This is a genomic window from Streptomyces sp. NPDC040610 (assembly GCF_055594065.1).
This window is the reverse complement of record NZ_JBVIXA010000007.1, coordinates 14443-71782: the sequence shown is the minus strand read 5'-3', so window position 1 is coordinate 71782 and position 57340 is coordinate 14443. Positions and strand designations below refer to the sequence as shown.

Annotated in this window: 47 protein-coding genes and 1 tRNA gene (1 of these 48 cut by a window edge); 34 read left to right on the top strand and 14 right to left on the bottom strand. The window is 72.5% G+C overall.

Annotation, left to right across the window (positions count from 1 at the left end; translation table 11 throughout):
* The 3 genes in view from ACZ6AA_RS24095 to ACZ6AA_RS24085 are tightly spaced (at most 59 nt apart) and all read left to right on the top strand, a layout consistent with a single transcriptional unit that may run on beyond the window.
* Nucleotides 1-561, top strand: the 3' end of a protein-coding gene (locus ACZ6AA_RS24095) for an aspartate aminotransferase family protein (RefSeq protein WP_471459888.1). It extends 834 nt beyond the left edge of the window; only the last 561 of its 1395 coding nucleotides appear in the window; its start codon lies beyond the left edge, outside the window; its stop codon occupies nt 559-561.
* Between the two features lie 59 nt (nt 562-620).
* A complete protein-coding gene (locus tag ACZ6AA_RS24090; protein WP_468455015.1) occupies nt 621-1253 on the top strand; it encodes a helix-turn-helix domain-containing protein in 633 nt (210 codons plus the stop codon).
* 49 nt (nt 1254-1302) lie between these two features.
* Complete coding sequence (locus tag ACZ6AA_RS24085; RefSeq protein WP_033264300.1) at nt 1303-1425, top strand: DUF6126 family protein; 123 nt, start codon at nt 1303-1305, stop codon at nt 1423-1425.
* A gap of 36 nt (nt 1426-1461) precedes the next feature.
* Here the strand turns inward: ACZ6AA_RS24085 and ACZ6AA_RS24080 are convergent, their stop codons facing one another.
* Nucleotides 1462-2259 (bottom strand): tyrosine-protein phosphatase, encoded by a 798-nt coding sequence (locus ACZ6AA_RS24080; protein ID WP_468455017.1) that lies wholly within the window; start codon nt 2257-2259, stop codon nt 1462-1464.
* 268 nt (nt 2260-2527) lie between these two features.
* Here ACZ6AA_RS24080 and ACZ6AA_RS24075 point away from each other — a divergent pair, with 268 nt between their 5' ends.
* The 3 genes from ACZ6AA_RS24075 to ACZ6AA_RS24065 all read left to right on the top strand — a co-directional run bounded on the left by ACZ6AA_RS24075 (nt 2528) and on the right by ACZ6AA_RS24065 (nt 6647).
* Nucleotides 2528-4687, top strand: a complete 2160-nt coding sequence (locus tag ACZ6AA_RS24075) for an alpha-galactosidase (protein ID WP_471459885.1) — start codon at nt 2528-2530, stop codon at nt 4685-4687.
* Between the two features lie 78 nt (nt 4688-4765).
* The gene (locus tag ACZ6AA_RS24070; RefSeq protein ID WP_468455022.1) at nt 4766-5569 is read left to right on the top strand and encodes an SGNH/GDSL hydrolase family protein; all 804 of its coding nucleotides are present in this window, start codon (nt 4766-4768) and stop codon (nt 5567-5569) included.
* Nucleotides 5570-5711: 142 nt separating this feature from the next.
* Complete coding sequence (locus ACZ6AA_RS24065; protein ID WP_471459883.1) at nt 5712-6647, top strand: SIMPL domain-containing protein; 936 nt, start codon at nt 5712-5714, stop codon at nt 6645-6647.
* 309 nt (nt 6648-6956) lie between these two features.
* On the opposite strand, the gene ACZ6AA_RS24060 is transcribed toward ACZ6AA_RS24065, so the two are convergent.
* The 3 genes from ACZ6AA_RS24060 to ACZ6AA_RS24050 all read right to left on the bottom strand — a co-directional run bounded on the left by ACZ6AA_RS24060 (nt 6957) and on the right by ACZ6AA_RS24050 (nt 9578).
* Nucleotides 6957-7568: a TetR/AcrR family transcriptional regulator gene (locus tag ACZ6AA_RS24060; protein ID WP_471459881.1), complete on the bottom strand. Its 612-nt coding sequence runs from the start codon at nt 7566-7568 to the stop codon at nt 6957-6959.
* A 73-nt stretch (nt 7569-7641) separates the two neighbouring features.
* Nucleotides 7642-8904, bottom strand: coding sequence for a Glu/Leu/Phe/Val dehydrogenase dimerization domain-containing protein (locus ACZ6AA_RS24055; protein WP_471459879.1), 1263 nt, complete (start codon nt 8902-8904; stop codon nt 7642-7644).
* 95 nt (nt 8905-8999) lie between these two features.
* Entirely contained in the window at nt 9000-9578 is a 579-nt protein-coding gene (locus tag ACZ6AA_RS24050) for a carboxymuconolactone decarboxylase family protein (RefSeq protein ID WP_471459877.1), read from the bottom strand.
* Nucleotides 9579-9768: 190 nt separating this feature from the next.
* On the opposite strand from ACZ6AA_RS24050, the gene ACZ6AA_RS24045 reads away from it, so the two are divergent.
* The 6 genes from ACZ6AA_RS24045 to ACZ6AA_RS24020 all read left to right on the top strand — a co-directional run bounded on the left by ACZ6AA_RS24045 (nt 9769) and on the right by ACZ6AA_RS24020 (nt 15603).
* Nucleotides 9769-10965, top strand: a complete 1197-nt coding sequence (locus ACZ6AA_RS24045; protein ID WP_468483702.1) for an MBL fold metallo-hydrolase — start codon at nt 9769-9771, stop codon at nt 10963-10965.
* A gap of 315 nt (nt 10966-11280) precedes the next feature.
* On the top strand, nt 11281-13428 hold the full coding sequence (locus ACZ6AA_RS24040; protein WP_471459876.1) for a sensor histidine kinase: 2148 nt from the start codon (nt 11281-11283) through the stop codon (nt 13426-13428).
* Nucleotides 13429-13610: 182 nt separating this feature from the next.
* Nucleotides 13611-14045, top strand: a complete 435-nt coding sequence (locus tag ACZ6AA_RS24035) for a roadblock/LC7 domain-containing protein (RefSeq protein WP_030357202.1) — start codon at nt 13611-13613, stop codon at nt 14043-14045.
* 2 nt (nt 14046-14047) lie between these two features.
* A complete protein-coding gene (locus ACZ6AA_RS24030; RefSeq protein ID WP_030357052.1) occupies nt 14048-14419 on the top strand; it encodes a DUF742 domain-containing protein in 372 nt (123 codons plus the stop codon).
* Nucleotides 14397-14996 (top strand): GTP-binding protein, encoded by a 600-nt coding sequence (locus tag ACZ6AA_RS24025; RefSeq protein WP_468461922.1) that lies wholly within the window; start codon nt 14397-14399, stop codon nt 14994-14996. The genes ACZ6AA_RS24030 and ACZ6AA_RS24025 overlap by 23 nt, the downstream gene beginning before the upstream one ends.
* A gap of 16 nt (nt 14997-15012) precedes the next feature.
* The gene (locus ACZ6AA_RS24020) at nt 15013-15603 is read left to right on the top strand and encodes a GAF domain-containing protein (protein WP_468461920.1); all 591 of its coding nucleotides are present in this window, start codon (nt 15013-15015) and stop codon (nt 15601-15603) included.
* 58 nt (nt 15604-15661) lie between these two features.
* Here the strand turns inward: ACZ6AA_RS24020 and ACZ6AA_RS24015 are convergent, their stop codons facing one another.
* Entirely contained in the window at nt 15662-17620 is a 1959-nt protein-coding gene (locus ACZ6AA_RS24015; RefSeq protein ID WP_471459874.1) for a DUF2264 domain-containing protein, read from the bottom strand.
* Nucleotides 17621-17901: 281 nt separating this feature from the next.
* Between ACZ6AA_RS24015 and ACZ6AA_RS24010 the strand changes: the two genes are divergently transcribed.
* The 7 genes from ACZ6AA_RS24010 (at nt 17902) to ACZ6AA_RS23980 (ending at nt 25741) form a co-directional block, all read left to right on the top strand.
* A complete protein-coding gene (locus ACZ6AA_RS24010; RefSeq protein ID WP_468461916.1) occupies nt 17902-19095 on the top strand; it encodes a Gfo/Idh/MocA family protein in 1194 nt (397 codons plus the stop codon).
* A 204-nt stretch (nt 19096-19299) separates the two neighbouring features.
* Nucleotides 19300-20328, top strand: a complete 1029-nt coding sequence (gene tdh, locus ACZ6AA_RS24005) for an L-threonine 3-dehydrogenase (protein WP_468461914.1) — start codon at nt 19300-19302, stop codon at nt 20326-20328.
* 85 nt (nt 20329-20413) lie between these two features.
* Complete coding sequence (locus tag ACZ6AA_RS24000; RefSeq protein WP_471459872.1) at nt 20414-21610, top strand: glycine C-acetyltransferase; 1197 nt, start codon at nt 20414-20416, stop codon at nt 21608-21610.
* Between the two features lie 180 nt (nt 21611-21790).
* Nucleotides 21791-22690: a LysR family transcriptional regulator gene (locus tag ACZ6AA_RS23995; RefSeq protein WP_471459870.1), complete on the top strand. Its 900-nt coding sequence runs from the start codon at nt 21791-21793 to the stop codon at nt 22688-22690.
* Nucleotides 22691-22949: 259 nt separating this feature from the next.
* Nucleotides 22950-23816 (top strand): ABC transporter permease, encoded by an 867-nt coding sequence (locus ACZ6AA_RS23990; protein ID WP_471459868.1) that lies wholly within the window; start codon nt 22950-22952, stop codon nt 23814-23816.
* A gap of 19 nt (nt 23817-23835) precedes the next feature.
* Complete coding sequence (locus ACZ6AA_RS23985) at nt 23836-24870, top strand: ABC transporter substrate-binding protein (RefSeq protein WP_471459866.1); 1035 nt, start codon at nt 23836-23838, stop codon at nt 24868-24870.
* 37 nt (nt 24871-24907) lie between these two features.
* On the top strand, nt 24908-25741 hold the full coding sequence (locus ACZ6AA_RS23980; RefSeq protein ID WP_471459864.1) for an ABC transporter ATP-binding protein: 834 nt from the start codon (nt 24908-24910) through the stop codon (nt 25739-25741).
* 26 nt (nt 25742-25767) lie between these two features.
* On the opposite strand, the gene ACZ6AA_RS23975 is transcribed toward ACZ6AA_RS23980, so the two are convergent.
* Nucleotides 25768-26619, bottom strand: coding sequence for a sugar phosphate isomerase/epimerase family protein (locus tag ACZ6AA_RS23975; protein ID WP_471459862.1), 852 nt, complete (start codon nt 26617-26619; stop codon nt 25768-25770).
* A complete protein-coding gene (locus ACZ6AA_RS23970; RefSeq protein ID WP_471459860.1) occupies nt 26616-30122 on the bottom strand; it encodes a ThuA domain-containing protein in 3507 nt (1168 codons plus the stop codon). Before ACZ6AA_RS23970 ends, ACZ6AA_RS23975 begins: the two co-directional genes overlap by 4 nt.
* A 254-nt stretch (nt 30123-30376) precedes the next feature.
* Here ACZ6AA_RS23970 and ACZ6AA_RS23965 point away from each other — a divergent pair, with 254 nt between their 5' ends.
* The 3 genes from ACZ6AA_RS23965 (at nt 30377) to ACZ6AA_RS23955 (ending at nt 33353) form a co-directional block, all read left to right on the top strand.
* Nucleotides 30377-31354, top strand: coding sequence for an alpha/beta fold hydrolase (locus ACZ6AA_RS23965; protein WP_471459858.1), 978 nt, complete (start codon nt 30377-30379; stop codon nt 31352-31354).
* A gap of 74 nt (nt 31355-31428) precedes the next feature.
* On the top strand, nt 31429-31785 hold the full coding sequence (locus ACZ6AA_RS23960) for an MmcQ/YjbR family DNA-binding protein (RefSeq protein ID WP_468461898.1): 357 nt from the start codon (nt 31429-31431) through the stop codon (nt 31783-31785).
* Between the two features lie 182 nt (nt 31786-31967).
* Nucleotides 31968-33353 (top strand): MFS transporter, encoded by a 1386-nt coding sequence (locus ACZ6AA_RS23955; protein ID WP_468461945.1) that lies wholly within the window; start codon nt 31968-31970, stop codon nt 33351-33353.
* Nucleotides 33354-33517: 164 nt separating this feature from the next.
* Here the strand turns inward: ACZ6AA_RS23955 and ACZ6AA_RS23950 are convergent, their stop codons facing one another.
* A complete protein-coding gene (locus ACZ6AA_RS23950) occupies nt 33518-34414 on the bottom strand; it encodes a transketolase family protein (RefSeq protein WP_471459856.1) in 897 nt (298 codons plus the stop codon).
* A gap of 48 nt (nt 34415-34462) precedes the next feature.
* On the bottom strand, nt 34463-35185 hold the full coding sequence (locus ACZ6AA_RS23945) for a transketolase (RefSeq protein ID WP_468483690.1): 723 nt from the start codon (nt 35183-35185) through the stop codon (nt 34463-34465).
* Nucleotides 35186-35312: 127 nt separating this feature from the next.
* Here ACZ6AA_RS23945 and ACZ6AA_RS23940 point away from each other — a divergent pair.
* The 9 genes from ACZ6AA_RS23940 (at nt 35313) to ACZ6AA_RS23900 (ending at nt 45848) form a co-directional block, all read left to right on the top strand.
* Nucleotides 35313-35389 (top strand) — tRNA-Pro (locus ACZ6AA_RS23940).
* 234 nt (nt 35390-35623) lie between these two features.
* The gene (locus ACZ6AA_RS23935) at nt 35624-39511 is read left to right on the top strand and encodes a Pls/PosA family non-ribosomal peptide synthetase (RefSeq protein ID WP_471459854.1); all 3888 of its coding nucleotides are present in this window, start codon (nt 35624-35626) and stop codon (nt 39509-39511) included.
* 71 nt (nt 39512-39582) lie between these two features.
* Nucleotides 39583-40914: a M1 family metallopeptidase gene (locus tag ACZ6AA_RS23930; RefSeq protein WP_471459852.1), complete on the top strand. Its 1332-nt coding sequence runs from the start codon at nt 39583-39585 to the stop codon at nt 40912-40914.
* A 367-nt stretch (nt 40915-41281) separates the two neighbouring features.
* On the top strand, nt 41282-42049 hold the full coding sequence (locus ACZ6AA_RS23925) for a type 2 periplasmic-binding domain-containing protein (protein WP_471459850.1): 768 nt from the start codon (nt 41282-41284) through the stop codon (nt 42047-42049).
* Nucleotides 42046-43320 (top strand): DUF6421 family protein, encoded by a 1275-nt coding sequence (locus tag ACZ6AA_RS23920; RefSeq protein WP_471459848.1) that lies wholly within the window; start codon nt 42046-42048, stop codon nt 43318-43320. Before ACZ6AA_RS23925 ends, ACZ6AA_RS23920 begins: the two co-directional genes overlap by 4 nt.
* Nucleotides 43321-43377: 57 nt before the next feature.
* The gene (locus ACZ6AA_RS23915; RefSeq protein WP_468461885.1) at nt 43378-43827 is read left to right on the top strand and encodes a nuclear transport factor 2 family protein; all 450 of its coding nucleotides are present in this window, start codon (nt 43378-43380) and stop codon (nt 43825-43827) included.
* The gene (locus ACZ6AA_RS23910) at nt 43824-44765 is read left to right on the top strand and encodes a branched-chain amino acid transaminase (protein ID WP_471459846.1); all 942 of its coding nucleotides are present in this window, start codon (nt 43824-43826) and stop codon (nt 44763-44765) included. The genes ACZ6AA_RS23915 and ACZ6AA_RS23910 overlap by 4 nt, the downstream gene beginning before the upstream one ends.
* Nucleotides 44762-45466: an AzlC family ABC transporter permease gene (locus tag ACZ6AA_RS23905; protein WP_468461881.1), complete on the top strand. Its 705-nt coding sequence runs from the start codon at nt 44762-44764 to the stop codon at nt 45464-45466. Before ACZ6AA_RS23910 ends, ACZ6AA_RS23905 begins: the two co-directional genes overlap by 4 nt.
* A 64-nt stretch (nt 45467-45530) precedes the next feature.
* Nucleotides 45531-45848 (top strand): AzlD domain-containing protein, encoded by a 318-nt coding sequence (locus ACZ6AA_RS23900; RefSeq protein WP_468461879.1) that lies wholly within the window; start codon nt 45531-45533, stop codon nt 45846-45848.
* Here ACZ6AA_RS23900 and ACZ6AA_RS23895 read toward each other — a convergent pair.
* The 3 genes from ACZ6AA_RS23895 to ACZ6AA_RS23885 form a co-directional block, all read right to left on the bottom strand.
* Nucleotides 45820-49110, bottom strand: coding sequence for an AfsR/SARP family transcriptional regulator (locus ACZ6AA_RS23895; protein WP_468461877.1), 3291 nt, complete (start codon nt 49108-49110; stop codon nt 45820-45822). The genes ACZ6AA_RS23900 and ACZ6AA_RS23895 overlap by 29 nt on opposite strands.
* A gap of 144 nt (nt 49111-49254) precedes the next feature.
* The gene (locus ACZ6AA_RS23890; protein ID WP_468461875.1) at nt 49255-49578 is read right to left on the bottom strand and encodes a nuclear transport factor 2 family protein; all 324 of its coding nucleotides are present in this window, start codon (nt 49576-49578) and stop codon (nt 49255-49257) included.
* A 26-nt stretch (nt 49579-49604) separates the two neighbouring features.
* Complete coding sequence (locus ACZ6AA_RS23885; RefSeq protein ID WP_468461873.1) at nt 49605-50030, bottom strand: nuclear transport factor 2 family protein; 426 nt, start codon at nt 50028-50030, stop codon at nt 49605-49607.
* Nucleotides 50031-50278: 248 nt separating this feature from the next.
* Here ACZ6AA_RS23885 and ACZ6AA_RS23880 point away from each other — a divergent pair, with 248 nt between their 5' ends.
* The gene (locus tag ACZ6AA_RS23880; protein WP_468461871.1) at nt 50279-50842 is read left to right on the top strand and encodes a hypothetical protein; all 564 of its coding nucleotides are present in this window, start codon (nt 50279-50281) and stop codon (nt 50840-50842) included.
* Nucleotides 50843-51188: 346 nt separating this feature from the next.
* Here the strand turns inward: ACZ6AA_RS23880 and ACZ6AA_RS23875 are convergent, their stop codons facing one another.
* Entirely contained in the window at nt 51189-52424 is a 1236-nt protein-coding gene (locus tag ACZ6AA_RS23875; protein WP_468461870.1) for an IS701 family transposase, read from the bottom strand.
* A gap of 1431 nt (nt 52425-53855) precedes the next feature.
* On the opposite strand from ACZ6AA_RS23875, the gene ACZ6AA_RS23870 reads away from it, so the two are divergent.
* Nucleotides 53856-54464, top strand: a complete 609-nt coding sequence (locus ACZ6AA_RS23870; RefSeq protein ID WP_468461868.1) for an LmbU family transcriptional regulator — start codon at nt 53856-53858, stop codon at nt 54462-54464.
* A gap of 314 nt (nt 54465-54778) precedes the next feature.
* Here ACZ6AA_RS23870 and ACZ6AA_RS23865 read toward each other — a convergent pair whose 3' ends face one another.
* Nucleotides 54779-55423, bottom strand: coding sequence for an FMN-binding negative transcriptional regulator (locus tag ACZ6AA_RS23865; RefSeq protein ID WP_471459843.1), 645 nt, complete (start codon nt 55421-55423; stop codon nt 54779-54781).
* A 394-nt stretch (nt 55424-55817) separates the two neighbouring features.
* Between ACZ6AA_RS23865 and ACZ6AA_RS23860 the strand changes: the two genes are divergently transcribed.
* The gene (locus tag ACZ6AA_RS23860; RefSeq protein ID WP_468461864.1) at nt 55818-57128 is read left to right on the top strand and encodes a lysine N(6)-hydroxylase/L-ornithine N(5)-oxygenase family protein; all 1311 of its coding nucleotides are present in this window, start codon (nt 55818-55820) and stop codon (nt 57126-57128) included.
* Nucleotides 57129-57340 lie beyond the last annotated feature (212 nt).

The following is a 57340-nucleotide window of genomic DNA, read 5'->3' as shown; positions in this document are numbered from 1 at the left end:
GGCGCCACCCTCGGCAAGGACTGGATCTTCAAGAAGGTCTACTCGTCCATGGACCGGGTCCTGGTGCACTCGGCGAGCTTCGGGGCCAACGCGCAGGCCATGGCGGCGGGGCTCGCGGTCCTCGCCGTCATGGACGACGAGGGGACCGTCGCGAACGCGCGGGCGACGGGGGAGCTGCTCAAGTCCCGGCTCGGGGCGCTTGTCGACAAGTACGAGCTGCTCAGCGATGTCCGTGGCCGCGGCCTGATGATCGGCATTGAGTTCGGCAGGCCGAAGTCCCTGAAGCTGCGCAGTCGTTGGACCATGCTCCAGGCCGCACGCAAGGGCCTGTTCGCGCAGATGGTGGTCGTGCCGCTGCTGCAGAAGCACCGGATCCTCACCCAGGTCTCCGGCGACCACCTGGAGGTCATCAAGCTCATCCCGCCTCTGATCATCGGGGAGCAGGAGGTCGACCGTTTCGTGACGGCGTTCACCGACGTCATGGACGAGGCGCATGGAGGCGGCGGGCTGATCTGGGACTTCGGCAGGACGCTGGTGAAGCAGGCGGTGGCGCATCGGTGAGTTTTGCCTCTGGGGCAACAAAATTGCCTCTCGGGTAAGGCTCTGGCTCAATCGACGGTATGAGCCCTGCCACCCCGGACGACGGTGAGGCGGCCGACGCGCTGCCCGCCGTCGCGCCCCAGCTCCGTGAGCTGCGCCGCCGCGCCGCCCTGACCCTGGAGGCCGCCGCCCGCGCGGCCGGGCTCTCGCCCGCGCACCTGTCCCGCCTGGAGACCGGCCAGCGCCAGCCGTCCCTGCCGATGCTGCTCGCGCTCGCTCGTACCTACGGTACGACGGTCTCCGAGCTCCTCGGCGAGACCCCCGCCGACCGGCACTCCGTCGTCCGCGCCCCCGCCATGGAGCCCACGGCGGCCGGCGGCTGGACGTACTGGCAGGCGGGCGCCCCCGGCCGGGGGATGCAGGCGCTGCGGGTGCACGTCCCGCACGGCGCGCAGGGCGACATCGTGCGGGTCCACCCGGGCGAGGAGTGGCTGTACGTCCTCACCGGGCGGCTGCGGCTCCGGCTCGGCGACACCGCGTACACCCTCGCTCCGGGCGACAGCGCGCACTTCGACTCGCTGACCCCGCACCGGATCGCCGCCGCGGACCACGGCGGCGCCGACCTCCTCTTCGTCCACACCTTGCTGCAGAGCCCGGCCACCGCGCTGTGCCTCGGCGGCCCCACCCAGGGAGACCGACATGACGGAATCTGAGCAGCCGCGGCAGGCCGGGCCCGAGCAGACGGCGCAGCCCGAGCGCCGCATGGTCCTGCAGGAGAAGTTCCCGCGCGCCCTGTGGGTGCGGCTGATCATCTATGTGGCCGTGGGCCACGTGTTCGCGTTCTTCGTCTATCTGCTGTTCGTGCTCGGCGGCAAGAACCAGTAGGGGCGACGGGGCCTCCGGGCCAGGAGGCCGGTCACGTCAGTCGAGGAGCCGCTCGCGCAGCCGCTCCCGTGTCTGCGGCGTGACCCCGAGGCCCCGCGCCAGATACGTCTCGGTGTTGCCCCAGGTCAGGTCGATGGTCTCGAAGGCCGCCGCCAGATACTCGGCGCGGGCGTCGAACAGCGGGCTCAGCAGCTCCATGACCTCGGGGGACATCGCGTCCGGCGAGGTGCTGCTGCGGTGCACCTTGTAGCGGCGGTGCGCGGCGTTCGACTCCAGGTAGTCCGCCTCGATCGCCTCGCGCTCCACGCCGACCGCGAGCAGCGTCACGGCTATGGACAGGCCCGCCCGGTCCTTGCCCGCCGCGCAGTGCATGAGCGCGGGCACGCTGTCCTCGGCGAGGGCGTGCAGCACCCGGCTGTGCTCGGCCGTGCGCTCCTTGATGATCGTCCGGTACGAGTCCGACATCCGGCCCGCGGCCTTGCCGTCGGACAGGACCGAGCGCAGCTGGTCCAGATCGCCGTCGCGGACCATCTTCCAGAACTCGGCCCCGTCGGCCGGGTCGGTCAGCGGCAGATTCACATTGCGCACGCCCGGCAGCGCCACGTCCGGGCCCTCCAGGCGCTGGTCGGCGGCGTTGCGGAAGTCGAAGATCGTGTGCAGGCCCAGGGAGCCGAGGAACGTGGCGTCGGTGTCCGTGGCGTGCGCGAGGTGACCGCTGCGGAAGAGCACGCCGTGGCGCACCCGGCGGCCGTCCACCGTCGGCAGTCCGCCCACGTCACGGAAGTTGCGCACGCCGGCCAGCTCGGGCTCGGTCGACGGGACCTGCTGCGTCACGGGGTCTCCTCATGCTCGGGGGCGGCTTCGCGCGACCTCGCGGGCGCCGAGGCCCGCAGGTGGTTGCGCCTTCGACGATACGACACGGGTTCCTGAGGCAATCAGTCCTGGTGCGGGGGTGCCCGGAGGCGCGTACGGGGGCGCGTCAGGGTGGCGTACGCGGGAGGTGCGCGGGCGTTGCCCCGGTGGTCGTATGGGCTCGAAGATGTGCGTACGCGCGCGTGCCTGTTGAGATCTGTTTCCGTATCTGTGGAGCTCTGGGGGTTCGATGATCGAAATCGGCGCTGACGGTCGGACGTGGCTCCTCTCCGGGCCCACCAGCAGCTACGCGCTGCGCCTCACGGACCGCGACGAGCTGCTGCACCTCCACTGGGGCCCGCGGATCGCCCTGGCCGACGCCGAGGCCCTCGCGGCGGCTCCGGCACCCCCGGAGCGGCCCTTCGAGTCGTGGCTCGACGGCCGCGAGGAGTATCCGGTGGAGGGCGGGCCACGGTTCGTGCGGCCCGCGCTGTCGGTGCGCGGCGGCGGGGTGCGCGGGACGGAGTGGCGGTTCCTGCGGTGGGCCGAGGGCGCCGACGACGAGCTCCAGCTGTACTTCACCGACGCCGTGCACGGCCTCCAGATCACGCTGTCGTACCGGATGTGCGCTGACGTCGTCGAGCGGTACGCCACCCTCAGCAACCAAGCACCCGCCGGATCGCCGGAGTTGGAGGTCCTGCGCGCCGACTCCGCGACCTGGACCCTGCCCCTGCGCGAGAGCTGGCGGCTGTCGCAGCTGCACGGGCGCTGGGCGGCGGAGTCCCGGCTCGTACGGTCGCAACTCACGTACGGAGAAAGGGTGATCGGCAGCCGCCGCGGGCACACCGGGCATCAGCATCTGCCCTGGGTGGCGCTCGACGCGGACGGTGCCACCGAGGAGCGCGGCGAGGTCTACAGCTGCGCGCTCGCGTGGTCCGGGTCGTGGCGGATCTCGGTGCACCAACTCCCGGACGGGGCCGTGCAGATCACCGGCGGCAGCGGGCACGACGACTCCGGGCAGACGCTGCTCCCGCCCGGCACAGCGATCGCCACGCCGGTCTTCGCGGGGCTGTGGAGCGACGGCGGATTCGGCGGGGCGAGCCGGGCCTGGCACGCGTACCAGCGCGCGCGGGTGATCCCGGACGCGGACGAGGTGCGGCCGGTGCTCTACAACTCCTGGGAGGCAACCGGCTTCGACATCTCCGAGGAACAGCAGCGGGCGCTCGCCGGGCGGGCCGCGGCGCTCGGCGTGGAGCTGTTCGTCGTCGACGACGCGTGGTTCGGCGCGCGCGTGTCCGACCGGGCCGGGCTCGGCGACTGGACGCCCAACCCCGACCGCTTCCCCGGCGGGCTCAAGCCGCTCGCCGACGAGGTGCACGCCCTCGGCATGCGGTTCGGGATCTGGGTCGAGCCGGAGATGGTCAACGCCGACAGCGACCTGTACCGCGTGCACCCCGACTGGGTGCAGCACCACCCCGGCCGCGCCCGCACCGAGTTCCGCAACCAGCTCGTCCTCAACCTCGCCCGCCCCGACGTACAGAACCACCTCTGGGAACAGCTCGACGCCCTCCTGTCCAGCGCGCCCGTCGACTACGTGAAGTGGGACTTCAATCGCTGCTTCACCGACCCGGGATGGCCCGGCGAGCCCTACCCGCAGCGCCTGTGGGACGGCCACGTGCACGCCTTCTACGACCTGGTGGACCGGCTGCGGGCCGCGCACCCCGGCGTGGCCTTCGAGTCCTGCTCGGGCGGCGGCGGCCGGATCGACCTCGGCGTCCTCGCCCGCGCCGACCAGGTCTGGACGTCCGACAACACCGACCCGCTGGACCGGCTCGCCATCCAGCACGGATTCAGCCAGATCCACCCCGCGCGCGTCATGGCCGCCTGGGTCACCGACAGCCCCAACACCCAGCTCAACGGGCGCGTCAGCTCGCTGCGGTTCCGCTTCGTCAGCGCGATGGCGGGCGTGCTCGGCGTCGGCGGCGACCTGACGCGGTGGAGCGACGACGAGCTCGCCGAGGCGCGCGGCTGGGTGGAGCTGTACAAGGAGATCAGGCCCGTTGTGCAGCTCGGGGAGCTGTACCGGCTGCGGGATCCGGACGGCGGGCTCTGCGCGGTGCAGTACGTCCTCGGGGACGAGGTCGTCGTCCTCGCCTGGCTTCCGGCGCAGGCGTACGGGCAGGAGACACCGCCGGTGCGGCTGCGGGGGCTCGACCCCGCGGCCGCCTATGTGTGCCGGGAGACGGAGGCGGTGCACCGCGGCGCCGTCCTGCTGCACCACGGGCTGGTCACCGGGCTGCGGGGCGACCTGGACGCGGCCGTGTTCCGGCTCCGGCGGATCGCGGACCTCGCGGACGTGGCTGACGTCGCTGACGGCGCAGGCGCGTATTCCGGGTTGGCGCAATCTTGACCGGTGGCTTATCTCACCCCTCGTCAACCCCTTATTACGATGGCGTAGGTCACTTGTCGCCAGGAAAGATGTGACGACGTGACAGCAGAGTCGACACACTTCATCAAAAACACACCCACGGACACTTTCACCTCCTACGCAGCGGTCGGCGACAGCTTCACCGAAGGCGTGGGGGACCCCGGACCCGACGGCACCTTCGTCGGCTGGGCAGACCGGCTCGCCGTCCTCCTCGACGACCGCGTGCCCGAGCACTCCTTCCGGTACGCCAACCTCGCCGTGCGCGGCAAGCTCCTCGACCAGATCGTCGCGGACCAGGTGCCGCGCGCCAAGGAGCTGGCACCCGACCTGGTCACGTTCGCCGCGGGCGGCAACGACATCATCCGGCCCGGCACCGACCCCGACGAGGTCGCCGAGCGCTTCGAGCGCGCCGTCGCCGACCTCGCGTCCGCCGTCGGCACCGTCGTCGTCACCACCGGCTTCGACACCCGGGGCGTGGCGCTCCTCAAGCATCTGCGCGGCAAGATCGCCACGTACAACGGCCATGTCCGCGCGGTCGCCGACCGGTACGGCTGCCCGGTCCTCGACCTGTGGTCCCTGAAGTCCGTGCAGGACCGGCGGGCCTGGGACGACGACCGCCTCCACCTGTCCGCCGAGGGGCACACCCGGGTGGCCCTGCGGGCCGCCCAGGCCCTCGGCATCGAGGTGCCCGCCGACCCGGAGCAGCCCTGGCCGCCGCTGCCGCCGCGCGGTCCTCTGGAGGAGCGGCGCGACGACATCCACTGGGCGCGGGAGCACCTGGTGCCGTGGATCGGGCGGCGGCTCCGCGGGGAGTCCTCGGGCGATCATGTGGCCGCGAAGCGCCCGGACTTGATGCCGCTGTAGGCGCCCGCCCCGGGCGGTCGGGCTCGACCGGTGAGGTGACAGGGCGGGAGTGGCGGACCCGTGCGCGGGCGCGCGAGTGCTGGGATGACGGCCAGCCGTCCCCTCGGGGGCGGATGACCGGCCCACCGGAAGGACTCCCACCATGTCCGCAGCTCCGCGCCCGCCCGCCCGCGACGGGGAACCAGGTCCGACCTCGACCGATCTGGGTGGGCCCTCGGGCGGGCGCCCGGGTGCGGCCCCTCGCGGCCTCCCCTTCGGCGCCCCCGCCCGCTCCCCGCGTGCGCGCGCATCCCTGCGCGCCCTCACCGCGGCCGTCGTCGCGCTCGCCGCGCTGGGCCTGCCGTCGGCGCTCGCCACCCCCGCCGTGGCCTCTGCGCCCGCCCAGGCCCTGGCCTCGTCCGCCCCGGCTCAGGCCTCCTCAGTGTCCGTCCCGGCCGCCACCGACCCGACCCCCACCCCGTCCACCGTGACCGTCACCGGCACCGGCTCCGCGAGTGCCGCCCCCGACCTGGCGGTGGTCGGCATGGCCGTGGAGGTCACCGCGCCGACGGCCGAGAAGGCCCTCGCCGCGCAGCACGCCGCCGCGAACGCGCTGCTCGGTGCCCTGCGCGGACAGGACGTCGCCGAGCGGGACGTCCGTACGGACAGCCTGGAGCTTTCGGCCGTGTACGAGGACGGTGGCGGGGCGTCCAAACTCACCGGGTACCGGGCCGCCCAGAGCTTCAGCGTGAAGGTGCGTGAGCCGCATCGCACCGGGCGGGTGATCAAGGCGGCGGTGGCCGCGGCGGGGGATGCCGTACGGGTCAACGGGGTGAGCTTCGACCTCGCCGACGCGCGTCCCCTGCGGGCCAAGGCCCGTGAGGCGGCGCACGCGGACGCCCACTCCAAGGCCGAGCACTACGCCGCCCTGACGGGCCGCGACCTCGGCCGCCTCGTCTCCCTCACCGAGGCCGAGTCCGGCAACCCTCGCCCCCTGACGGTGTCCCCGTCGGCCTTCACCAAGCAGGAGGGGGTGCCGGTGGCGCCGGGGGAGATTCAGGACAGTGTGTCTGTGGTGGCGGTGTATGAGTTGCAGTGAGGGGGGTGGTGGGGGCCCGGCCGGGGGCTCTCCCCAATCCCGCCCCTTCCCGAAACCGGGGCTCCGCCCCAGACCCCGCTCCTCAAACGCCGGAGGGGCTACAAAGTGCGCTACAGCGCCGGAGGGGCTAGGAAGTGTGCCGGTAAGTATCAGCCCGCCTGGCGTTTGAGGACGAGGCGCGGAGCGCCGATCGGGGGAGGACTGGCCGACCCGGACGGGACAGCCACCCCCGGGGTCCAGGGGCGGAGCCCCGGTTTCGGGGAAGGGGCGGGACTGGGGCGCCCCGCGAGGGCCGAGGGGCGGTGTGGCTCAGGGTTTCAAGTCCGCCGGGGACAAGCCCAGTTCGCAGGCCAGGGCTTCGTCCGCCCAGGCGCGGGTCCGGGCTCGGGACACCGAGCCGGGGTAGGCGGTCACCTGGACGGCGAGGCCGTCGAGGAAGGCGGTCAGGCGGAGGGCGGCCGCGTGCGGGTCGGGGCAGCGGAACTCACCCGCCACCACGCCCTCGGCGATCACCTCGGCGAGCGCCGCCTTCCAGCGCCGGTCAAGATCCCGGGTGACGGACCGCAGCGCGGGCTCCCGCAGGGCCGACGCCCAGCCCTCGATCCACAGCCGCCACCCCTTGGCAGGCCCCGTCGGCGCGTACCAGCGCACCGCCGCCCGCAACCGGCGCACCGCCGACGTGCGACGGCCCAGGACCTTGTGCAGCTGCGCCAGATCACCCTCGGCGGCATGCGCGAACGCGGCGGCGACCAACTCGTCCTTGGTCGAGAAGTGGTACAGGACGAGCGCGTTGCTCACCCCTTGCGCGGCCGCGACGTCCGCGATGCGCACGGCCGCCACACCGCGTACCTCGATCTGCTCGACGGTGGCGGTCAGCAGCTCCACCCGCCGCTCCGCCACGCTCAACCGCACTCTTGTCACGCCGTGCACCCTACCTACGCGCGTCCCCCAGGACGTATGCGCGGCAGGCACGGCGCAGGGCCCCTCGCGGGTCTCAGGGCGCCGCGCGCGGCGCGTACCAGCCGAAGCGGTCTGTGATCTGAGGGAGGCGGTCCGCGGCCAAGGCGTGTGCGGCGGCACGCGGTGTCGTACCGTCCTGGCGCGCCCGGGCCAGGACCTGGCCGACCAGGGCCCGCATGGCGCGGCGGGTGTGCGCGAAGGCCTCGTCGGCCATGGCCCTCCCGGAGGCCCGCGCCGCGGACGTGGCGCCGATGTCGCCGAACAGCGTCCACCACCACCAGGCGTTGGTCGCGGAGTTGACCAGCACGTCCGGCAGGACCGTGACCCCGCGCGCGGTGAGCAGCCGCTCCGCCTCGGGAAGGACCGGCATGTTGGCCGCCTCCGCGATCCAACGGGCGCGGATCCGGTCCTGGTCGGCGGGGTCGATCGCGTACGACACGGCCGCCGGTACGAGGACCTCCGCGTCGGCCGACAGCCAGGCGTCGTCGGGGAGTTCACGGTCGGCGGGGCGCAGCGCCGCGCGGTCGAGGGTGCCGTGGGCGTCGCGGGCGGCGAGGAGCGACTCCACGTCCAGGCCGTCGGGGTTGGCGACGGTGCCCTTGATGTCGGCCACCGCCACGACCGTGAGCCCGGCCCGGGCGAGGAAGCGCGCGGTGGCGCCGCCCATGGTGCCGAACCCCTGCACGGACACACGCGCGCCTGCGGGGGCCGTGCCCGCCGTGTCGAGCGCGGTGAGCACGGACTCCGCGACACCGCAGCCCCCGACCAGCGCGTCGAGCCCGACACCGTCGACCTCGACGGCGAACGCGTCCGCGAGCCGCCGCCGGGCCGCCGCCTCGTCGTCGAGGAGCGGGTAGACGGCCTGCACGCAGGAGGTCAGACCGGCCTCGGCGGCGGCCCGGTCGACGAGGTCCTGGGTCAGGCCCAGGTCCTCGCCCAGGGTCCAGGACTCCGCGATGTGGGGGCGCATCGCCCGCAGATAGCGCACGAGCACGTCGTACGCCGCCGGGTCCCGCGGATCGCAGTCGATGCCGCCCTTGGCGCCGCCGAGCGGGATGTAGCGGGCCCGGGGGTCGTAGTGCAGGGCCTCCTTCATCGTCATCCCGCGCGCGAGCCCGGCGACCTCCTCCAGGGTGCAGCCCGGCCGCATCCGCAGGCCCCCGCTGCACACGCCGCGCACCAGCCGGTCGATCACCAGGAAGCCGCGTCGGCCGGTGACGTGATCGGTCCAGGTGAGGGACAGGTGGGGCGGGGTCGGCGGGGGCGCGGACGGCCGGGGTGCGGCGGGGGTGGGCATGGGGGTGCTCCTGCGGTCTGCCGATCGTCGGCTCCTGGCTACTGACCGATCAGTCAGTAGTGCTAGTACACCACGGGGCTCCGTCGCCCGGATCCTCACGCCGCGGGCCGTGGCCTCCCAGCGGGCGCGTCCCGCAGGTCGCAGGACTCCTTGAAGCCCTGACTGGTCAGCCCCATCGCGGAGTTGAACCGCGAGCGCATGTTCTCGACGGCCACCATCATGGTCAGCTCCACGAACGCGGCCTCGCCGAGGCGGCCGAGCAGCCGGGCGGAGAGTTCGTCGTCGACCTCCGGCGGATTCGCGGTCATCGCCTCCGCGTACGCCATGACGTCCCGCTCCAGCGGTGTGTAGATGTCGCTGTCGCGCCACAGCGGTACGTCGTGCAGCTTGCGCGGGTCCATGCCGCGCCGGTTGCCCTCCCAGTGGCCGAAGTCCATGCACCAGGCGCAGCCGATCGCCGCCGCCGACGTCATCTCGGCCAGCATCTTCAGGTCCCCGTCGAGCTTGCCGAACTTGGCGACGGACTGCTCGAAGCGCAGGTAGGACCAGAGCACGCGGCTGTTGTGCGCCATCGCCTTCCCCGGGTCGAGGACCTTGCCGTAGGTGCGCTTCGAGTACCACTCCATGGCGCGGAAGAAGAGGGTGCGGGGCGGGGTGAGCGAAATGCGGGCCATGGGGGCCACCTCCGGGGCGTACGCGGCGTGGTTTCGCCGTCTCGTGGAGGAGACGGAGCGAGGGTGCCCGGATGTGACATCGGGGCCGGAAGCGGCCTGGTGGGGGCCGTGCCGCCGGGCCCCGGCGGCCCTTGTCGGAGGTGGCGCACATAATGGGGGGAGCCTGAGCAATCCTGTTTCTGGAGGTGCCGTGTCCCGGTTCTCGAGCCCCCGGCTCCGTTCACTGCGGCCCGCCGCCTTCGGGGCGGATCCCGCGGGAGAGCGGCTGGCGCGCATCCAGAGATCGCCGCACTTCGCGAACGGCTCGTTCCAGAACCCGCTGGGCGCCCGGACCAGGCCGTCCGGGTCCGCCCTGGAGTTCGCCAAGATCTACTTCCGCAAGGAGGAGCGGGTCCATCGCACCCCCTCCGACCCGATCCCGGTGCACGCGACGACGCTCGCGGACCTGGCCAGACCCCCGGCGAGCGGCCTGCGGCTCACCTGGATGGGGCACTCCAGCGTCCTCGCCGAGATCGACGGACGCCGGGTGCTCTTCGACCCCGTGTGGGGCGAGCGGTGCTCCCCCTTCGCCTTCGCCGGGCCGAAGCGGCTGCATCCGGTGCCGGTGCCGCTCGCGGCGCTCGGCCCCGTCGACGTGGTCGTGATCTCCCACGACCACTACGACCACCTGGACCTGCCCAGCATCAAGGCGCTCGCCGGTACGGACACGGTGTTCGCGGTGCCGCTCGGCGTCGGCGCCCACCTGGAGCGCTGGGGCGTGCCCGCGGACCGGCTGCGCGAGCTGGACTGGCACGAGTCCACGGACGTCGGCGGCCTGACCCTGACGGCGACCCCCGCGCGCCACTTCTGCGGGCGCGGCCTGCGCAACCAGCAGCACACGCTCTGGGCGTCCTGGGCCGTGCGCGGCCCCGAGCACCGTGTCTTCCACAGCGGCGACACCGGCTACTTCCCGGGGTTCAAGGAGATCGGCGCCCAGCACGGCCCGTTCGACGCCACGATGATCCAGATCGGCGCGTACTCCGACTTCTGGCCCGACATCCACATGCGCCCCGAGGAGGGCGTACGCGCCCACCTGGACCTCCAGGGCGGCGCACCGCACGGCGTCCTGCTGCCCATCCACTGGGGCACGTTCAACCTCGCGCCGCACCCCTGGTCCGAGCCCGGCGAAGGCACCCTCGCCGCCGCCCGCGCCGAGGACACCGCCGTCGCCCTGCCGATCCCCGGCGAGCCCTTCGAGCCCTCGTCCGACGACATGCCCGCGGCCCCCTGGTGGCGTGCGGTCGCCCGGGCGCCGCAGGGTGCCGCGGCCGACGCCGCGAGGACGTGCGGACGGAAGAAGCCGACGACGCCGAACGCGCCGGGGCACGAGGTCGCGGAAGTCGGCTGACCGCGGGATCGGTGAGCGAGCCGACCCGGACTCCGTCCCGGGCCTCGGCCCGCCCCGGAGCGGACATCCGTGCCGTTCCTCGCGCACCCGTACGAGCGTTTTCGCGCAGCCGTGCGACGCGTCATACCAGAGCGGGACCCCTGCCACCGGAGTTTGTCAACTGCCCACCGCACTTGATGCGGTGACGACTACCGTGTGTGGCCGTCGGGCGACGCAGGGATCACATCACGGCCTGCCGGCCGGCATCGCGATGCCATCGACGAGGTGCCGCAGCGGACCGCTGTGGTGTCTCGCCCGCACGTACCGAGGACGCAGATGTCTCACCTTCGCGCACCGGCAGCACGCGCAGACCGCCGGGAGAGCGGGCGGCACGGCAGGTCCGGGAGCCGCGCCGCGCCACCGTTGCCCGAGGCGCGCATACGGCCCCAGCTCCTGCGCATCGCCGTGCTGCCCGCCGTCGCGGTCGGCCTGTGCGGCAGCGCGGCCGTGCTCTATCTGATCCGGGAGTCCGAGGCCCGGCCCCGGCCGCCCCTGCTCGCCGTGCTCGGCGCCGCCGTGGTGCTCGCGCTCGCCAGCGTCGTGATCGCCGCGGTGGCCGCCGAGCGGGCCGCGCGGTCCGTGCGCGACCGCGTCGGCGCGCTCCGCCGTGCCTCCGTACGCGGCCAGGCCGACCTGCGCGAACTCGTCGAGCAACTGCGCCGGGGCGACGCACCGACCACCCCCGGGCAGCCGCCCGCGCGGCCCGTGGGCGCGGGGGACGAGTTCGGCCCGCTCGCCGAGGAGCTGTCCCGCGCGCACGACGGCGCCGTCACCGCCGTCGTGCAGGCGGCACAGCTCTCCAGCCAGGCGGGCAGCGAGCAGAAGGTCGAGGTCTTCGTCAATCTCGCCCGACGGCTCCAGTCCCTCGTGCACCGCGAGATCTCGCTCCTCGACGACCTGGAGAACACCGTCGAGGACCCCGAACTCCTCAAGGGCCTCTTCCACATCGACCATCTGGCCACCCGCATCCGGCGGCACGCGGAGAACCTGGCCGTGCTCGGCGGCGCCATGTCCCGGCGCCAGTGGAGCAGGCCGGTGACCATGACGGAGGTGCTGCGGTCCTCGATCGCCGAGGTCGAGCAGTACTCCCGGGTGAAGCTGGTGCCGCCGATCGACGGCACCCTGCGCGGTCACGCCGTCGCCGACGTCATCCACCTGCTCGCCGAACTCGTCGAGAACGCCACCGTGTTCTCCGCCCCGCACACCCAAGTCCTGCTGCGCGCCAACCTCGTGACCGCCGGGCTCGCCGTCGAGGTCGAGGACCGCGGCCTCGGCATGCCGCTCGCCGAGCAGGCCCGGATGAACCAACTCCTGGCCGACCCCGACCAGGTCAACGTCGCCAGCCTGCTCCAGGACGGGCGCATCGGGCTCTTCGTGGTCGCCGCGCTCGCCCGCAGGCACGGCATCGCGGTACGCCTCCAGACCAACATCTACGGCGGCGTGCAGGCCGTCCTGATCGTGCCGCAGGGCCTCCTCGGCGCCGAGCAGGACGACGGGCCGACGGCTGCCCTGGGTGGCGCGGGCGCCGGTGCGGTCGGCGCGGGCACGGGTGCCGTGGGTGCGGGCGGCGGCGCCGGCGGTCTCGTGCCGGGGCCCCGGCAGGCCTCCTCCTCCGACTACGCGGGCTCGACCCCGGCCCGCGCCACCGCCAAGCCCTCCGCACCGGCCCCGACCGCCGCCGGGGACCCGGCGTCGACCACCCCCCAGCCCCACCATCCCGCCCAGCCCCGCCACTCCGCCCAGCACCCCACCCCGCACGCACACGCCCAGCCGCACTCACCCTCGTACCAAGAACCCCACACCCTCCCGGAACCCCACACCCTCCCGGATTCCCACACCCCCCAGGAATCCCTCGCCCCCCACCACTCCCACGACCCCCTCGGCCTCCACGAGACCGGCACGCTCCAGGAACCCGGCGTGCACGCACCCCAGACACCTCCGACGCCCCACACCCCGCGGCACGGGCACCCGGGCACCGCGGGCCCCGCCGGACCCGGCACCACCACCGAGCCCGCCCCGCTGCCCGTCCGGGGCCCCCGCGGCGACCGGCCCACCCCCGCCGAGGCCGTACCGGGCATCCGCCCCGAGGACCGGCAGAGCGCCATCGAGCACACCGCGACGCCGCCGCTGCCCCGCAACGGTGCGGTCCGCGGCCGGGTCGGCAGACCGCAGTTGCCCAAGCGCCGCGCCCAGGAACACCTGGCACCCCAGTTGCGCGACGCCAGGGCCCCGCGCACGGACGACGAGCACGTCGGCCACGACCCCGGCCTGATGGCCGCCTTCCAGCGCGGCATCGGCCTCGCCCAGGCCGCCGAGGCCCGCGACGTGTCCCCAGGCGGCGCGGCCGGGGCGCACCCCGGACCGGGACCCACCGCGACCGCCGACCGAGGCGACCGAGCAGGCCGTGCCGACCAGGGCGGCTGACCGCGGCGACCGCGCCGGGCGCGGCGAGAGCGGCGGGCCCGCCGGAGGCACGAGCCGCGCCGGTCGCCCCGGATGTGCCCGCCGCGCCGATCAGGGTGACCGACCGCACCACCCCCGCCCCGTCTGCCCCGGCAGACCTCGAGAACTTCGAGAACCCCCGTACCCCAAGGAGTCGATCCACCATGGCGAGCGATGCGCCGACCGGCCAGGTATCCGATCTCGACTGGCTGATGAGCGGCCTCGTGCAGCGGGTGCCGCACACCCACAGCGCCGTCCTGCTCTCCTGCGACGGACTGGTGAAGTCGGTCCACGGCCTCGACCCGGACAGCGCCGACCACATGGCGGCGCTGGCCTCGGGGCTCTACTCGCTGGGGCGCAGCGCGGGCGTCCGCTTCGGGGACGGCGGGGACGTGCGGCAGGTGGTCGTGGAGCTGGACTCCACGCTGCTCTTCGTGTCCACGGCGGGCTCGGGCACCTGTCTGGCGGTGCTCGCGGGACGGGACGCGGACGCGGCGGTGCTCGGGTACGAGATGGCCATGCTCGTGAAGAGCGTGCGCCCCTATCTGGTCACAGCGCCGCGGCAGCCCGCTGTCGAGCCCGCGTCGATGAGGCACTGAGCGTGGGGGCCCCGCACGACGGGCCATGGCTCGACGATGCCGCGGGGCGGCTCATCCGCCCCTACACGGTCAGTGGCGGGCGCACCAGACCGACGGCGCAGCTCGACCTGCTGTCCCAGGTGCGCACGACCGGCACCGTCCCGTCCGGCTATCTGGGCCCCGAGCACGCCCTCGCGCTCGGCCTGTGCGAGGCACCCACGTCGGTCGCGGAGATCGCCGCCCAGCTCAAGCTGCCGGCTGTGGTCACCAAGGTGATCCTGTCCGACCTCGTCGACTGCGGGGCGATCACCACGAGAGCCCCGGACTTCTACCACAACCCAACTGACCGGTCCCTGTTGGAGGCAGTGCTCGATGGACTACGACGACAGCTCTGACGCCTTCCCGACCGCGCTGAAGATCTTGGTCGCGGGCGGGTTCGGGGTCGGCAAGACGACCTTCGTGGGCGCGGTCAGTGAGATCGCGCCCTTGAGTACCGAGGAGTTGCTCACGACGGTCAGCGAGGGCACCGACGACCTGGCGGGCGTGGAGCACAAGACCACGACGACCGTCGCCATGGACTTCGGACGGATCACCCTCGACCCGGAGCATGTGCTCTATCTGTTCGGCACCCCCGGCCAGGAGCGGTTCTGGTTCATGTGGGACGAGCTGTCCGAGGGGGCGCTCGGCGCGGTCGTCCTCGCCGACACCCGGCGCCTGGAGGACTGCTTCGCCGCCGTGGACTTCTTCGAGCAGCGCGGCATGGGCTTCATCGTCGCCATCAACGAGTTCGACGGCGCCCACCGCTACGAGCCCGAGGAGGTGCGCGCCGCCATCGACCTCGACCCGCAGGTTCCGGTCGTCCGCTGCGACGCCCGCATCTCCAGCTCCGGCATCCAGACGCTCCTCACCCTCGTCCGCCACCTGCTCGCCCACGCACCCGCCGCGCCCACCTTCGGAGCCCGCACGACATGACCCCTGGAGCACGCCGATGACATACGAAGCGACCGGTCGGCTGCTGCTGACCCCGGTCGACAAGGAGGCGCCGACGCGGGTGCGGCGGCTGCGTGAACTGGGCCTGGGGGAGCGGTCCGAGCCCGGCCTCGACGCGTTCGCGGACCGGCTCGCGCGGGTCATGGACGCGCCCTACGCGATGGTCAACTTCATCCACGAGGAACAGCAGTTCTTCGCCGGGCTGCACCTGCCCGATGCCGCCGAGCCGCCCCCCGAGGCGACCGAGCCCCCGGCCGGAGCCGTCGGGCGCCACATGGGCCGCGAGCGCGGCTACTGCCCGCACGTCGTGGTGCGCGGCCGGGCGCTCGTCCTCGAAGACGTGGGCGACTACCCGCGGTTCGCGGGCAATCCCGTCGTCGACGAGATCGGCATCCGGTCCTACCTGGGCGCGCCGCTCGCCGACCGCTCGGGCCTCGTCCTCGGCACCGTGTGCGTCGCGGACGTGCGACCGCGGCCGTGGGGGCGCGCCGGGCTCGACACGATCAAGGCCATGGCGGCCGAGCTGGCCGCACGCATCCAGCGGCGCGAGGACGACGGGCACGACGGGGACACGGCCGCCCCCCTGTGACCGCCCGGCGCCCGCCGCGATCGCGCCTCGGAGCACGCGTCCACGGCACACGCGTTCCTCAGAGCACCAGCTCCTCGCCGTCGGGGAACGTGATCCGCACCGTGTCGCCGCGCACGACGCAGCCGATCGCCTCCTTCAGGGCCCACGGCCGTACGTCGTCCCGGGAGAGGACGACCAGGGTGACATGGACGCTCGCGCCGCCCGGGTGGGCGCGGGCCATCAGGTACGGCGTGGCCGAGTGGGGCCCGTAGGCGTTGGCCTCCACTTCCCGCACCACGCCCGCCGCACCCTCGGAGCCCTCCGGGCCGTCGAGGCCCGCCGCACCCTCGGAGCCCGCCCCGGCGCCCCACCCGTGCAGCCCCACCACCGCACTCGTCAGCCCCGCCTCCGTACGGGCGAGCGCCCACCCCGGCCCCCGCTCGACGCGCGGCGGCGTCCCGTCCGCCACCGCGTACCCGCCCTCGCGCACCGCCGCGCCCCCGGGTGCCCGCACCCGGTGCGCGCGGATCTCCCACGGGCCGTACAGGGCGCTGGTGGTGAGGATCGGGTACGTGTCCTCGGTGCCCGGGAAGCAGGCGTCGTGGCGGGACGAGGCGACGCGGCCCGCGCAGGCCAGCGGGTGGATGCGGCGGCGGCGCGAGGCGGTGCCGTCCGGGGCGAGCAGCGCGAGGTGGCCGTCCACGGCGCGCTCCCACGCGCGCGGGGCGGTCTCCGGGGCCGTCGCCGTGGAGTAGCCGAACTTGGCGTAGTGCGGGTCGTCCGTCGCCGGTCCCTCGGAGTCCTCGACGGGGTTGTGGTCGCTGCCGTGGTTGACCAGCCGGACGATGCCGTCGTGGCGGGTGCCGTGCAGCAGCCAGCCGGGCCGTGGCAGCGCCGTGTACTGGTCGGACTCCTCGACGGGCAGCGGGAGTTCACGGTCGGTCCACACCGGGTGGTCGGCGGGCAGGAGCAGGCCGAGGAAGCCCTTGCTCGCCCAGTACGGTGACGCCGGTCCCGAGTAGGCCTGCGTGGACGGCAGATGGGTGCCGTACCAGCCGAGCGGAAGCAGGCCCCGCTCGTCCGGGACGCCGCGCTCCACGAAGTGCCGGGCCGTGCCGGAGGCGAGGCGGCGGGTCAGGCCGGGCGCGAGCGGCGAGCAGTCGGTGAGGGCGCCCATCCGCACGGGCGCGGTCGCGGCGAAGCGGTACGTGAGGGAGCGGCCCTGGTGCACGGGCGCGCCGTCGGCGCCGAAGAAGTGCGGGTAGGTGGCGAGGAACCGGGCGAGGCGCTCGCGGTACACCGCGCCGCGGCCGCCGTCGTGGTCCGGTCCCGCCATCCGCGCCCACAGCAGCGGGTACAGGTGCATCGCCCAGCCGACGTAGTAGTCGAAGTTGCGGCCGTCGCCGTCGCTGTACCAGCCGTCGCCGCGGTACCAGTCCTCGACGCGGTCCAGGCCGCCGTCGATGTCGGCCTGCCGGTGCGGGGCGCCCACGGAGGCGAGGAACTGCTCGGCCACGACCTGGAACAGCCGCCAGTTGTTGTCCCAGGTGCGGGCGCCGACGAAGCCCGAGAGCCAGTCGACGACGCGCTCCCGCACCCCCGTGTCGAGCCGGTCCCAGAGCCACGGCCGGGTCTCGTGCAGGCCGATGGCGATGGACGCTGCCTCCACCATCTGCTGGGAGCAGTCGGTGAGTTCGGGCCAGGCCTCGCCGCTCCCCGCCCCGCCGTCGCGGTCCGTGCCCGCCGTCAGACCCGCCGCGTAGCGCTCCACGAGCGCGGGGTCCACGTCGCCGCCCGCTCCGGCGATCCGGAAGGCGGCGAGCAGGAAGGACCGCGCGAAACCCTCGAGCCCGTCCGACACCACCCCCGACCAACTGCCGCGCCCCGGCAGGCGGTACTGCGCGAACCGCGGCGTGGCGTACGGCACCAGCGCCTGGAGCTGCCGGTCGGCGAGCGCCTCCCAGTGCGCGCGGGTCCAGCCGGTGAGGGGAGAGCGGACGCGGTCGGCGGGCGGGAGCGCGAGGTGGGGCGGAGTCATGGCGGGGGTCCTCGGGGTCGGAGTGCGATACGCCGTGGACAGTAAGCGTGTACTGCGGCGAGGCTGTACGCCAGAGGCTGTGGGGGAGGAAGTGCAAGGAGGTGAAGGTGAATGGCGCATTGCTCAGCCAGTAAGCGTTTTCTGTATGTCGCTTCCACGCGACGCCCACCTCGCACCGCCTCGCGCACGGCGCCTACGTCGCGCCCTCTTCCGCACGGCATCCACCTCGCGCCCCCTCCCGTACGGCATCCACGCAGCCACGCCCCCCCGAAAGGCACCCCATGACCGACCTCCGACTCGGCGTCCTCGGCTACGGCCTGCGCGGCTCCCTCGCCCGCACCGCGCACCGGCCCGGCGCGGGCTCCCGCGTCACCGCGCTCGCCGACCACGACCCCGCCGCCCGCACCGCCGCCGCCCTCGCCTTCCCCGGCGCCCGGACCGCCGCCGACCACCGCGAGGTCACCGAGGCCCCCGACGTCGACGCCCTGGTGATCCTCACCCCCGACCACACCCACGCCGAGCTGACCTGTGAGGCGCTGCGCGCGGGCAAGCCCGTGTTCGTGGAGAAGCCCCTCGCCATCGACGTCGAGGGGTGCGACGCGATCCTGCGCGCCGCGTACGAGAGCGGCACCCGGCTGTACGTCGGGCACAACATGCGCCACATGCCGGTGGTCCGGCTGATGCGGGACATCGTCGCGCGCGGCGAGATCGGCACGGTCAAGACGGTCTGGGTGCGCCACTTCGTGGGCTACGGCGGCGACTGGTACTTCAAGGACTGGCACGCCGAACGGCGGTACACCACGGGCCTGTTGCTCCAGAAGGCCGCCCACGACATCGACGTACTGCACTGGCTCGCGGGCGGCTACACGCAGCGGGTGCAGGCGCTCGGCGACCTCATGGTCTACGGCGACAACCCGCACCGCCGCGCCCCGGGCGAGCCCAAGGCCGACGACTGGTACACCGAGGACGGCCACTGGCCGCCGGACACCCAGCGCGCCCTCAACCCCGTGATCGACGTCGAGGACGTGTCGCTGGTCAACATGCGTCTGGACAACGGGGTCCTCGCCGCCTACCAGCAGTGCCACTTCACGCCCGACTACTGGCGCAACTACACGGTCATCGGTGACGCGGGCCGCCTGGAGAACTTCGGCGACGGCCCCGGCGGCGTGGTGAAGGTGTGGAACAGCGGGCGTTCGGCGCACCGGGAGCGGGGCGACGCGGAGTATCCGGTGCCGGACGCCGAGAACGCCGAGGACACAGCGGGGCACGGCGGCGCGGATCCGCTGCTCGTCGACGAGTTCGTGCGGTTCGCGCGGGACGGCGGCGTCACCGACACCTCGCCGGTGGCCGCGCGGATGGCCGTCGCGGCGGGGGTGCGGGCCACCGAGTCGCTGCGGGACGGCGGTGCGCCGCGCGCGGTGCCGGAGCTCGACCCGGAGCTGGTCGCGTACTTCGATCGGGGGCAGTCGCGCTAGCCCGTCCGGGCCCGGGAACGCGCGGTCCGCCTGGGGTCTGAAGGAAAGCTGCGGCCGCGCTTAAGAAATCCTCGATGGACCCGCGCGGCGAGGTACGGAAGATTGCTGTGCGTCGGTGTGCGACCGGTGCGGGTCACCGGTACGGGATGTACAGGAGCTGTACGGGCCGCCGGCACCCCCCAGACGCACGACAGGAGCCGACGCGTGAAAGCGCTGGTCAAGGAGAAGGCAGAGCCGGGTCTCCGGCTGATGGACGTCCCCGAGCCGCAGGTGGGCCCGGGCGACGTCCTGATCAAGGTGTTGCGCACCGGGATCTGCGGCACCGATCTGCACATCCGGGCCTGGGACGGCTGGGCACAGCAGGCCATCGAGGCGCCGCTGGTCGTCGGCCACGAGTTCGTCGGGGAGGTCGTCGACACTGGCAGGGACGTCGCCGACATCAAGGCCGGGGACCTGGTCAGCGGCGAGGGCCACCTGGTGTGCGGCAAGTGCCGCAACTGTCTGGCCGGGCGCCGCCACCTGTGCCGTGCGACGGTCGGCCTCGGCGTCGGGCGCGACGGGGCGTTCGCGGAGTACGTGGCGCTGCCCGCCTCCAATGTGTGGGTGCACCGGGTGCAGGTCGACCTCGACGTCGCGGCGATCTTCGACCCGTTCGGCAACGCCGTGCACACGGCGCTGTCCTTCCCGCTGGTCGGCGAGGACGTACTGATCACCGGTGCGGGGCCGATCGGCCTGATGGCCGCCGCCGTCGCCCGGCACGCGGGCGCCCGCCACGTCGTCATCACCGACGTCAGCGAGGAGCGCCTGCAGCTCGCCCGCAAGACCGGCGTCAGCCTCGCCCTCAACGTCGCCGAGTCGACGATCGCCGACGGCCAGCGCGAACTCGGCCTGCGCGAGGGCTTCGACGTCGGCCTGGAGATGTCCGGCAACCCGCGCGCGATGCGCGACATGGTCGCCAACATGACCCACGGCGGCAAGATCGCCATGCTCGGCCTGCCCGCCGAGGAGTTCGCCGTCGACTGGTCGCGGATCGTCACCTCGATGATCACCATCAAGGGCATCTACGGCCGCGAGATGTTCGAGACCTGGTACGCCATGTCGGTGCTGCTCGAAGGCGGCCTCGACCTCGCGCCCGTGATCACCGGACGCTACGGGTACCGGGACTTCCAGGAGGCCTTCGACGACGCGGCGAGCGGCCGCGGCGGCAAGGTCATCCTCGACTGGACCGTCTGAGCCCGGCCGGACCGGCTCGCACCCCGGCCGGACCCTTGAGCCCCGGCTCCGCCTACCCTCCGCACTCCCGAAGGACGACTCCCTGATGTTCGACTCCGTACGCGACGCCCTCGCCGCCGACCTCGAAGAGATCCGCGCCGCCGGACTGCACAAGCCCGAGCGCGTCATCGGCACCCCCCAGTCCGCGACGGTCTCCGTCACCGCGGGGGGCCGCCCCGGCGACGTACTGAACTTCTGCGCCAACAACTACCTCGGCCTCGCCGACCACCCCGAGGTCATCGCCGCCGCTCATGAGGCGCTCGACCGCTGGGGCTACGGCATGGCGTCCGTCCGCTTCATCTGCGGCACCCAGGAAGTGCACAAGGAGCTGGAGGCGCGGCTCTCCTCCTTCCTCGGCCAGGAGGACACGATCCTCTACTCCTCCTGCTTCGACGCCAACGGCGGCGTCTTCGAGACCCTCCTCGGGGCCGAGGACGCGGTGATCTCCGACGCCCTCAACCACGCCTCCATCATCGACGGCATCCGGCTCTCCAAGGCCCGCCGCTTCCGGTACGCCAACCGCGACATGGCCGACCTGGAGAAGCAGCTCAAGGAGGCCACCGAGGGCGGCGCCCGGCGCAAGCTCGTCGTCACCGACGGCGTCTTCTCCATGGACGGGTACGTCGCGCCGCTCGCCGAGATCTGCGACCTCGCCGAGCGCTACGACGCCATGGTCATGGTCGACGACTCGCACGCCGTCGGCTTCGTCGGCCCCGGCGGGCGGGGCACGCCCGAGCTGCACGGCGTCATGGACCGCGTCGACATCATCACCGGCACGCTCGGCAAGGCGCTCGGCGGTGCGTCCGGCGGCTATGTCGCCGCGCGCGCCGAGATCGTCGCCCTGCTGCGCCAGCGCTCGCGTCCCTACCTCTTCTCCAACACCCTCGCCCCGGTGATCGCGGCCGCCTCCCTCAAGGTGCTCGACCTCCTTGAGTCCGCCGGTGACCTGCGGGAACGGCTTGCCGCCAACACCGCGCTCTTCCGCTCGCGGATGACCGAGGCCGGGTTCGACATCCTGCCCGGCGACCACGCCATCGCACCCGTCATGATCGGGGACGCCGCCGTGGCCGGGCGCATGGCCGAGCTGCTCCTGGAGCGCGGCGTGTACGTCATCGGCTTCTCCTACCCCGTCGTGCCGCAGGGGCAGGCCCGTATCCGGGTGCAGCTGTCCGCGGCGCACTCCACGGAGGACGTGAACCGGGCCGTGGACGCGTTTGTCGCGGCGCGGGCTGAGCTGGCCTAGCTCCTCGTGGGGCGCCCCCGATCGGCGCTCCGCGCCTCGTCCTCAATGGCCGGACGGGCTCTCTCCCACCCACCCGCCCACACTGGACTGCCTGGACCCACTCCGGCGGCATCTGAGCCCGTCCGGTGCCGGGGCCGCGGCCCCGGTCTGGGGCGGGTGGGCGGGTGGGAGAATGGGCGCATGATCGAAGCGCGTCGGCTGCACATCCTCCGCGCGGTGGCCGACCACCGCACCGTCACCGCAGCGGCCGCCGCCCTCTACCTCACCCCGTCCGCCGTGTCGCAGCAGCTCACCGCCCTGGAGCAGGAGACGGGCCACCGCCTGGTGGAGCGCTCGGCGCGGGGCGTCCGGCTGACGTCGGCGGGCGAGATCCTGCTGGCGCACACGAACGCCGTGCTGGCTCAGCTGGAGCGCGCCGAGGCCGAGCTGGCCGCGTACGACGCGGGCAGCGCGGGCACGGTGACGCTCGCGTCGTTCGCCACCGGCATCGGACTCGTCGTCGCCCCCGCCCTCACCCGCCTCGCGGAGACCGCCCCCGGCATCCGCGTCCGCGTCCAGGACGCCGAGGGCGACGCCAGCCTGCCGATGGTCCTCGACCGGCAGGTGGACGTCGCGGTGGCCGTGGAGTACCGGGGTGCGCCCGGGGCGGACGACTCGCGGCTGACGCGGGTGCCGCTGTACGCGGAGCCGTTCGACGCGGTCCTGCCCGTGGGGCACTGGGCCGCGGACAGCGAGCGGGTGCCGCTCGCCGAGCTGGCGAAGGACCCGTGGATCGGCCCGTTCCCGGGCAACCCCTGCCACGACGTGGTGGTCCTGGCCTGCGAACAGGCCGGGTTCCAGCCGGTCCTGGAGCACACGTCGGACGACTTCCGGGCCGTCGTCGCGCTGGCCTCGGCGGGCGCCGGGGTCGCCCTCGTACCGAGGTCCGCGCTGCGCGGGATGGACATGGCCGGGGCCGTGGTCCGGCCGGTGGACGGGATCACGCCCACGCGGCGGGTGTTCGCGGCCGTGCGGCGCGGCGCGGAGACGCATCCGCTGATCGCCCCGGTGCTCGGCGCCCTGGGGGACGCCGCGGAGTAGCCCCCGGCGGCCCCCTCCTCGCCCGGCACCCCGCCGCGCCACCGGAATTCCGCGTTCGGAACTTCGCAACGACGTATTGACCCTGTGGTCGGCGAGTCATTAGCGTGGCGGACACCGTGTCAGAAAGCGCTTTCTGAAACGTGTGGAGCGCAGGGTGTGCGTGCCGTGCGCGAGGCGCGTGAGGTGCTTTCGCGAGGCGGTTCCGGCAGCAACTCGAGGTAGCCCTGACGACTTTCGCCGACGTTCCGGGGAGTCCACCGTGAGTCAGCGCGTCCTGTCCCGTACTGCCCCGAAGGAAGCGGTGGGTGTCGCCGAGCGCACCCGGCCCGGCCCGCGCCGCCGCGCCCTCGACGCGGCCGAGAAGACCTGGCGGCCGCTCGTCCTGCTGCTCGTGTGCTTCGGCGCCTGGTGGGTGATCGCCGCCGCCGGCTGGGTCGAGTCGTATCTCCTGCCCACCCCCGGCGCCACCCTCGACGTGATCGTCGACAAGCCCGGCTATCTGTGGGAGCACGGCTGGGTCACCACGTACGAGACCCTGCTCGGCTTCCTCATCGCCGTCGGCGTGGGCATCCTCAGCGCCGTGGTGATGGTGTACTCGTCGACCGTCGAGAAGACCCTGTACCCGATCCTGCTCTTCGCCCAGGTCGTGCCGAAGATCGCCATCGCGCCGCTGTTCGTCGTCTGGCTCGGCTTCGGCATCGGCCCGAAGGTCCTGATCGCCGTCCTCATCGCGTTCTTCCCCGTGGTGATCTCGATGGTGACGGGGCTGAAGGCGGTGGACCCGGAGATGCTCCAGCTCTCCGCCACCATGGGCGCCCGGCCCTGGCAGACCTTCCTGAAGATCCGCTTCCCGGCCTCGCTGCCGCATCTGTTCGCCGGTCTGAAGGTCGCCGTCACGCTGGCCGTGACCGGCGCCGTCGTCGGCGAGTTCGTCGGCGCGAACGAAGGCCTCGGTTACGTCATCCTGCAGGCCAACGGCAACCTCGACACCCCGATGCTGTTCGCCGGGCTGCTCGTGATGTCGCTCATCGGCGTCGTCCTCTTCGTCCTCGTGGAGATCGCCGAGAAGCTGCTCCTGCCCTGGCACGCGTCCCGCCGCGACACCGCCGCCACCATCACGCTCTGACGCGAGAAGGGCCGACCCCATGCACGCGACGCGCAGAAACCGACTCCGCACCGGCCTCCTCCCGCTGCTCCTGGTCTCCGTCACCGCGACGGCCTGCGGCGGGGACGACAAGACCACCGTCAGCGACTCCGGCGAGAAGCTGGACAGGGTGACGCTCACCCTCAACTGGTATCCGTACGGCGAGCACGCGCCGTTCTACTACGGCAAGCAGCGCAAGATCTTCGAGAAGCACGGCATCGACCTGGAGATACGCGCCGGACAGGGCTCCCAGAAGACCGTGCAGGCGACGGGCACGGGCCGCACCGACTTCGGCTGGGCCGACACCCCGGCCGTCCTCGCGGGCGTCGACCAGGGCGTCAAGGTCAAGAGCCTCGGCGTCTACCTCCAGACCACACCCGCGTCCGTGCAGTCCTTCGCCGCCGAGGGCATCGACGCGCCCGCCGACCTCAGGGGCAGGACCGTCGCGGGCACCGCGGGCGACGCGCTCACCAAGACCTTCCCGATCTTCCTGCGGAAGAACGGCATGGACCTCGACGACGTCCAGGTCCAGAACACCGACCCGGCGGGCAAGATCGCCGCGGTGATCTCGGGCCGGACCGACGCACTCCTCGGCTACGCCAGCGACCAGGGCCCGATCATGCGGGACAAGGCCAAGAAGGACGTCTCCTACCTGCGCTTCTCCGAGCACGGCCTGAACTTCTACTCCAACGGCCTGATCGCGGGGACCAAGACCCTGCGGCGCGGCGGCGACCTCGCCCGGCGCATGTCCGCGGCGGTCAGCGAGTCCTGGGCCGCCGCCGAGAAGTCCCCGAAGCCCGCCGTCGCCGCGATGGAGGGCGCGTCCGAGCAACTGCCGCCGCGCGAGGTCCTGTCGGGGCAGTTCAAGACCACGCTGACGCTCCTCCACACGGACGCAACGCGGGGCAAGGCGCCCGGCGCCAACACCGAGGCCGACTGGAAGCGGACGATCGACGTCTTCGCGGAGGCGGGCATGGTCAAGAGCCCGAAGCCGGTCGCCGAGTACTGGGACGCGGCCAACGGGGTCGAGGGATGACGCGGCCAACGGGATCCGGGGACAGCGGGGGCAGGGGATGACGACCGTGAACGACACGGCACTGAACAAGTCCGACGCGGCGCCCGGCCGGACCGCCACCGCGGCTGCCGTCCGCCTGGACGGCGTCTCCGTCCGCTTCCGCACGAAGAGGAAGGACGTCACCGCGCTCACCGACGTCTCCCTCGACGTGCCGCGCGGCGAGTTCGTCGCCATCGTCGGCCCTTCCGGGTGCGGCAAGTCCACGCTCCTCAAGCTGGTCGCCGGGCTGCTCGCGCCGTCGGCGGGCGCGACGCTGCTCGGCGGCGAGCCGGTGCGCGGACCGCGCCGCGACATCGGCTACGTCTTCCAGCGCGCCGCCCTCCTCGACTGGCGCTCGGCCCGCCGCAACATCCTGCTCCAGGCGGAGATGCGCGGACTCCCCGCGCCCGCGGCCCGCGCCCGGGCCGACGAACTGATCCGCATGACCGGCCTCGACGGCTTCGAGGACGCCTTCCCGCACGAGCTGTCGGGCGGCATGCAACAGCGCGTCGCCCTGTGCCGCGCCCTCCTGCACGAGCCGCCCGTCCTCCTCATGGACGAGCCCTTCGGCGCCCTCGACGCCCTCACCCGCGAGCAGATGAACGTCGAGCTGCACCGCATCTGGCGCGAGACCGGCACGACGGTCCTCCTGGTCACCCACTCCATCCCCGAAGCCGTCTACCTGGCCGACCGCGTCGTGGTGATGAGCCCGCGCCCGGGCACGATCACTGAACTCATCGACGTCCGCCTGCCCAGGGAACGGGAGTACGCGGCCACCCTCGCCACGTCCGAGTTCCGCACGGCGACGGGGCGGATCCGGGAGCTGCTGGGGGCGGCGGGGGCGCACGACTGAGGAGGGTGCGCCCAGCGCCGCCGTCGTCAGTAGCGCAGCGCCGCCAGGTAGCGGTAGCTGCCGCGTGCCGTGGCGAACGGGTCCGTGGGGCTGTCGTGCTCGACCAGCCACTGCCACACCCCGCCCCTGCGCGCGTGGTCGAACATCGCCGCGAAGTCCAGCGTCCCCGACCCCACGTCGGCGAAGCCCCCGTCCGCGGCCATGTCCTTCACGTGCAGGGCCGGGAACCGCCCGGGGTGCCGCACGAAGCAACTCCCGGGATCGGCGCCGCCCTTGACGGCCCAGTACACGTCCAGTTCGAAGCCGACCAGGTCCGGGTCGGTCTCCGTGAGGAGGACGTCGTACAGGTTCACGCCGTCGACCACGACGTGGTCCGAGCCGTGGTTGTGGAAGAGCAGGCGGCCGAGGCCCGCGTCGCGTGCCGCCCGCCCGATCCGGTTGAACTCCCGTGCCGCTTCCCGGAATCCGGCGGGGGAGTGCAGCGCGCCCGGCAGGCTCGGCACGACGGGCCAGGCGGCGCCGAGGGTGTGCAGGTCCGCGAGGGCCTGGTGGAGGCCGGGGCCGCGCAGGACGTCGTACGCGACGTGTTCGAGGACCGCGTCCAGGCGGGCGGCGTCCAGCATCCGCCGGATCGCGGCGGCCGAGTGGCCGTGACGGCCGCTGACGCCGACCGTCGCGTAACCGATGGCGGCGAGCCGCTCCAGCGTGCCCGGGAAGTCCTGCGCGAGGGCGGTGCGCATGGTGTAGAGGTGCATGCCGATGCCGTCGCGCGGGATGCGACGGCACGGCCCGCCCGCGGCCCACGCCGGGGCACCCGTCGCCAGACCCGCCGCGAGCCCGAGCGACGTACCGAGAAAGGCCCGTCTGGTCGCGTTCATCGCTGTCCTCCCTTCGCGGGTGGCCGCACGGTGATCCGGACCGAGCCGGTCGTCGTGTCGCCCTTGTCGTCCGTCACCGTCAGCCGCGCCGTGTACGCGCCCGCGCGCGGGTAGGCGTGTTCCGCGGTCGGCCCTTCCGGAGTGCCCGGCTTGGAGTTGTCCCCGAAGTCCCAGTGGTACGAGGCGACTTCGCGCCCTGCGGGCAGCTGCGGCTCGCCGGTGAGGCGGACGGTGAGCGGCGGTGCTCCGCTGTCCGGGGCGGCTGTGACCGTCACCCGGGCATGCGGGCTCTTCTCCACGCCGGGGCCGTTGAAGTGCAGCCAGTCCACGGTGAACAGGTCCGGCTTGTCCTCGGCCCACTGTGGGTTGGTGAACACGGCGTACAGCTTCGTCGTGCCGTCGTGGCGGGCGAGCTGCGTGGTGGGGGAGACGAAGTTGCTGTAGCCGCCGGTGTTCGGCACCGTCACCTTGCCCAGGAGCCTGCCCGTCGGCGAGCCTGCCCGGAACTCGATGTCGCCGCCGAGCCCGCCGGAGGCCGCGCCGACCGTCACCGAGTCCACGCCCTTCAGATGCACCGGGTCGAAGGCGACCCAGTCGCCGTCCTCGATCTCGATGAGCCGCTTCCCGCCGGACGCGTCGGGACGGCTGCCCGTGTCCGCGCCGCCGTGCGCGCCCCCGGTGGCCGTGCGGTGTTCGGCCTCCCGCAGCGAGGTCCGCAGGGTCAGCGAGTCGGAGCCGGTGAGGGCGGGCACGCCGGGCGCGCCCTTGTCCGTGTACTGGGCGGTGATGCCGTAGTACAGGTTCTGGCCGGGGCCGTGGCTGTCCCCGGCGTCCGTGACGATCTCGCCCTTGCAGCCGGTGTAGTTGTCCAGCGGGTGCAGATGCGAGTCGTGGCCGAGCTGGGACTGCACGACGACCTTGGAGCAGTCGATCTTCCGGTCCTCGGGGTCGGTGACCTTCACCGTGAACGGAACGGTGTCGCCGAAGCTGAACATGCCGCCGTCCGGCGACTGTTGGACCGTGACCGTCGGCCGGGTGTTGCCGACGGTGACCTCCCGCACGGCGAGTGCGGTCAGCTCGCCCGGCCCCGTGACCTTCAGGCGCGCGGTGAACCGGCCCTTCTTCGTGTACGTGTGGGTCGGGTTCGCCGCCGTGGAGTCGGTGCTGCCGTCGCCGTCGAAGTCCCACGCGTAAGTGACCGGTTTGCCGTCGGGCAGACCCGAACCCGCGCTGGAGAACGCGACTTCGAGCGGTGACCTCCCGTTGTCGGGCGTGGCGCTCATACGGGCGTCGGGCAGCCGCTTGTCCGCCACATAGTCGATGCGGTAGATGCCCGCGCCCTCGTTGCTGCCGCCGCGGCCCGTGCCGCTGCCGAGCCCGAAGTCGATCACGTACATCGCGCCGTCCGGACCGAAGTCGGCGTCGAAGGGCTGGTTCCACTTCATGTCCGGGAAGATCCCGTTGATCGAGTGCGGCTCACCCGCCTTGGCGGGCGGGAACCGCGGATCGGTGAACTCCTGGTCCTTCTCCTGGATCGAGAACGCCTTGAACCACTGCCGGGTCAGCTCGTACGTGAACCACTTGCCCTCGAAGTACTCCGGGAACTTCGTCCGGTACGGGTTGTCGGCGTCGTAGTCGTAGACCGGGCCGCTCATCGGGCCGCCGCCCCCGGTGCCCAGCTCCGGGAAGCGCTCGGAGGCGGAGTAGGCGTACCAGACGTCGGCGGCCCGCGCGGGCGGCAGGTCCCGCAGGCCCGTGTTGTTCGGCGAGTCGTTGACGAGCTTGCCGCAGTCGAACTTCGCGCCGGGCTTCTGGGCCGCGAAGTCGTAGTCGTTGAAGGGGGTGTTGTCGCCGACGCAGTACGGCCAGCCGTAGTTCCCGGCCTTGGTGATCCGGTTGAACTCGACCGTTCCCTCGGGGCCGCGGTCGGGCACGGCCTGCCGCGCGTCCGGGCCGTAGTCGGCGACGAGGAGCGCGCCGCTCACCGGGTCCGTGGTGATCCGGAACGGGTTGCGCAGGCCCATCGCGTAGACCTCGGGACGCGTCTTGGCCGTGCCGGGTGCGAACAGATTGCCGTCCGGCACCGCGTACGTCCCGTCGTCCTTCGGCGTGATCCGCAGGACCTTGCCGCGCAGGTCGTCGGTGTTGCCCGAGGTGCCCTGCGCGTCCCAGGCGCGGCGCCCCTCGCGCTCGTCGACCGGCGTGAAGCCGTCCGACGCGAACGGGTCGGTGTTGTCGCCCGTCGCGACGTACAGCTCGCCCTTCTTGTCGAAGGCGATCGAGCCCGCCATGTGGGAGTTGGCCCGCCCCTCGCCGCGCAGCGTCGGAATCGTCAGGAGCCGCTTCTCCGAGGCCGGGTCGACCTTGCCGCCCGCCTCCGTGAACCGCGACAGGTTGAGGCGTTTCTCGGTCTTGTCCGAGTGCAGCAGATACAGCCAGTGATTGGTGCCGAAGTCAGGGTCGAGGGCGAGGCCGAGCAGACCGTCGGACTGGCTCGTCATCTCCGGCGTGTACGCGAAGTCGAGCGCCGTCGTGACCTTCAGCGTCTCCTGGTCGATCACCTTCAGCTTGCCGGTGCGCTGGGCGAAGAACACCCGCCGGTCCGGGGCGACCGCCAGCTCGAAGGGGTCGGCGAGATCCTCGGTGACCAGCGGCGTCCGCTGGAACGCGCCCGTCTTCGTGGCCGTGCAGTCACCCGCCTTCGCCCCGGCCGCCCACTCGATGCCGCCCAGCAGATGCTTGAGGAACGCCTGCTCCGAGAACGCCGCGGACGCGTGGCCCCCGGCCGTGTACCAGGAGCGGCCGCCGTCGTAGTTCTGGCACCACGACCACGGGTGGTCCACGCCCTCGTCGAGCCCCTCGACCCCGTCACGCACCTTGATCTGCGCGAGCGTGTGCACCTTCCCGGTGGGATTGGCGCGCCAGTTGTACCACTCCTCCTCGCGCTCCCACAGCTGCGGCAGCCCCTTCGTGGACGGGTGCGCATGGTCCAGGACCTTGACCCGGCCCTTCTGCACCGGCGGATGCTTGTCGAAGATCGCCCCGACGAGCCCCTCGTACCAGCCCCAGTCCCGCTCGCTCGCCGACGCCGCGTGCAGCCCCACCCAGCCGCCGCCCCCGCGCACGAACTTCTGCAGGGCCGCGCGCTGAGCGGCGTCCAGCAGGTCGCCCTTCTCCGGCGTCGAGTTGGTGTTGTTGAAGACGATCGCCTGGAACCGGCCGAGGTTGGCGTCCGTGAAGGCCGCCGCGTCGTCGGTCGCCTCCACCTCGAAGCCGTTCTCGGCGCCCAGCTTCTTGACGGCCTCGATGCCCGCCGGGATGGACTCGTGCGGGTAGTTGGTGACCTTGGAGAAGACCAGGACCCGGAAGACGGCGGCGGCCTCCGCGCGCGGCGGCGAGGACAGGCCGAGGCCGACGAGGAGGGCGAGCAGGGTGAACAGGGCGAACAGGGTGCGAGGGACGGTGAAGGGTCTGGACACACGGGCACTTCGCGTGGAACTCATGGCGCTCCCTGGGCTTGGACGGCTGCCGGTAGCCGGGTGTGCGGTGAGTCGCTGGTGCGCGGCGGAGTGCGCGGAACGGTGGGCCGATCGCCGTGGAAAGCGCTTACTCCGCAAGGTTGTTCAGCGTAGGTTCCGCATCCCGGGAGGGTCAATGGGTCGGTGGGGCACGGGGTGGCACGGGGGTTGACGTTCCACTGGCGGGGGAGGGTGTGCCGGGAGAGACGAGTCCCACCGCACAGCAGAGGAGTGCTCCGATGCCGGACCACGACCACGCCGACGGGGCGCCGGTCACGTACACCGCGGGGCTGGTGACCGCGCCGGACGGCGTGCCCGTCGCCACGTACACCTGGCTGCCCGCCGGGAGCAGGCCCCGCGCCGTCGTGCAGATCGCGCACGGCGCGGCCGAGCACGGCCTGCGCTACGAACGGTTCGCCCGCCATCTGGTCGCGCACGGGTACGGGGTGGTCGCCTCCGACCACCGCGGCCACGGCGCCACCGCGCGGTCCACCGGAGGCTACGGCGTGACCGACACGGCCGACCCCGACAGCGGCGCCGACGCCTGGCGGGCGATCGTCGACGACCTCAAGGCCATCGGCGACCAGGTGCGCGCCCTGCACCCGGACGTCCCCGTCGTCCTGCTCGGCCACAGCCTGGGCTCCCTGCTCGCCCGGGACTACGCCCAGGAGTATCCGGACACGCTCGCGGGACTGATCCTCTCCGGTACGTTCCGCTCGCTGCCCGGAGCCGAGACCGAGGTCGCCGCCGCGCGGCTCGGCGAGGAGATCGCCAAGGGCGGCCGTGCGGCCCGGTCGTCCTTCCTCGCCGAGCTCTTCGCCTCCTTCAACGACCCCTACCCCCGCCGCACCGGCTTCGAATGGCTCTCCCGCGACGAGTCGGAGGTCGACGCCTACGCGGCCGACGACGCCTGCGGATTCGCCTTCTCGGCGGGCCTCACGCTGGACTGGGTGCACGCCGTCCGCAAGATCAACGACCCCCGGAACCTGGCCCGCGTCCCCGCCGACCTGCCCATCCACATCGCCGTCGGCACGGAGGACCCCTGCAACCAGGGGATGACGCTCGTGTACGAACTCCTCGAGGACTTCCGGTACGCGGGCGTACGGGACCTGACCTGGAAGGGGTACGAGGGCGCGCGGCACGAGATCCTCAACGAGACGAACCGGGACGAGGTGCAGCGGGACCTCACGGGGTGGCTGGACGCGCGGATCCCGTAGGCCCGGGGCCGCCGCCGGTGCCCGCGGCCCGGCCCGGCGGGCGATTGTCAGTCGGCTTGGCTACGGTTCTGGCCATGGTCAACGCCGATGATGTACGCCGTACCGCGCTCGCCCTGCCGGACACGACGGAGAAGCTCGCCTGGAGCATGCCGACGTTCCGCGTCGCCGGGAAGATGTTCGTCACGCTCCCCGAGGAGGAGACGTCCATCGCCGTCCGCTGCCCGAAGCTGGAACGCGACGAGCTGGTGCTCGCCGAACCGGACAAGTTCTGGATCGCGGACCACGAGGCGAGCTTCGCCTGGGTCCGTGTCCGGCTGAAGGCCATCGACCAGGAGGAACTGTCGGACATCCTGGCCGACTCCTGGCGACAGGCGGCGCCGACTCGATTGCTGGACAGCTATCCGGAGTTGGGGGTTCCGGCTGGGGAGTAGAGGGGCTCGGTGTTGGCCCGGGGGACTCGGAGTTGGCCGCCGGGGTCGTGACCTGGGCGGTGTCCGGGCCGCGCGTAAATCCGGCTGAGTGTGGCTCGATCGCGTGGCATGATCCGGCGTCGTGCCGTCGGCGGTCAGCGGTCAGCAGCGCTCAGCGGAGGGGCGGGTCGGGTATGTCAGGGGTGGCGTCGGGGGGTTCGGGGGATTCAGGGGAGTCCGACGGGTTGGGGGAATCGGGGGAATCGGGGGTTCGGGGCGGCCTCAGGGGCCCCGGGCGGTCCGGGGGCGGGCTGTGGTCGCGGGACTTCGGGCTCTTCTTCGTGGCACGGGCCATCGCCAAGCTCGGCGACACGATGCTGCCCGTCGCCCTCGCCGCCGGGATGCTGCAACACGGGTACGGCGCCGGGGCCGTGGGCCTCGCGATGGCCGCGACCGCCGCCTGCTTCGCGAGCCTCGTCATCTTCGGCGGCGTCTTCGCCGACCGGTTCAGCACCCGGCTCCTGATGATCGGCGCCGACGCGGTGCGCCTCGTCACCCAGTCGCTCGCCGCCGTCTTCTTCCTCACCGGCCATGTGGTGCTGTGGGAGATCTGCCTGATCGGCGCGGTCAACGGCGCCGCCGCAGCGGTCTTCCAGCCCGGCGTCGCCAGCACCGTGCCCCGGCTCGCCGCCGACGTGCAGAAGGCCAACGGCGTGATCCGTGTCGCCGAGTCCGGCGCGCAGCTCGCGGGCCCCGCCGTCGCGGGTGTCCTCGTCGGCCTGGCCTCGCCCGCCGCCGTCTTCGCCGCCCACGCCGGTACGTACGCGCTGAGCGCCCTGTGCCTGCTGCTCCTCAGGCTGCCGCCCGCCGTGCCCGGCAGCCATGCGGCGAGCCTCGGCTTCAAGAAGGATCTGGCCGTCGGGTGGCGGGAGTTCCGGGCCAGGACCTGGCTGTGGGGCGTCATCGCCATCTGGTGCGTCCTGATGATCACCGTGACGGGTCCGACGACACCGCTGGTCGCCGTCACCGTCGTCGAGCAGCACGGCTCGGGGGCCTACGGCCTGGTCAACTCCGCCCTCGGCGCGGGCACCGTCATCGGAGGGGTGATCGCCCTGCGGCTCCGGCCCCGGCGGATGCTGCGCGCAGGGGCGTTCGCCCTCGTCGGCTTCGCCGCGTTCCCGGCATCCGTCGGGGCGCAGGCCGGGGTGGGGCTGATGGTGGTGGGGGCCGTGGTCGCGGGGGCGGGGACGTCGTTCTGGGCGGTGATGTGGGCCACCAGTGTGCAGACGCAGGTTCCGCCGGATGTGCTCAATCGCATTCACGCCTACGACGTCGCGGGGTCGTTGGCGATGTTGCCTGTGGGGCAGGCGTTGGCGGGGCCCGCGGCGGCCGTGTTCGGGGCGGAGCGGGTGTTGTTGATGGGCGGGGTGATGGTGCTTGTGGTGTGTGGGGCGTTGTTGGGGGTGCCTGCGATACGGGGGTTGGTGCGGGTGGGGGTGGGGCCTCGCGGGGGCGCCCCGGTCCCGCCCCTTCCCGATCCTGGGGGCGCCGCCCCCAGACCCCCGCTCCTCAAACGCCGGAGGGGCTGAAAATCTCGCCGGTGCAGCCGGCTTCCAGCCCGCCCCGGCCAAGTTCCAGCCCGTCCGGCGTTTGAGGGCGAGGCGCGGAGCGCCGACAGCGGGGGTCCGGGGGCGCAGCCCCCGGTTTCGGGAAGGGGCGGGATTGGGGAGAGCCCCCGGCAGGGCACCCCACCTCAGCCCAAGAACCCCCCGATCCGCCCGCGCAGCGACCCCGCATCCAACCCATGCGCCCGCACATGCTCCTCAACCCGCCCATACCGCCGCAGCTCCCCCCGCCCCACCCCAAGCCCAAGCACCCGATGCGGCACATCCACCAGCGCGTCGTTCGTGGCAGCCGTAGACGTACCGGCAAGGTACGGCTCGACCAGCACGACGTCGGCCACCCCGCCCGACACCGCCCGCCGCAGGGCCGCCCCGTCGAACGGCCGCACCGTCGTCGCGTACAACACCGTCACATCCATCCCCTCCGTAGCGGCGAGCACCTGATCGAGCAGCGGCCCCACAGCGACCACGACCCCACCCCGCCCCTCCCGCACGGTGCGGAACCCCACGCCGTCCACCGCCATCGGCGCGGCGTTGGCCTGCACGGAAAGCCGCACGTACACCTTGTCGTCGCCCGCGGCGACCGCGTGCCGCAGCAGCGTCTCGGCCTCGTCGGGGTGGCCCGGCACATGCACGGTCCAGCCGTCCAGCGTGTCGAGGAGCGCGACATCGCCGGGCGACATGTGGGTGAAGCCGCCCTCCGGCCAGTCGAACGACGCGGCCGCGCTGACCAGGACGCCGCCCATGTCCTGATGGCCGAAGTCCAGCTTGATCTGCTCGAAGGGCCGCTCCACCAGGAAGCTCGCGAAGGTGTGCACGACGGGCCGCAGTCCGGCGAGGGCGAGCCCGGCACCAGCACCCACGAGCAGCTGCTCCCTGATGCCGACATTGATGACCCGGTCAGGATGTGTCCGCATCACGTCCTTGAACGCGTCCTTGCCGATCTCGGCGAGCACGACGGCGACGCGCGGATCCTCGTCGAGCAGTCGCGCCATCACGGGGGCGAAGCGGTCACGCATGGTGTCCATGGGGAGGTTGTCCTTCCGGGGGGAGAGGGGCGAATGAGGTGGAGGGCGTCACGCGGACTTGGGCTCGCCCGCGAACTCCTTGGGCTCGACGCGCGCGACCACCACGTGCGGCCGCCCGGGATGCGGCGCCGTGAAGGCCGCGTACAGCGCCTCGTGATCGCGGCCGTCGACGGTGATCGCGGACCACCCGGCCGCCTCGAAGCGGGCCGCGATGCCGCCGGGGCGGGCGTAGGACGCAGAGGCGTTGTCGATCACCAGGGTGTGCAGCTGTTCGAGCCCGGCCGGTCCGGCGTAGGCGATGGCCTCGTGGTTGCTGCCCTCGTCCAGCTCGGCGTCCCCGACGAGCACCCACACCCGCGGGTCGGTGAGGCCCCGGGCCCGCAGGCCGAGGGCCGTGCCCACGGCGAGGGGCAGCCCGTGGCCGAGGGAGCCGCTGCCGATCTCGGCGCCGGGGACCAGGACGCGGTCCGGGTGGTGTCCGAGCGGGGAGTCGTACCCGCCGAAGCCTTCCAGCCAGTCGACCGGCAGGAAGCCCTTCGCCGCGAGCACCGCGTAGTACGCCATCGGACCGTGCCCCTTGGACAGCAGGAACCGGTCGCGGCCCGGATCCTCCGCGTCGGCGGGTGTGACCCTGAGCACGCGGTCGTAGAGCACCCACAGCGCGTCCAGCGTGGACGTCGCCGCGGGGCCGTGCTTCTCGTCGCCCGTCATGAGGCCCATGAGGCGGGGGAGGTCCGCGTACGTGAAGGTGTGCTCCGTTGTCGTCGTCATGCCGACGAGCGTGCAACTTGAACTTGGCTTGAGGTCAAGCGGAGGAAAGGCGTGAGCGATCACAGTCCGGAGTGCGGTATTGTTTCGGTGCGCGTTCGGCCAGGGGAAACCCCAGGTCAGCGGGCAACGGGACGTGGCGCAGCTTGGTAGCGCACTTGACTGGGGGTCAAGGGGTCGCAGGTTCAAATCCTGTCGTCCCGACCATGTGTTTCACAGGTCGGAGGCCGTTCTCGCCGTAAGGCGGGGGCGGCCTTTTCCGTTGGTGCCGCCCTGGTGGCCTTGCTCACTCCGCCGCGCCGCGTTCACGTCAAGCGATTAGGCTATGCCGGTTGTTTGGTTCAGGACCGGATGTTTGGTTCCAGGACCGTACAACCCCAGGCAAACCGGGAGTGGCACGGCGAGCACCCGGGGATCCGCGGCCTTCGACGATAGGACCCGATGGAAGCCACGCGCGCGAACGCTGAGCTCAGCCTGCTCGAAGCGGAGATGAGCGAACAGTTCGAGGAGCCGGCCTTCTTCACCACGGGGAGCGCCGCCGAACCGCGCACCCTGGTCGACATCCTCGACGCGACAGTGCGGGCACACCCCGACGAACCCGCCCTCGACGACGGCACCCGCCAGCTGACGTACCGCGCCCTGGCCGCCGAGGTGGAACATCTGCGCCGCGGCCTTGACGCCGCCGGAGTCGGCCGGGGCGACCGCGTCGGCGTCCGCGTGCCGAGCGGCACCAATGAGCTGTACGTCGCGATCCTCGCCGTCATCGCCGCGGGCGCCGCCTACGTCCCCGTCGACGCCGAGGACCCCGACGAGCGCGCCGACCTCGTCTTCGGCGAGGCCGACGTGCGGACCGTCATCGGCGCCGGGCACGCCTTCACCGTCGACAAGCCCGCCGACGTCCCGGCCGGGCGGCCCGGGCTCGACGACGACGCGTGGATCATCTTCACGTCCGGCTCGACGGGCAAGCCCAAGGGTGTCGCGGTGAGCAACCGCAGCGCCGCCGCGTTCGTGGACGCCGAGGCCGCCCTGTTCCTCCAGGAGGAGCCGATCGGGCCGGGCGACCGCGTCATGGCCGGTCTGTCCGTCGCGTTCGACGCGTCCTGCGAGGAGATGTGGCTGGCCTGGCGCCACGGCGCCTGCCTCGTGCCCGTCCCGCGCGCACAGGTGCGCAGCGGCGCCGACCTCGGGCCCTGGCTGCTGGAGCAGGAGATCACCGTGGTCTCCACGGTGCCGACGCTCGCCGCCCTGTGGGAGCCCGAGGCCCTGGGCGACGTACGCCTGCTGATCTTCGGCGGTGAGGCCTGCCCGCCGGAGCTCACCCAGCGCCTGGTCACCGAGGGCCGCGAGGTGTGGAACACCTACGGCCCGACGGAGGCGACGGTCGTGGCGTGCGCCGCCCTCATGACCGGCGACGAGCCGATCCGGATCGGGCTGCCGCTGACCGGCTGGGAGCTGGTCGTCGTCGACGAGGCGGGCCGGCCCGTGCCGATGGGGGAGAGCGGCCAGCTCGTCATCGGCGGCGCGGGACTCGCCCGCTACCTCGACCCGGAGAAGGACGCGGAGAAGTACGCGCCCCTGGAGTCGATGGGCTGGCGGCGCGCCTACCGCAGCGGCGACCTCGTCAAGGCCGACCCCGAGGGCCTGATCTTCCTCGGCCGCACCGACGAGCAGATCAAGCTCGGCGGCCGCCGCATCGAGCTCGGCGAGGTCGACGCCGCCCTCCAGGCCCTGCCCGGCGTCGCGGGCGCGGCCGCCGCCGTCCGCACCGCACGCGGCGGCAACCAGCTGCTCGTCGGCTACCTCGTCCCCCAGGACGACTTCGACCAGGCGGCCGCCGTCGAGAAGCTGCGCGCCGAACTGCCCGCCGCCCTCGTCCCGTTGCTCGCCCCCGTCGAGGACCTGCCCACCCGCACCTCCGGCAAGGTCGACCGCAACGCCCTGCCCTGGCCCCTGCCCGACCTCGACACCGGCGGCAAGACCGAGCAGCTGTACGGCACCGAGGCCTGGCTCGCCGAGCAGTGGAGCGAGACCCTCGGCATCCCCGTGACCAGCGCGTCCGACGACTTCTTCGCGATCGGCGGCGGCAGCCTCGCCGCCGCCCAGCTCACCACCCGGCTGCGCACCCGCTACCCGAGCGCCGCCGTCATCGACATCTACGAGCGGCCCGTCCTGCGCAAGCTCGCCCGCCGCCTGGAGAAGTCCGCGCAGGACGACGGCGCCGCCCGCGAGATCGCCCCCGTTCCCCTGCGGACCCAGGCCGCCCAAGTGGCGCTGCTGCTCCCGCTGTTCACTCTCGTGGGGCTGCGCTGGACGGTCGCGCTCGCCGCGCTCGGCAACGTCCTGCACCACTTCGGCGCCTACCCGTGGGCCCCGTCCGCCTCCTGGTGGCTGATCGCCGCCGGTGTCCTCGTCCTGTACAGCCCGCCCGGACGCCTCGCCGTCGCGGCGGGCGGCGCCCGGCTGCTGCTGCGCGGCGTCCAGCCCGGCAGCCATCCGCGCGGCGGCTCCGTGCACCTGCGCCTGTGGACCGCCGAACGCCTCGCCGAGTACAGCGGCGCGACCTCCCTGACCGGCTCCTGGCTGGAGCGGTACGCCCGCGCGCTCGGCGCCAAGGTCGGCTCCGAGGTCGACCTGCACTCGCTGCCGCCGGTCACCGGGCTGCTCAAGCTCGGCCGCGGCTGCGCCGTCGAGACCGAGGTGGACCTGTCCGGGCACTGGCTCGACGGCGACCGCCTGGAGATCGGCGCGATCAAGGTCGGCGCGGGCGCCGTGGTCGGCACCCGCAGCATCCTGTTCCCGGGCGCCCGCGTCGGCAAGCGCGCCGAGGTCGCCCCCGGCTCCGCCGTGCGCGGCCAGATCCCGACCGGCCAGCGCTGGGCCGGATCGCCCGCGGGCAAGCTCGGCAAGGCCAAGCGCGACTGGCCCAAGCAGCGGCCGCCGCGCGCCGTGCACTGGCGCGCGATGTACGGCATGACGGGCATCGCCCTCAGTCTCCTTCCGGTCGCCGCCGCCGTGCCCGCGCTGCTCGTCGCCCGCGTCTTCGTGCCCGCCGACGCCGCACTCGGCGAGGCCGTGCGCGGCGCGCTGCTCGCCCTCGCCCCCGCGACCCTGGCCTTCGGCCTCGGCTACGCCCTGCTGATCCTCGTCGGCGTCCGGCTGCTCAGCCTCGGCCTGCACGCGGGCACCCGCCCCACCCACAGCCGCATCGGCTGGCAGGCGTGGACCGTCACCCAGCTCATGGACCTGTCCCGGCAGACGCTCTTCCCGCTGTACGCCGGGCTCGTCACCCCCGTCTGGATGCGGCTGCTCGGCATGCGCATCGGACGCGGCGCCGAGGTGTCCACCGTGCTCGCCCTGCCGAGCCTGACCACGGTCGGCGAGGGCGCGTTCCTCGCCGACGACACCCTGACCGCCCCGTACGAACTCGGTGGCGGCTGGGTGCGCATCGGCCGCGCGGAGATCGGCCGCCGTGCCTTCCTCGGCAACTCCGGCATGACCGCGCCCGGCCGCTCCGTGCCCGACGACGGCCTGGTCGGCGTCCTGTCGGCCACCCCCAAGAAGGCCAAGAAGGGCAGCTCCTACCTGGGCCTGCCGCCGGTCAAGCTGCCGCGCGCGGCGGCCGGGTCCGACGACAGCCGCACCTACGCGCCGCCCGCCCGGCTCAAGCTGGCCCGGGCGCTGGTGGAGGCCTGCCGGATCGTCCCGGTGTTCTGCTCGGCCGCCCTGGTGATCTTCGTGGTGGCGCTGCTCGCCGCGGCCGCCGACCACGGCCTGTGGCTCGCCGCGCTGCTGTCCGGGGCGGTCCTGCTCGCCGCCGGGGCGCTCGGCTGCCTCGCCTCGATCGTGGCCAAGTGGCTGCTCGTCGGCCGCCACCGCACCGGCGAGCACCCGCTGTGGTGCGGCTTCGTGTGGCGCAACGAGCTCGCGGACACCTTCGTCGAGATGGTCGCCGTGCCCTGGCTCGCCGGAGCCGTCCCCGGGACCCCGGTCATGAACCTGTGGCTGCGCGGCCTCGGCGCGCGCGTCGGCCGGGGCGTGTGGTGCGAGAGCTACTGGCTGCCGGAGACCGATCTCGTGACGCTTGAGTCCGCCGCCGGCGTGAACCGGGGCAGCGTCCTGCAGACGCACCTCTTCCATGATCGGATCCTGCGGACGGATACTGTGGTCCTCCGTGCGGGCGCGACGCTGGGCCCGGGCGGAATCGTGCTGCCCGGCAGTGAGATCGGTGCCCGTTCGACCCTGGGACCCGCGTCCCTCGTGATGGCGGGCGAGTCGGTTCCGGCGGACACCCGCTGGCTGGGCAACCCGATCGAGGCCTGGCGCACCTGAGGCGGCGGGCCGCGTCGCGGGACAGCACGCGCGTCACGTCGTACGAGCACAGGGCAGGGAGCGGACCAGGCGTGAGCGGGCAGCAGAAGACAGCACCGGACCCCTACTTCCCGGGCAACGGTGACTCCCGCTACCGGGTGCACCGCTACGAGCTGGAACTCGACTACCGGCCCGCACCGAACCGGCTCGCGGGCGCGGCCCGGCTCAGCGCCATAGCGGGCCGGGCGCAACTGACCGAGTTCCAGCTGAACCTCGGCGACTTCCGCATCGGCCGCGTCCGCGTCGACGGCCGTCCCGCGCACTACTCGCACCGCGGCGGCAAGCTGCGGGTGCGCCCGGCGAAGGCGCTGCCCGCCGGGTCCGCGTTCACCGTCGACGTGCACTACTCGGGCAACCCCAAGCCGGTCAACAGCCCCTGGGGCGGGCTCGGCTGGGAGGAACTGACCGACGGCGCCCTTGTCGCGAGCCAGCCCGTCGGGGCACCGTCCTGGTACCCGTGCAACGACCGGCCCGCCGACAAGGCCGCGTACCAGATCTCGATCACCACCCCCTCCGCCTACCAGGTGGTGATCGGCGGCCGGCTGCTCACCCGCACCACCAAGGCCTCCACCACCACCTGGCTCTACGAACAGCCCGCGCCCACGCCCAGCTATCTGGTCGGCCTGTCCATCGGCAAGTACCAGACGGTGCTCCTCGGCGACCCCGGGCTCAGCGGGGTGCCGCAGACCGGGCACTTCCCCGCGCACCTCCTCGCCGAGTTCTCCCGGGACTTCGCGCGCCAGCCGCAGATGATGGCGCTCTTCGAGGAGCTCTTCGGGCCCTACCCCTTCGCCGAGTACGGCGTCGTCGTGGCCGACGAGGAGCTCGACGTGCCCGTCGAGGCGCAGGGCCTGTCGCTGTTCGGCGTCAACCACGTGGACGGCGCCCGGGGCGCGGAGCGTCTGGTGGCGCACGAGCTGGCCCACCAGTGGTTCGGCAACAGCGTCACCATCGCCGACTGGCGGCACATCTGGCTCAACGAAGGCCTCGCCAAGTACGCGGAGTGGCTCTGGTCGGAGCGCTCCGGCGGGCGCGCCGCCCAGGAGCTCGCCGCCGCCGCCCACCGGCTGCTCGCCGGGCAGCCGCAGGACCTCAAGCTGGCCGACCCCGGCCGCAAGCTCATGTTCGACGACCGGCTCTACGAACGCGGCGGCCTCGCCGTGCACGCCGTGCGCTGCGCCCTCGGCGACGACGCGTTCTTCCGGATGCTGCGCGAGTGGGCCACGGTCCACCGGCACGGCGTGGTCAGCACACAGACGTTCACCGCCCACGTCGAGCGGTACGCGCACGGCCCGGTGGACGAGCTGTTCCAGGCCTGGCTGTACGGGACGCGGCTGCCCACGCTGCCCACCGCCGTCGCCTGAGCACCGCCGGGAGGCGCCCATCGGGAGGCGTTGTCCAGGAGCTGTCCCAGAGGCGCTGTCCAGGACAAAGGGCGCCGTATTGCAGTCGCCGTGACGTGATGCGTACGGCGAAACCGCTGCCGCGGCGATGAAAGCGGCGTAATTTTCACCCGGCCCGATGGGATTTGTCGGCGGGATTTCGTAACGCCGGGCGGACCGAATTGGCCAGAATACGGGAATCGGCTCCATGGGCCCGGGACGCCCTGGCCGGGGCGGGGTGCGGCCGCCTAGGATCGCCGACGCGAAGCTGAACCGGTGGCGCACGTTCCGGGCGTTGCCCCATCACGACCGGAGAATTTCGGGAGAAATTCAAGAGGGAGTGGAAAAGATGACGGGGGAACAATTGAGCGTCGCTTCTCTGCCGTGGACGGAGCCCGAGTCGGTGCACCGGCCGATGGCGGGGGCACCGACGTCCCCGGAGTCCCCGACGTCCCCGGAGTCCCTGACGTCCCCGGAGCCGTGGGCGCCGTCATCGGCGATCAGCGAGATCCGCTGGCTGCACACCCTCGGCCCCACCGGCACCAACCTGGAGACCGCCGCCCACGTGTGGCTCCAAGGGCGCGGGCGCGCCGACGACGGACAGGTCGTCCTGCACACCTCCCTCGAACAGGCCATGGAGAGCGTGCCGAGGACCGGAGAACACGCGCTGCTCGCCTGCGCCGTCTACCCCGACCTGCACACCCTCGTCTTCGGCAACCTGCACGCCTGCCGCATGGTCGACTGCTTCCTGTGGCCCACCCACGAGATGGTGCTCGCCGCCCCGCCCGGAGCGCGCGCCGAGCCCCGCACCGTGGCCACCCACCCCGCCCCGGCCGGGCTCGTCCCGGACGCCGGCGCACGGCGGCTGGTGACCAGCAATGCCCAGGCCGCCATCGACTGCGCCGACGGCCTCGCCGACGCCTGCGTGACCACCGTCGTCGCCGCGCGGGCCCACGGCCTGCGGGTCGTGCGCAGCTTCGGCGAGGTGCCGATGGTCTTCACCGTCCACCACGTGCGGGAACCGGCCCGCCCCTCGCGGGAGCCCGCCCGCCCCCTCAGGGAGCCCGCCCGCCTTCTACGGGAGCCCGTCCACCACGTCCGGGAGTCCGGCCGATGACCGGCACGCGCGCCGCGTACCGCCTCCGGGACGACCTGCTCGACGAGGCCACCCGCCTCGGCCACGGGCTGCTGCCCCGGATCGACGACTTCCGCACCCGCCAGCGCGACGACGGCACCGTCCCCGCCCCGGACACCGACGACCGCCGCCGACTGCTCGCCATCAAGGACGAGGGCGTCCGCTGGTTCGCCGGGCACGGCCGCGCGGCCCAGGCCGACGCGCTCGCCGCCGACGTCGACGACTGGCTGGCCGCCGGGCTGGACGAGCCGCCGCACTTCGCCCGCAGCCGCGACGCCCTCACCGCCCCCGCCGACGGCGACTGGGCGGCGTTCCTCGCCCCCGTCCAGACCACCAACAGCGCCCCGCCGGTCGGTCGGCGCCTTGAGTTCTTCCTCGTCCGCCGCAAGGAACCCGACGGGCTGCCCGAACTCGCCGTCCACTATCCGCACCCCAAGAACAACTGCCAGGCCACCGTCCTGCTCGCGGGCAGCGCGGGGTTCGCCCAGGGCAACTGCATCGTCTTCTTCCCCGAGAATGTCGCCGCCCACGACAAAGTCACCGAACAGAGTTACGCGTTCTTCTTCTTCAACAAATTCCGCCGGATTCACGAGACGTTCGCCCTGCCGTCCGCGCGGTCCGTGCTCACCGCCCGATCCGTGCCCCAGGACTCCGCCGGACTCGACCCCGAAGTGTGTTACCAGGCCCGCGCCGTGTGGGGATATCTCCACGACTACTTCCACCACCAGGGCAGTTGGCCGCTCGACCGGCACGTGAAACTCAAGATGAACTGGTTCATCGGCCTCCTCGAAGAGCTGAAGGTCGACGCGAAGACCGTCCTTGCCTGCCACACGGACCCCGCCGTGCCCTACGCCGACGAGCAGATCGCCATGGTCCTGCTGGAGCGCGTGTTCCGTTACCCCCTCGACGCCCACGCCGTCCGCAACTTCGACGCGGGCACCGGCGTCTTCCTCTACTCCTGGCTGCGCGCCCGCCACGCCCTCACCGCCGACCGCGACGGCCGGCTGCGCCTGGACCTCGACCGGGCCCTCGCCGGGCTGCGGGAATTGGTCGACGCGGTCGAGGGTATGGAAGCGTCCGTCGGCACCCCGGCGGAGTACCGCGCGGCGGCCAAGGACCTCGTACGCACCCAGCTGCCCGAAGGCGCGGACGGCGACCGCTACGCCTTCACCGGCGACCAGCGGACGCTGCTGCGGGCACGGGAGCACCTCGCGTCCTTGCCGCCGCTGCGGTTCGCACCGGGCGAGATGTGAGCGGGGCGCGGCGGGCCGTGTCCTGAGGAACGAACACTGACGAGAGGGCGAGCAGCCATGGGAAGCCGTGAGCGGGCCACGCTGGACCGGGCCGCGATGGAAGCCGCGGTGCGGCAGTACTTCGAGGCGTGCAACAAGGTCGACCGCGACCTCTTCGCCCAGTGCGTGTCCGAGCGGGTCGTGCACTACCTCGCCCAGGGGATGTCCGGGCCCGTCCCCGGCATCGACCCCATCGTGGAGCGCTGGGGCGCCGACGTGCGGGCCAACGACTCGCACTGGGCCGTCGACGCCGTGTACGCCGACGAGCACAGCCGCACCGCCGTCTGCGAGTGGACCGCCTTCAAGCCCCGCCTGGGCAAGGTGCTGCGCGGCGCGGAGGTCTACCGCTTCGACGACGCCGGACTCATCGACGAGGTCCGCATCTACTACGCATCCCGCCGCGACGACACCGTCGCCGTCAACGAACTCGAAGGCTTCCCCTACGCCGAGCGGGGCTTCGCGACATGACCCGGGCCGCTCCCGTGCCCGCCCCGGCGCCCCTCGACGACCGGGACGGCGCCATCTGGTGCGACGGCGTGTTCGTGCCCTGGCGCGAGGCCCGCCTGCACGTGCTCAGCCACGGACTGCACTACGGCGGCAGCGTCTTCGAGGGCGAACGGGCCTACGGCGGCCGCGTCTTCAAGCTCCACGAACACACCGCCCGGCTCGCCGCGTCGGCCCGCACGATGGGCTTCGAACTGCCCTGGTCCGTCCCGGAGCTCGCGGCCGCCACGGCCGAGACCGTCGCCCTCGCGGGCCTCACCGACGGCTATGTACGCCCCGTCGCCTGGCGCGGCAGCGACACCCTGCGCCTGGTCGCGCCGGACAGCCGCGTGCACGTCGCCATCGCCGCCTGGCCCTGGCCGCGGATCTTCACCGAAGGACCCCGCGGCATCCGCCTGCGCACCTCGCGCTGGCGCCGCCCCGCCCCCGACACCGCGCCCGTCAGCGCCAAGACCGCCGCCCTCTACGCCCTCGGCGCCCTCGCCGGACAGGAGGCCGAGGCGGCGGGCCACGACGACGCGCTGCTCCTCGACCACCGCGGCCGCCTCGCCGAGGCCACCGGCGCCAACCTGTTCCTGGTGATCGCGGGGGAGCTGCACACCCCGCCCCCGGAGTGCGTCCTGGACGGCATCACCCGCCGTACCGTCATCGACATCGCCCGCGACCGGGGACTCTCCGTCGTCGAACGCCACCTGCCGCCCTCCGAACTGACCCGCGCCACCGAGGTGTTCCTCACCGGCACGGCGTACGAGGTGCAGCCCGTCACCGCCGTCGACGCCCTGCGGTTCCCCCTCGGCCCGGTCGGGGCGGCGCTCGCGGCGGCGTACGGACGGATCGTGCGGGGCGAGGAGGGGTGCCCGGCGCCCGGCCGCCCCGCCCCCGCGGTGAGCGAGCGCGGATGACGGACCGCGGGGCCGAACCCGTCCGGCCGGTCCCGGCGGACGGGCGGCGCGCGGCCTGGGCCACGGGGGCCAGGGCCGCCGTGCCGTTCACCGTCGCGATCTTCGCCTTCGGGATCTCCTTCGGCGTCCTCGCCAAGGGCGCGGGCTTCGGCGCGCTCGCCGCGACCTCCATGTCCGGCCTGGTCTTCGTCGGCTCCTCGCAGTTCGCCGCCGTCTCGGTGATCGTCAACGGCGGCGGCTGGGCCGCGGCGGCCGTCGCAGGGACCCTGCTGAACCTGCGCTACCTGGTGATGGGCTTCGCCATCCTGCCCGCGCTGCGCGGCGGCCGGGCCCGCAGAGCGGTCGAGTCCCAGCTCGTCATCGAGGAGTCCTGGGCCATCGCCAGCGACGCGGACGGCCGCTTCGACCGGGTGCGCCTGCTGTCCTCCGGGGTGGTGCTGTGGCTCGGCTGGGTCCTCGGCACCCTGCTGGGCGCGATCGGCCCGTTCAAGGCCGTGGACATCCTCACCTACGGCCTGGACGCCGTCTCGCCCGTCCTGTTCTTCCTGCTGCTCGCACCGCACCTCGGCACCGCGCCCAAACGCACGGCGGCCGCCACCGCGGCGGCCTGCGCCGCGCTCCTCACCGCCGTCGCCGTGCCCGACACCGCCATCGCCGTGGCCTGCGTCGTCGCCGTCGTGTGGACGTGGCGGTCCCGATGACGCGACCCCGCACCCCTGTCCGCCCCGAGCGGCCGAGCCCCGGCCGCGCGCTCAGGAGGGCCCGATGAGCAGCGACCCGTGGATCGTCGTCGGCGCCCTGGTGGCGACCACCTTCCTCATCAAGGGCGCGGGCTCCCTGGTGCTGGGTGACCGCGAACTGCCCGCGTGGTTCCCGCGGTTCGTCGAGTACCTGACGCCCGCGCTGCTCGCCGTCCTCGTCGTCACCCAGCTCGTGGGCGCGGCGGGCGCGCACGGCATGACCTTCGACGCCCGGCTCGCCGGCTTCGCCGGGGCCCTGGTCGCCTGGCGGCTCAAGGCCCCCGTACCGCTGGTGATCCTGGTGGCCGCCGCGGTCACCGCGGGGGTACGGGCGCTGAGCTGAGCCCGGGGTCCGCGCGCCGCACGACGGCCGCCACCTCCAGGGCGCGGACGATCCCCGGCCGGTGACCGGCGGCCCGGCAGAGCCGCAGGGACCGCTCCACGGCCCGCGCCGCCCGGGCGTGCTGACCGAGCGCCAGATGCACCAGCGCCAGCTCCGCCCGCGCCTCGGCCTCGACGAGCCGCAGCCCGGCCTGCCGGGCCGTGGCCAGAGCCCGCCGGGTGCACGCGAGCGCCTCGCCGTACTCGCCCAGGTGCCGGTGCACGGCCGCGAGGCCCACGAGCGCCCCGGCCTCGGCCCGGCGGCAGCCTGCCGCGCGCGCCGCCTCCAGGGCGCGGCCGTGGTGGTCGAGGGCGCCGGGCGCGTCGTCGAGGCGCAGCAGCACCGTGCCGATGGTGGTGAGGGCCTCCGGCTCCACGAGCCGCCGATGGGTGCGGTGCGTGACGCCGAGCGCGTCGACGGCGTACTTGAGGGCGAGCCGGGGATCCCCGGCGTCCCGGCACGCCACCGCGAGGGCGTTGAGGGCGCCCTCCGCCGCGTAGGTGAACAGCAGCCTGCCGTCCGCGGCGAGGGCCCGGGTGAGCAGGCGCTGCGCCTCTTCCGCCGCGCCGAGCGCGTGCTCGACGGCGCCGAGCCCCCACAAGGACAGCATCACCGTGTGCTGGTCCTGCGACGCCTCGGCGCGGGCCCGGCCCGTGCTGAAGTGCCGGTGGGCGACGGCGAGTCGGCCCTGGTCGAGGCGGACGAAGCCGAGCAGGCACAGCGCCCAGGCCTCCCCGGCGGGCTGGCCTCCGGCGGCGTAGAGGGCGAGGGCCCGCTCGGCGTCGCGGGCGGCCTGGTCGAGGGCGCCGCGCTCGCGGTGCGAGGCGGCGAGCCCCAGCACCGCTCCCGCGGTCTCCACGGGCTGCCCGCTCCGCGCGAACAGGCTCTCCGCGTGCGCGCTGTGCCACAGCGCCTCGTCGTGCCGGGCCAGTTCCCACAGCACGTAGCACATGCTCCAGTGCATCACCGCCCGCGCGTGGTCGTCGTGCGCGGCCTCGGCGGCCCGCAGCCCGGCGTGCGCGGCCCGCAGCCAGTCCGTGCGGCGCCCGTGCTCCATGAGGTGCCCGTGCAGGGCGAGCGCCGACTTCCAGGCGAAGGAGCGCGGCCCGTGGCGGACGGCGTGCCGGGTGCAGGCGAGCAGCGCGGTCCGCTCGTCGTCGAGCCACGCCAGCGCCTCGGTGGTGGAGGTGAAGGCCAGCGGAGCCGTGGGGGAGCCGTCGGGCTCCGGCGGGTCGGCCGCGTACCAGGAGTAGAAGGTGCCGTACAGCAGGTGGGCGGCCTGCTCGGCGGTGGCCAGGTACCAGGTGAGCAGGCGGCCGACGGCGCGCTCGCGGGCGGCGGGGCTGTCCTCGGCCCGGGCCCGCTCCTGGGCGAACAGGCCGACGAGGGCGTGCAGTTGGAAGTGGCCCGGCTGGTGGCTCTCCAGCAGGCTGCGGGCGACCAGCTGGTCAAGGAGCCGGGCGGTGGCGGGCAGGTCGGTCCCGGCGAGGGCGGCGGCGGCCGGGGCGGAGATCCCGGGGCCCGGGGCGAGCGCGAGCAGCCGCAGGAGCTCCTGCTCGGCGGCGGGCAGCGACCGGTACGACAGGGCGAGCACACCGCGTACGCCGGTGTGCTCCTCCTGGTCCAGGGTCAGCTCCCGCAGCCGGTCGCCGCCGCGCAGCCGCCGCACGACCTCCTCGATCGGCGGATGCCGGTCGCCGATCAGATGGGCCGCGACGATCCGCACGGCCAGCGGAAGCAGCCCGCACAGCCGGACGGCCTCGGCGGCGGCCTCCGGCTCGTGCCGCACCCGGTCCGCGCCGATGACGCGGGAGAGCAGGGCGAGGGCCTCCTCCTCACCGAAGACGCTCAGGCTCACCCGGTGGGCGTCGTGGAAGGCGGTCAGGCCCCGCAGGTCGTTGCGGCTGGTGACGACGACGAAGCAGGTCGGCGAGCCGGGCAGGAGCGGGCGCACCTGCGCGAGACCGGCCGCGTCGTCGAGGAGGATCAGCATGCGCCGGCCCGCGAGCAGCGAGCGGTACAGCGCCGCCTTCTCGTCGGTGCTCTCCGGCAGATGCCCGGTACCGACCCCGAGCGCCCGAAGCAGCTGCCCCAGCGCCTCGTCGGCCGTCGTCGGCCCCTCCTGGGCATGGCCGCGCAGATTCGCGTACAGCTGTCCGTCGGGGAAGCGGTCGGCCACCCGGTGCATCCAGTGCAGCGCGAGGGTGGTCTTGCCGACGCCCGCCATGCCCGACACGGAGGAGATCACCAGCGTCTGTCCCGGGCCCGCGTGGTGCCGGGCGAGGAGGGTGTCGAGCTGGCGCAGATAGTCCGAGCGGCCGGTGAAACTGGCGACGTCGGGCGGGAGTTGACGCGGCACCGGCCGGGCGGGGGGCGGAGCCGGGGCGACGGGGGCGCCGCCGGGGGCGAGCGCGGGATCGCCGGAGAGGACGCGCTGGTGGAGTTCCTTGAGCGGGCGGCCGGGCTCGATGCCCACCTCCGCGTCGAGCAGCTGGTAGAAGTCGCGGTACGAGGCGAGGGCCTCCGCCTGCCTGCCGGAGCGGTGCAGCGCCAGCATCAGCTGGCAGCGCAGCCGCTCCCGCAGCGGGAACTCGCTGACGAGCGTGGTCAGTTCGGCCACCGACTCCTCGTAGTGGCCCAGCTCGATCAGCGCGTCGATGCGGTCCTCGCGGGCCACGAGCCGCAGCTCCTGCAAGCGTTCGGCCTCGGCGAGCGCGAAGCTGCGGTCGCTGACGCCTTCGAGGGCCGGTCCGGTCCACAGGGACAGGGCCTCGTCGAGCAGCGCGACCACGGCGTCGGCGTCGCCGTCGGCGGCGGCCTTGCGGGCCTGGTCGGTGAGGTGGACGAAGCGCAGGGCGTCGACCTGCTCGTCGGACACCTGGAGGGTGTAGCTGGTGTTGCTGCGGGCGCCCGCGCTGACCAGGACCTCGAACCCGGAGGTGGCCCGCCGCCCCGGCTCCAGGATGCGGCGCAGATGCAGGACGTGGGTGCGCAGGGCGCTCACCGCGCCGTCCGGCGCCTCGCCCTCCCACAGGAGTTCGGCGAGCCGGGACGTGCTGACGGGGTGGCCGCGGGCGAGGGCGAGGGCCGCGAGGAGTGCGCGCTGCTGCGGCCCGAGGCCGACGTGACGACCCCGGACCTCCACGCTCACCGGGCCAAGCAGGCGGATCCGCACCGACTCCTTCGGTGCCTGCTCCACCTCGGGCCCGGGGGTGCGGCTCACGCCATTGCCTCGATTCCCTCGGCTTCCCTGTGCGTCGTCGTCCCGTCGTTCCGCGGCCCGCTGGGCGGGCCGGTCATGGACCGGTGGGACGGCCTGGTCGTGGTCTGTTCGACGGCCCGCCCGGTCTCCCGCCGGGCCGACCGCTCAGGCGGGCCCGGCGACGAACCGCCGGATGACGCCCTCGGACACCGAGAACTCCCACGCGGTGTCGATGTCGCCCCAGATGTCGTTGTGGAAGCGGGCCGTGACCGACAGACCGTCGGACGACTCCCGCACCACCTCCATCCGGGCGTGGGACGAGAACAGCTCACGTTCCACCCACGCGCCGAGGTCGCGTTCGGTTCCCACGTCGATCACGGTGGCGTCCGCGGCGAGCACGGCCCACAGGGCCGCCGGGTCCTGGGCGTTGACCGCGTCCACGAAGGCGCTCACCACCGGATGGGACGGCATGCGGTCATGGGGGGTCATGTGGCGTGCCTCTCTTCGCGGGTCGGTCAGCCGCCGGTCGCGGCGCGGTGCAGTGCGTAGGTGTCCTCGAACAGGTGGTAGCGCGTGACCTCGCCGCCGACCACCGTGAGGTGGGCGGCGAAGGGCGTGGTGAGCGGGGCGCCGGTGGCCTTGACGGTGTCGCGCAGGTGGCCGAGGATCACGCCCTGCTCGCCGTCGACGACGATGTGCGTGACGGTGAACTCCTCGGGCTGCAGATACGCGTGCAGGGTGGCGAAGAACTCCGTGACCCCCGCCCGCCCGGTCCGGTTCCCCGACCACGGCACGTCCGGCGAGCCCGGCGCGACCCACTCCGCGGACTCGGAGAACAGCCGCACGGCCCCGTCCAGGTCCCGCTCCGCGAGCCGGGCCAGATAGGCGTCGATCACTTCCCTGGTCGCCCGGTCGGATCCCGCGGGGGACTGCGTGGACATCTCACCAACTCCTCGTCGCGTACCGGCCCTTGGGTGTGGAGGTCCAGTGTGGTGCGCCTGGGGCGGCGAGCGTAAGTCACATGCCTCATTCCCGCCACGGGTTGGCGCTGCGGCGCGGCCGGTCGGGGGCGGTGGGGGCTGACCGGAAACAGCTGTCCGGGGCCGGCGGCAGCACGCGGTGCCAAAAGTCGCGAGAGTGATGCCTCGAAAGCTTGCGCGTGGCGCCATAATGGTGCGACGATGGCGCCATGGAACTCACGCGGTACGTCGACAACCTGCGCCAGGAGCTCTCGGTCGCAGTGGAGGCGGGTGACGAGGAGACGCGAGAACTCGCCGAACGTCTCGTCGCGCCGCTGGCTTCCGCTGTCCGTCTGACGCTTCTTGACGCGCTGTCGGCCGCCGCGGACGAGATCACCCGCGACCTGGCCCCCGGTTCGGTCGAGATACGCCTGCGGGGTCTGGACCCCACGTTCGTCGTGACGGCGCCCCCGCAGGAGCAGCCGTTCGACGACGAGGTGGACCACGACTTCGACCACCCGCACCCCGGGGTGGCGCCAACACTGGTGTCACTGGCGCCAGTGACGGTGAACGGGGAGGAAGGTGCGACCTCCCGCATCAACTTCCGACCGCCCGAGCACCTCAAGACCCGGATCGAGGAGGCCGCCGGGCGCGAGCGGCTGTCCGTCAACGCGTGGCTGGTTCGCGCGGTCTCCGCGATGCTGGAGTTCGACGAGCGCGGCCGCCGCGCGGAGCGGCGTGTGCCGCGCGCCGCTCCGGGAAGCTCCCAGCGCTACACGGGCTGGGTGAACTAGCCGCACAGCGGCCACAGGCTTCGGGCCGGCGCGCTGCCGCACGCCGGTACCGATCCCGCGGCCCTGGAGACCGACCTCCCCCGGCGGTCTCCAGGGCCGCACCCTTCCGGCGCGCACGCCGGAGACTGCGCGCCGCAATTCTAGGCGAGCCGTGCCCCGTGGAAAGCGGTATGCGCGGCTGACTCATAGTCAATTGCGTCAATTCGCTTACGGGGCAAGGGAATCAGTTTCACCGCGGCTGCCGTACGGCTGCCATGTGACTGCCGTACGACTGCCACGCGACTGTCATGAAGCTGCCGTGAATATGCCAGACGCATCCTGAATATGGGTCAATCCGGTGCGGTCGTCAGACCAAGTGGAGCCGTTGCCGATGGTTTCGGGGAAGGGGCGCGGGACAGCACGGCAGATGTCGCGGAACGGGCCGGTGCGTGAGCCGCTGATACGTGTAGGCCGCGGAAACCAGCGTCATGTGGTGATACCAGCCCGGAAAGGAACGGCCCTCGAAGTCCAGGAGGCCGAAGTGGCGTTCCATGCCCGCGACCGCCGTGGTGGTCCGGCTCCGATGGGTGGCGAGCGAGGCAACGTTGTCGAGTGGCTGATGCGTCAGGCTGGTGAGCCACATGGATCCCGGGCGGCTTTCCGGGAGCACTTCCGTGAATAGTCGATAGGGATATTCAGGCGTCGCACCCGGCCTTGCCCCGGGCAGCCGCACGAGGACGGACCGGACGCGGGTGTGCTGCCTGCGGCCGTCGGGCGCGGTGACGAGGACGGAGTCGGTGTTTCCCGAGGAGACATGGCCCCGCGCGCTCACCGGCTCCGAGGCGCCGGGCGTCCGGTCGCCGACGGGCAGGACCTTCAGGTGCTGGGGCACGGCGACCACGAAGTCCCGGGCCCGCTGACTGAGTCCGCGCAGGAAGAGCGCCACGTCGGGGTCGTCGCTCATATCGGCGACGACCGGCGCGGACGTGGGCGCGGTGCGGGCCTCCAGGGTGTCGACCAGGTCCAGGGCCTGGGCCCACAGCGGGCGGTGGCAGACGTCCTCGGGTATGCGCGCGCGCCGTCGCAGCTGGGCGTCCTCGGTCCAGGGCGCGGGGAGCAGCAGCCGCCAGTCGACCGGGACGTGCAGGGCGTCGATGCCGAGGAAGGCGCCGAGCCCCAGCTGGCAGTTGAGGGTGCGGCCGGAGACCGGGTCGAAGTAGCGGTGCACGCCCACGGACCGGTCGCCGCGCTTGGGCAGGACCGCGCGGCCGATCGCCCAGGTGGAGACGCGGCCGTGGTTCTCGGCCCAGCCGGTGAGCTCCTCCATGACGGGGTCCCAGTCCCAGGGGCTCAGGCTCACGAACTGGCGCAGGGACTGCACCGCGGTGGGGGAGGCCGAGACGGCTCCGGCGAGACGGCGTACGGATTTCTTCCCGGGAGTGATGAGCAGCCCCGCCAAATAGGCCCCCGCCCACCTGCGCTGATCGGCGCGGCGCAGATTCTGGAAGACCTGGTCGGTGAAGTCGCTGAAAGGTGAGGCGAGCTGGGTTTCGGGCACCTCGCTGCCCGGAGTCGATGTGGGCAATGCGCAGGGCACAACCATGCTGCGATCCCTCCCGGACGTCCCTGAGCGGCAGCTGCCGAGCGTCGAGTCTAGGATCCGGGAGCGCGTCGCACCATCTTGCTGCGGGCGTGACTGATGTGGCAACCACGGCAGCAAACCGGGTTCGCGCCCTCTGTCCGCGCGGGCCGCGGGGGCGGACTCTTCCTCTCCGGTTCAGGCTCCGACGCGGTGCCAACGGGCGGGCTGTTTCCGTGAAGAGGATCAGGAATTCCAGCTTCCGGGTTCTCGTGCCGCTGGAGCGTGCCATTCCGGGGGGCGTTCCACCCGGACCCCGGGGCGTTTCCGGTACGCCCGTCGCGCCCCGTCCTCTCCTCCGCTCACACCGCGACTCTCCGCGTGTACCTCCACCCTCGCCCCGGTGGGCCGAACTCCGCATAACCGGAAGGTGACATGCCGCAGGCGGCGCTCTTCGGCCACATCGCCGGGAGCGTGGCCGATACTCGCGTTAAGAGCCCGTATGGAAAATGCTAGGGTTCGCTAGCGGCCCTGGGATTCGGCTAATAGGCGCCAATGGTGACGGACCATCACCGTTTGCCCCGAATCCGGCTCGCTAACTCAACGAAGGACCCCCGCCTTCTGTACGTCCCCTTCTCGTCTGCAACTGTTTCGCTTCGCGCTACAGTTGGCTCAATTCCTGTCGCTAGTGGCGGAAGTTGATCGGTAAAGCCCCCGCTGCCCGAGTCCTGAGAGAGCTGCGTCACACCAGGACAGGCATAGCGATGCTGGGCTATCTTGTTCGAACTTCGAAAAGTCGCGACGAGCGACTGCCTCTTCCTTGAATCTCCAACAGGTGTCGGGTTCTACTCGGGTAGGCCTTTGGAAGAGACCACTGCGAAACCGGGTCATCGGTACCGATGGGGGACACGTCGGTCGTCCCGAGGACGCGGAGGTCGTGGTCGAGGCGAACGGGGCGAGTAGTTGAACGGGGCGAGTAGTTGATGTACGAATCCACACACATGCCGACTGAATGCCTTCCGCGCAGTCCTGAGGGATGCGCCGAACGGCCGGACCTGCCTGTGCTCTGTGCCGGCGGCCCCCTCGAGCGGTGAGGGCGGCCCGACGGCGTACACGCACGTGCCACGCCGACGGATCCAGCAATGAGTTGACGGAACTCTGACGACCCGACTCGGCGAGTGGCTTGCGAGAGCCCTCATCCGGCCGATCGGCTGTGATTGATTGGCCAGCCTGTGCCTCGCGATGCGCGAAGGCTTCCGACCCGTTCGGGTCAGGACACGGCTGCCATACCCGCATGGCTTTTTCCTGTTCGGACGCGGACCGTCGTGCCCGCGTTCGTTCGATGTTCTTTCACATGGAGGCATGATGACGAACCAGGTCAGCGACCTCGAGGATTCGAAGGTTGTGCTCTTCCGCCGAAACGCGAGCGCGGTGCCGCGGCAGCGAAGAGCAGCAGTGGACGAGCGTCGTGGCCAGGTGTTGACGACGAAGGTGGGCCTGCAGATGCCGGCCGGTCTCACCTTCGAGGACTGGGAGCGGGCCGGCCGCCAGCTCTCCGGAATCGTCAACTCCTCTTCCTGGTGGCTCGGGGACTGGCTGGTATACGGCAAGGACCACTACACCGACCGCTACCAGCGCGGCATTCGCGCCGCCGGACTCCAGTACCAGACCCTGCGCAACTACGCGTGGGTGTCACGGCGCTTCGACTTCAGCCGTCGACGCGCGGCGCTGAGCTTCCAGCACCACGCGGAGCTCGCCTCGCTGCCGATCGACGAGCAGGAGCTGTGGCTCGACCGGGCCGAGCAGATGCAGTGGACGACCAAGCAGCTGCGCAGCGCCATCCGCGTCGCCCGTGAGGACGAGGCGCGCGACGGAACCCAGACGCCCGAGACGATGCGGCGGCTCGCCGTTCCCGGCAGCAGGCTCCAGTGGTGGCACAAGGCCGCGGAGCAGTCCGGCATCGACTTCGAGCAGTGGGTGCTCGCGACGCTCGACAACGCCGCCGAGCGTGCGCTCGTCGAGGACGAGGCGGCCCAGCGGGAGCAGGCCGGAATCAGCGCCTGACACCCGGGGCGCCATGGCGCGATCACGCGTGACATGGCCAACGTCCGCCGAGATCAGGGCAGTTGACCTCGGCGGACGTATATACGACGCGCAGGACCCGTACTCCGGAGAGGGAGTGCGGGCTCCTGCGCGTCGGCACGTGTCGGCGCGGATACGCCGAGCCGCTGCCGCGGACTGAACGGCGGGCCCCGAACTCCCGTGAGCGAGAAGGGTGTGTGGGGTCCGTCGAACGGTCCGCGGCAGCGGAACGGCCGTGCGATCCATGGCTGATGAGGAAGTGCCGATGAAGAAGTACTGGCCGGAGCGCGGAAGGGCTACGGCAGCTTGCTCATGAGCTGAGCCGTCGCCTGGTGGCGGGTGCACTTACGGCCGCCGAAGGAGTCCCGTACGCGGTCCTGGACCTCGTCCGGCTGCTCCTGGCTGAGCTTGAACATGCCCTCGGCGCCCGTCACCTTGATGCGGAACGCGCCGACGGCGGGCACGATCTTCCGGAAATAGTCGAGTGATTCCGACATGTCCCAGCCGTCGCCGAAGGCGCCCTCGTAGGTGCGCACGGTGGACTTCACCACCTCCAGGGTGTTCTCGATGCCCTCGATCTTCTCGACGACACCGTGGACGTGCACCGAGGTGAAGTTCCACGTCGGCGCGGCCGGGGTCACCTGGTAGACCGTCGGCGACACATAGCCGTGCGGGCCGGTGAACGTCAGGAGGTTCACGCTGCCCGACTCGAGCGCCTTCCAGTGCGGGTTCGCCCGGTTCATGTGTCCGAGCAGCCGGCCGCCCGAGAGGTCGTCCGACCATTCACCGGTCCACTCCGGATCCTGAATCACCGGCAGATGCGTGGCGAACGGTCCCGCTTCGGGACTGCCGTTGCTCACAAAGAGCGCCAACGGATTGCCGCGGATCAGATCCAGCATCCACGAACTGTCCGGCTGACGGTACTGACTGGGAACGAACATCCGGAGTTCACCCTTTCGCTAATCTCACTCACGGTATGGTGCCAAGTCGCCGACGCTACCAGCGCTTTGAGAGGGCACAACCAGAATTGTGGACGAGCCGACACGGCTGTCCTGTCGGCAGGACAGCAGTGCCCGGCAGACGGTGCGGCCGGGGCCTCTTGAAAGGTCCGTCCGGCCCCTCTAAGTTGGCGTGGCGGTGTTCTCCAGCGCAATACTTAATGCGTGTCTCCCGGACCACCGGTCGAGATGTTCGAGACCATCAGCCGCACGTCAGACGAGAGTTGGCAGCATTTCCGACCGCAGCATTTCCGACCAAGGTCCTCTTGGATAACCGCAATGCCGTCGTCGCAGCTGCGGAAGTCCCAGTCGAAGCTACATCAGCGGGAGAATATCTATGGGTACGCGTGAAAACGAGATATACGACATCGTTGGAATCGGGTTCGGCCCGTCCAACCTGTCCCTCGCCATCGCCCTGGAGGAACACGAGTCAAATTCCTCGGATCGGCCGATCACAGCTGCGTTCTTCGAGCGGCAGGCCGCTTTCGGGTGGCACCGCAACATGCTGCTTCCGCAGGCGACGATGCAGATCTCGTTCCTGAAGGACCTGGCGACCTTCCGCAATCCGCTGTCGCGCTACAGCTTCGTGTCCTACCTCCACGACTCGGACCGCCTGGTCCAGTTCGTGAACAACCAGGACTTCTTCCCGACCCGCCAGGAGTTCCACCAGTACCTGGAGTGGGCGGAGGCGAGCTTCCGCGACCGCGTCTCGTACAACTCCGAGGTCACCGAGATCCGCCTGGCGGCGGAGTCCACCGCCGACGAGCAGGTCCTCGAGGTCGTCGTCCGCGACACCGCCGGTGGCGCGACGCGTGTGGTGAAGGCCCGCAACATCACCGTCTCCACCGGCCTCGTGCCGCGCATGCCCGACGGCATGGAGCGCGACGAGCGGGTGTGGCACAGCTCGGAGTTCCTGGCGAAGTACAGCCGGATGAAGCCCGAGGAGCTGAAGAACGTCGCGGTCGTCGGCGCCGGCCAGAGCGCCGCCGAGATCACCAAGTACCTGCACGACATGCTCCCGCAGGCCCAGGTCTCGGCGATCCTGCCCAGCTACGGCTACTCCGTCGCGGACGACACGCCCTTCGCCAACCAGGTCTTCGACCCCACCGCCGTCGACCACTACTACTTCGGCACCGAGAAGACGCGGGACGCGTTCTGGCGGTACCACAAGAACACCAACTACTCCGTCGTCGACGACGACGTGATCCGGGAGCTGTTCCGCCGCTCCTACGAGGAGGAGGTCGCGGGCGCGCAGCGGCTGCACTTCCTGAACCTCACCCGGGTCAAGGAAGTGAAGCGCTCCGGCAACGACACGCGTGTCGTCCTGCACTCGCTCCTGGACGGCGAGACCGAGCAGGAGATGGACGTCGACGCGCTCGTCTTCGCGACCGGCTACGCCACGATGGACGCCACCCGCCTGCTCGGCGACCTCGACGGCTTCTGCCTGCGCGACGACGAGGGCCGCCACCAGGTGGAGCGCGACTACCGCGTCGTCACCACCGGCGACCTGTCCTGTGGCATCTACCTCCAGGGCGGCACCGAGCACACGCACGGTCTGACGTCGTCCCTGCTGTCGAACATCGCCGTGCGCAGCGGCGAGATCGCCGACTCGATCGTCGAGCGACGCGGCGTCGGCGAGAAGGTCTGAGCCACCCCTGTTCCGGACGGCCCGTCGGCCCCCACCGACGGGCCGTTCGCATGCGCGCGTGGGCCGAGCGGGCCGAGCGTGTGCGCACGGGCCGCGTACGCATGAAGGGGCGGGGGGAAGGGGGGGTTCCCCCCCCACGCCCCCCCCCCCCCCCCCCCCCCCCTCCCCCCAACCACCCCCCCCCCCCCCCCCCCCCCCCCCCCTCCTTTCAC

Bases quoted from the DNA above. Each gene is read 5' to 3' on its own strand.
- ACZ6AA_RS23945 (WP_468483690.1), bottom strand. From the start codon at position 35,185: ATGACGACGACAACGGAGCACACCTTCACGTACGCGGACCTCCCCCGC.
- ACZ6AA_RS23915 (WP_468461885.1), top strand. From the start codon at position 43,378: ATGGGAAGCCGTGAGCGGGCCACGCTGGACCGGGCCGCGATGGAAGCC.
- ACZ6AA_RS24010 (WP_468461916.1), top strand. From the start codon at position 17,902: ATGACCGACCTCCGACTCGGCGTCCTCGGCTACGGCCTGCGCGGCTCC.
- ACZ6AA_RS23920 (WP_471459848.1), top strand. From the start codon at position 42,046: ATGACCGGCACGCGCGCCGCGTACCGCCTCCGGGACGACCTGCTCGAC.
- ACZ6AA_RS23880 (WP_468461871.1), top strand. From the start codon at position 50,279: ATGGAACTCACGCGGTACGTCGACAACCTGCGCCAGGAGCTCTCGGTC.
- ACZ6AA_RS24090 (WP_468455015.1), top strand. From the start codon at position 621: ATGAGCCCTGCCACCCCGGACGACGGTGAGGCGGCCGACGCGCTGCCC.
- ACZ6AA_RS23980 (WP_471459864.1), top strand. From the start codon at position 24,908: ATGACGACCGTGAACGACACGGCACTGAACAAGTCCGACGCGGCGCCC.
- ACZ6AA_RS24020 (WP_468461920.1), top strand. From the start codon at position 15,013: ATGACATACGAAGCGACCGGTCGGCTGCTGCTGACCCCGGTCGACAAG.
- ACZ6AA_RS23935 (WP_471459854.1), top strand. From the start codon at position 35,624: ATGGAAGCCACGCGCGCGAACGCTGAGCTCAGCCTGCTCGAAGCGGAG.
- ACZ6AA_RS24035 (WP_030357202.1), top strand. From the start codon at position 13,611: ATGGCGAGCGATGCGCCGACCGGCCAGGTATCCGATCTCGACTGGCTG.
- ACZ6AA_RS24055 (WP_471459879.1), bottom strand. From the start codon at position 8,904: ATGCCCACCCCCGCCGCACCCCGGCCGTCCGCGCCCCCGCCGACCCCG.
- ACZ6AA_RS23890 (WP_468461875.1), bottom strand. From the start codon at position 49,578: ATGACCCCCCATGACCGCATGCCGTCCCATCCGGTGGTGAGCGCCTTC.
- ACZ6AA_RS24025 (WP_468461922.1), top strand. From the start codon at position 14,397: ATGGACTACGACGACAGCTCTGACGCCTTCCCGACCGCGCTGAAGATC.
- ACZ6AA_RS23875 (WP_468461870.1), bottom strand. From the start codon at position 52,424: ATGGTTGTGCCCTGCGCATTGCCCACATCGACTCCGGGCAGCGAGGTG.
- ACZ6AA_RS24050 (WP_471459877.1), bottom strand. From the start codon at position 9,578: ATGGCCCGCATTTCGCTCACCCCGCCCCGCACCCTCTTCTTCCGCGCC.
- ACZ6AA_RS23970 (WP_471459860.1), bottom strand. From the start codon at position 30,122: ATGAGTTCCACGCGAAGTGCCCGTGTGTCCAGACCCTTCACCGTCCCT.
- ACZ6AA_RS23985 (WP_471459866.1), top strand. From the start codon at position 23,836: ATGCACGCGACGCGCAGAAACCGACTCCGCACCGGCCTCCTCCCGCTG.
- ACZ6AA_RS23950 (WP_471459856.1), bottom strand. From the start codon at position 34,414: ATGGACACCATGCGTGACCGCTTCGCCCCCGTGATGGCGCGACTGCTC.
- ACZ6AA_RS23995 (WP_471459870.1), top strand. From the start codon at position 21,791: ATGATCGAAGCGCGTCGGCTGCACATCCTCCGCGCGGTGGCCGACCAC.
- ACZ6AA_RS23960 (WP_468461898.1), top strand. From the start codon at position 31,429: ATGGTCAACGCCGATGATGTACGCCGTACCGCGCTCGCCCTGCCGGAC.
- ACZ6AA_RS24000 (WP_471459872.1), top strand. From the start codon at position 20,414: ATGTTCGACTCCGTACGCGACGCCCTCGCCGCCGACCTCGAAGAGATC.
- ACZ6AA_RS23965 (WP_471459858.1), top strand. From the start codon at position 30,377: ATGCCGGACCACGACCACGCCGACGGGGCGCCGGTCACGTACACCGCG.
- ACZ6AA_RS23900 (WP_468461879.1), top strand. From the start codon at position 45,531: ATGAGCAGCGACCCGTGGATCGTCGTCGGCGCCCTGGTGGCGACCACC.
- ACZ6AA_RS23865 (WP_471459843.1), bottom strand. From the start codon at position 55,423: ATGTTCGTTCCCAGTCAGTACCGTCAGCCGGACAGTTCGTGGATGCTG.
- ACZ6AA_RS23905 (WP_468461881.1), top strand. From the start codon at position 44,762: ATGACGGACCGCGGGGCCGAACCCGTCCGGCCGGTCCCGGCGGACGGG.
- ACZ6AA_RS23925 (WP_471459850.1), top strand. From the start codon at position 41,282: ATGACGGGGGAACAATTGAGCGTCGCTTCTCTGCCGTGGACGGAGCCC.
- ACZ6AA_RS23860 (WP_468461864.1), top strand. From the start codon at position 55,818: ATGGGTACGCGTGAAAACGAGATATACGACATCGTTGGAATCGGGTTC.
- ACZ6AA_RS24015 (WP_471459874.1), bottom strand. From the start codon at position 17,620: ATGACTCCGCCCCACCTCGCGCTCCCGCCCGCCGACCGCGTCCGCTCT.
- ACZ6AA_RS23975 (WP_471459862.1), bottom strand. From the start codon at position 26,619: ATGAACGCGACCAGACGGGCCTTTCTCGGTACGTCGCTCGGGCTCGCG.
- ACZ6AA_RS23910 (WP_471459846.1), top strand. From the start codon at position 43,824: ATGACCCGGGCCGCTCCCGTGCCCGCCCCGGCGCCCCTCGACGACCGG.
- ACZ6AA_RS24040 (WP_471459876.1), top strand. From the start codon at position 11,281: ATGTCTCACCTTCGCGCACCGGCAGCACGCGCAGACCGCCGGGAGAGC.
- ACZ6AA_RS24075 (WP_471459885.1), top strand. From the start codon at position 2,528: ATGATCGAAATCGGCGCTGACGGTCGGACGTGGCTCCTCTCCGGGCCC.
- ACZ6AA_RS24085 (WP_033264300.1), top strand. From the start codon at position 1,303: ATGGTCCTGCAGGAGAAGTTCCCGCGCGCCCTGTGGGTGCGGCTGATC.
- ACZ6AA_RS24065 (WP_471459883.1), top strand. From the start codon at position 5,712: ATGTCCGCAGCTCCGCGCCCGCCCGCCCGCGACGGGGAACCAGGTCCG.
- ACZ6AA_RS23885 (WP_468461873.1), bottom strand. From the start codon at position 50,030: ATGTCCACGCAGTCCCCCGCGGGATCCGACCGGGCGACCAGGGAAGTG.